The following is a 57,671-nucleotide window of genomic DNA, read 5'->3' as shown; positions in this document are numbered from 1 at the left end:
GCCTGGTTGTAATTGAACCGGATGCGAAGATCCTGTTGCGGGACGATAATGACGTTGAGGTCATAATGTGTTTGTTCGTTAAAGACAGCCTCGCGGATCTTCAGTTGCTGACCGGCGGTAGAGTGTTGATGGAGTAATCCCTGATCTACGGGATAGTTTTCGAATACGAGGATATGATCGATGAGGTCTTGTCTGATCTCGCTGCATTGCTGAATGTCTGCCAGCGGGAGGTAGGCATATTGATCTGCGGAGAGGGCGTCGGTCTGTACGGACTGTACCAGTTCGGAGAACAGGGTGTCTGGTGTCGTTTGTATACGTACGGGTAGGGTATTGATAAAAATGCCTGCGATGGTATCTATTTGTGGGATGCTCGTCGGCCTGTTGGATCGGACGGCGCCATAGACTACATCATTGGTATTGTTGTGTCGTTGCAATAAGAGGCCCCAGGCCGCCTGGATGATATTGTTGACGGTAACTTGTTGTTGTTGTGCCAGTGTCTTCAGCCCATCATAGATGGTAGCCGGGATGATATGCTGTTGTTCGTGTACCAGGTATGTTGCCTGCTGTTTTTTGAGCCGTTGTATCGATGTGCGCTGTGTGTAGTGCGCCAGGTACCCGGTCCAGTGGTGCAGTGCGGCTTTCCGGGATTGGGTACTTAGCCAGCGGAGGTAGCTGCTGAAAGGCTGTGGCCGGGCAGACAAGGCGGCGTTGCCGGTAGACAGCAGGTGATAGGTCTTGAGCAGGTCCTGTAGCAGCATGATAAGGCTCCATCCATCCAGTATGATATGATGGAAGCTGAAGATGATGCTACACTGTGTGTGGGCGGTATGTAGCAGATACAACCGGTGGAGCGGTCCTGTTGCCAGGTGATACAGCTCCTGCATGTCTGTCTGTAAGGTATTTGTTAGTAGCGCCTGTTGCGTTGTGATGTCGCAGCCAGAAAAGTCTCTGTAATGAAAGTGATGAGGGATATCTGTATGTACTTCCTGCAATGGATGTATCAGTCCCTGGTGGTGGAAGGTCGTGCGTAGTATATCGTGTGTGCGGATGAGTATGCGATAGCAGTTTTCCAGCAGGGCCGGTTGTATGTTGCTATCGAGGTGAAGGACCATTTGCACGTGATAGGCGCCGGCGGCGTGCACGGTCATATCGTGGAAGAGGATGCCGCTTTGCATGGGGGAGAGCTCGTATCTGCCTGCTGTCTGGTGTACCAGGGGCGTATAGTGTGTGGCGACGACGGTTGCCAGCGGGGAGGCGACTGTGGCGAGCTGGCGGACGGTGGGATAGCGGAAGATATCTTTGATACTTACCTGTATGCCCTGCAAGGCAGCTTTGGCTGCGACCTGTATTGCTTTGATGGAGTCTCCGCCCAGGGAGAAGAAAGCATGTGTGGTGCCGACAGTACCGGTTTGTAATACTTCTTTCCAGATGTGGAGCAGTGATGCTTCTGTTTCGTTGGCAGGCGCCGTAACAGGGAAGGTACTGCATTGCTCCGTTGTGGGCGTCGGCAAGGCTTTCAGGTCGGCTTTACCATTGGGAGATAGCGGGATGTGATCTATCTGCATGAAATGCGCCGGTATCATGTATTCGGGCAGTTCCCGTGACAGGAGGTCCCGCAGCTCCTGAGTGTCTATAGGGCTTGCGGCTACATAGTATGCGCATAATTGTGGCTGGGCAGCTGGTGGTGTCCAGGCGGTGACGATCGCCTCTGTGATATCGGCGGCTTTGAGTAGCTGTTGGGCGATCTCTCCTGGTTCTATGCGATATCCCCTGATCTTGACCTGGTGATCGATGCGGCCGAGGTAGGCCATGTTACCATCGGGGCACCATCGGGCGAGGTCGCCGGTGCGGTACATCCGTTGTGTGGGGAAGAAAGGGTCCGGCAGGAATTTCTCTGCGGTGAGGTCTGGTCTGTTAAGGTATCCTTCTCCGACGCCGGTACCGGAGATATAGAGTTCTCCCGGTACGCCCTCTGGTTGAAGGCGACCGTCGGGGTTGAGTATGTAGAGGCGGATATTGCTGATGGGTTTCCCGATGGGGATGGATGCCGGAGCCGGCGCATCGGGGCAATCGAACCAGGTAACATCGATCGCTGCCTCCGTAGGGCCGTACAGGTTATGCAGGGTGGCGCCATAGGGAGTTTGCAGGCATTCGCGGAAGCCATCCACCTGTTGTGGCTGGAGGGCTTCACCGCTGGCGAACACTCTTTTCAGGGAGCTGAGATCCCATTTACCTGGATAGGCTTTCAGGAATTCGAGCGATACCTGTAACATGGACGGTACGAAGTGTAAGGTAGTGATGCGGTGTTGCGCAATGGTGTCCATGATAACGGCCGGATCTTTTTCTCCCGCCGGTTCCAGGAAGCAAACGGCTGCGCCGGCAAAGGCCCACCAGAAAAGTTCCCAGACAGACACATCGAATGTATACGGCGTTTTCTGAAGGATGACATCCCCGGTGGACAGCGGGTATTGCTGCTGCATCCACCATATGCGGTTAACGGCAGCGCGGTGGGCTATCATGGCACCTTTGGGTTTGCCGGTAGAGCCGGAGGTATATATCACATAAGCCAGCGAGGATGCGGGCGTAATTATAGCAGGACCTGCTGTTGCTGTTTGTTGCAGTGCTTCGTCGAGCAGCAAGGTGACACCATTGAAAGCGATCGAGTGCTGATGGCAACGTTCGGTCAGGAGTACGGCAGCTTTGCTATCGTCGAGCATATACTGTATCCTGTCTGCAGGATAGGAGGGGCTGATGGGTAGGTAGGCGGCGCCAGCTTTCAGGATGGCCAGTATACCTACAGGCAATGCTGCGGAGCGTTCGGCGAGGATGGCGACAATATCGCCAGGTCTTATGCCTGCCTGGACCAGTTGTAATGCCAAGGCGTTGGCATGTTGTGCTACGGCGGCGTAGGTAAGTTGTTGTTCGCGGAAGATGACGGCGATATGATCCGGCGTGGCTGCGGCTTGTTGATCGAATATGCTATGCAGGGTATGTGTATCGGGGAAATCAGCTCTAGTATCGTTCAAGGTATACAGCAGTTTATGCCGTTCTTCGGGTGACAGGAATTCGATGCTGCCGATGCGTTGTGTAACGGACTGTGTCATGGCCAGCAGGACGGCTTGTAGCTGGCAGGTCATCCGGGCGATGGTCTGGGGGAGAAAGAGGCGGGTATTGTATTCGAAGCGCAATTGAATTTCCTGTTCGTGGTCGGTGGCTTCCAGGGTAAGGTCATATTTGGCCGTAGGCGCGGTAAAAGGCAACTGACTGACAGCGTAGGGGCCTGCCTGTGCTATTGCTACCGGTGCCTGTTGCCAGGCCAGTAATACATCGAACAGGGGATGCCGGCTGATATCGCGGGGAAGATCCAGTAATTCTGGGAGATCATTGACGGTACTATTACTGTGTGCGGAGGCTGTCGCCAGCATTTGCTGTACTTCCTGCATCAGGCTGAGCACCGATCTATCTGGCTGCGGCATGGTGCGAAGTGGCAGGGTGTTGACAAACATACCTATCAGGGGCTGCAGACATTGGTAGGGTCTGTTGGCCATGGGGATACCTATTACGATATCTTCCTGTCCGGAATAGCGATGCAGCAGGATATTGTATGCGGTGAGCATTACGGTAAATGCGGATACCTGGTGGGTGGCTGCCAGACTGCGGATAGCCGTGGTGGTATTCTTATCCAATGTGCTGTAGTAACTATCGCCTTGATAGGTCAGCAGGGCAGGTCTAGGAAAGTCGAGCGGGAGCTGGAGTACCGGGATGCCGGAGGAGAACAGTTGCTGCCAGTATGCAGGTGTATTATCGGATTGATCGTACCATACGGCGTAGTCTGTATACTGCCGTTCGGGAGCCGGGAGGGTATCGCCAGCGTATAGCTGTAGTAGTTCCTGCAGGCAGATATTGACGGACCAGCCATCTGCGATGATATGATGTATGTCCAGCAGGAGCAGTTGTGTTTGATCCGGGAGGTCGGTCAACGCAGCGCGCAGTAAAGGCGGTTGGGAAAGATCGAAGGGGCGGATGAAGGCATGGAAATGATCGGCCAGTGCGTCGGAGGTTACAGGCTTGTCGACCGGCCAGGGGCGTTCTTCTGTATGGAATGCGGTGAGGGAGGAGATCTGCTGGCAGACCTTATTGTCCTGCAGGAAAAATGCTGCACGAAGCTGTTGCTGTCTTTGCAGCAGCTGGAGGAAGGCTGCGTTCAGGCGATATATGTCCAGGCGACCCTGTAGGTGGAAGGCACCAGCCATATTATAGGCGATGTTATCCGGCTCGAAGGTTTGTTGTATGTACAATTGTGCTGCCGCAGGAGGAACAGGATAATGAAGAGCTGGCGGGGCCAGGGGCAGCTCTTGTGTGGTGCGCACTGTATGATGCCTTGATTGCAGGGCTGTTGCCAACATACGGACGGTGGGGTAGGAGAAGATGTCGGTAACTTCCATGGGAATACGGCGGGTACGCGCTGCATTGACCAGCCGGATGTTATTGATGGAATGTCCTCCTAGTGAGAAGTAGTTGGCGGTGGCGCTGACGGATGGTTTCTCTAAAATCTCTTCCCAAATATTAGCCAGCTGTATCTCGAGATCGCCAGCGGGAGCGACGTATTGTGCTGCGGCTGGTTGGTCTGTGGGCAGCGGTAAAGCTTTTTTGTCCACCTTACCATTAGGAGTGAGGGGGAGTATATCGAGCCAGCAGCAGACGGCTGGCAGCATGTAATGCGGCAGGGTGTTGGCCAGGAACTGTAGTAATGACGGTTCGTCGAGAGTAGCGGTATGGTGCAGTACGCAATAGGCGGCGAGGAAGTATTCGTCGTGTTCATCCTTCCAGGCTTTAACGGTGGCATCTTTCACGGCGGGATGGGCGATGATGGCGGCGATGACTTCTCCCTGTTCTATGCGGAAGCCGCGGATCTTTACCTGATCGTCTATACGCTGCCGGAAGTAGTAGTTGCCATCCTGTTTGCGAACGACATGATCTCCGGAGGCATAGAGGCGGGTGCCTGCTCCGATACCGGGATGTATATGGAAGCTGGCAGCTGTCCGTTCCGGCATCCGGTAATATTCCCTGGCCAGGCAGGTTCCTGCTATGTATAACTCACCCGGCATGCCGGTGGCAGCGGGGTAACCGTATCGATCCAGTATGTACCAGTATACGCCCGGGATGGGCTGGCCGATCGATATCTCCTGTTGTTGCGATGTTATATGCGAGGCTGCTACCCATACGGTTGCTTCCGTAGGACCGTACATGTTATACAACGAGATGGCAGGATGTTGGTGGAATTGAGCAGCCAGTGAAGGGGGGAGTGCTTCTCCACCACATAATGCTTTGAAGGGTTGGTGCGGTTGCCATCCTGCGAGGAACAGCATTTTCCAGGTAGCAGGTGTAGCCTGCATAGTGGTGACCGGGTACGCGGACAGCAGTCTGCGCAAGGCGAAAGCATCTCTGGCGTCAGCAGCAGTGGCCATTATTACGGTAGCGCCGGTATAGAGCGGCAGGTATAATTCCAGTACATGTATATCAAAACATACGGTGGTGACGGCCAGCAGGATATCTTCCGGGAGCAGGCCGGGCTGTGAGGCCATTGCTGTCAGGAAGCTGGCTACGGTGCGATGTTCGATAGCGACACCTTTGGGTCTGCCGGTAGAGCCGGAGGTGTATATGATGTAAGCCAGGCTATCGGGGGAGACGGTGGGTAAGGTTACCGGTGTGACAGGTGTGGTGATGATCTCATCATATAGCCAGGCTTTGGTAGGAGTGGCGGTAAACTTGTCTGCAAATGCTGCTTCGGTGATCGCTAATGGGCACGCTGCATCTTCAATGATCATGTTGATCCTTTCTTCCGGGTAGTCAGGGTCTAGTGGGATATAGGCGCTGCCTGCTTTCCAGATACCCAGTAAGGTGATCATCAGGGAAGAGGAGCGGCTGAGGCATACTGCGATAGGCATATCTTTTCCGGCACCCTGCTGATGGAGCCAGCAGGCCAATTGCGTGGCCTTTGTATGGAGGGTGCGATAGGAAAGCGATCCGTCGTCTGCGATGAGTGCTGTCTTTTGTGCCTGTAGCAGGGTTTGTGTATCCCATTGCGACAGGAATAACGGCACCGGTTGTATGACCGGGGTATCGTATATGCCCAGCTGTTGCAGTTCCTCTTCCGGGAGCCAGTTCATTGCGGCGATGTGTTGATCGCTGTGCAGGGGCAGGTAGGTCAGGAGGTGGCTGAACCGGCGGAGCATGTTTTCGCCATCTTGTGTGGTGAAATGGTCTTCCCGCAGCTGGAAGTCGAACAATACCGGTTCGTTGTTGCGATAGGCGCGGACGAAGAGGTTGAAAGGTTGTGTATCGTGTTCGTGTGTGAAGGTGCGTGGTAGTATCTCTGTTACATCGTTAGCGGAGATATTATAATCAAACTGTTCGAAGGAGAAGGTGATATCGAATAGTTGTTCCCGGTTGTGTGCCAGCAGTTGGAGATCGCGGTAGATCTGTCCCAGCGGATATTCCTGGTAGCGGTAGTCCTGTTTCTGTGCCTGTTTGATCTCGCGTAGCAGGTCTTTGAAAGACAGGCTGGTGCCATAGCTGAACCTGGCAGCAGCGGTGCTTGCGAAGATGCCTAGTACCTTTTTGAACCTGGCATTGGTGCGATTGTGTACGGGTAGTCCTATTACCAGTTCATCGGTTTGGCAGGCCCTGGTGAAGTAGACGTAGAGGAGTCCGAGGAGGACGTGGAAGATGCTTACGCCATTGTCATTGGCCAATGACAGCAATTGTTCGTATTGTTCATAGGGTACTGCTAATTGATGCCGGCGGCTTTTCAGGGAGTTGTTTTCCGAGATGGGGTATAGCAGTTGAGGGGGCAGTGGGGAAAATTTTTGCGACCAGTATTGCCGATGAGGCAGGAAGGCGGCGGTGTCTTGTCGTTGGCTGTTGATGGCAGCTACGGCATGTCGGAAGTCGAAGGTGCTGGCTTCGGGTACCTGACCGTTGGTGAGTTGTTGATAGTCGGCGAGCAGTTGACGGAGGAACAAGGTGAAACCCCATCCGTCGAGGATGAGGTGATGTGCTTTGATGTAGACCAGCTGGTCGGTGTCGGAGAGGCGTACGATGGAGAGATGGAAGAGTTGTGTTGTCAGGGAGAAAGGCGTTGCGAAGTCCTGGCGGAGGGATGTCAATGCCAGCTCCAGGGGTGTTTGTTCCCCGGAATAGTCTATTACGGGAATATCTGACAGGGATGTTTCGGCATAGTATTGCAAAGGGATATCTCCCTTTATGTCTAGGCGGGTGCGGAATGCGGCTTCCCTGTTGACGATGCCCAGCGCAGCTGCTTTCAGCAAGGGCAGTTGCAGGCGGCCTTTCAGCCGGTAGTAGCCTCCGATGATATAGAAGGGGGAGTCGGGATAGCGTTGCTGGTGGAGGTATATATCAAGCTGTGCGGGAGTCAGTGGTTGTGTTGCTGCAAATGCCTGCTGTGTCATAAAGTTGGATATAAAATAATGAGAGACGGAACTATTTTCAGGAGCTTAGGATCAGAATCTGACGGGTAGTTGCTGCAGGCCTCTTATCAGCATGCTGGGGCGGTGGAGCAATGTATCTGCCGGTACTGCCAGTTGTATGGCAGGAAGTCTGCTTATCAGGGTATGGACGGCGATCTCCCCTTCGAGGCGGGCGAGGGGGGCGCCGAGGCAGAAATGTATGCCATGTCCGAAGGCGATATGCCGGTTATTTTCGCGGGAGATGTCGAAGGTATCTGGTTGGGCGAAATGGTCATGGTCACGATTGGCGGCACCTGTTATGAGCAGGATCTCTTCGCCGCGGGGGATGGTGACCTCACCGATAGTGATCTCTTCCAATGCAAAACGGATGGTGGATGTAGCTACGGAGGAGTCGTACCGTAACATTTCTTCTACTGCCTGCGGGATGAGGGATGGATGTTGCTGAAGACGTTCCAGCTGGTCCCTGTGGCGGAGTAGTGCGAGCATGCCATTGCCGATGAGGTTGACGGTCGTCTCATGTCCGGCGAGGAGGAGGAGGAATACCATGGATAGCAATTCCTGTTCAGACAGTTTGTCTCCTGCTTCTTCTACGGATAACAAGGCGCTGATAAGGTCGTTGCCCGGTTGTTGCCGGCGTTGGATAAATACCTGTCGCAGGTAGTGAATAAAACCATCCGTTGCTTCCTGTACCAGCTTGATATTATCGGCTGTCGTGTAACCATCAGTGAGTACGTTAGACCATTGGCGGAACTGGTCTTGTTCGTCGATGGGGATGCCTAACAGTTCGGCGATCACGGTGAGTGGAAGGGGGAATGCGAAGTCGTCGATGAGGTCCATGTTTCCTTTTGTGATGACTTTGTCGATCAGCTCGTCGGCGATCTGTTGGATGCGCGGTCTCAGCTGTGCGGTGTGTTTGGGCGTGAATGCTTTATTCACCAGGGCCCGTACGCGGGTATGATCGGGAGGATCCATCATGAGCATATGCTGGCTGAGCAAGGTCATATTATCTACCTGATCGAAGGGTAGCGGCTGAGGTTGTTCTCCCTGTGCTTTGCCCGGCACTTTGGTGACACGCGGATCTTTCAGTAACGCCATGACATCGTCGTAGCGGGTGACGAGCCAGATGGGGTAGTCGTTTTCCAAGGTGATACGATGAACGGGGGCTTCCTGCCGGAGTAAGGCGTAGGTAGGATAGGGGTTCTGTATGAAAGCCGGATCGAAGAAGTTGACGGATATATTTTTTTTGCCTGTTACTGGGCACTGTGTGTGTGGCATATGGTCTTATATTTTTAGGCAGGACAGCTGAGTGGCGGCTCAGCTGTCCTGGTATTTATCAGGCTACTTCGTAGCCGGAGGTTGTTTTCTTTTGTACGGTATGTTGGGTTTTATCGAGCAGGAAGTTGCCGATAGCGAGGTAGTCTATTTTAGTACGGAGGAAGGTGCGGATGGCATTTTCCGGGGTACATACGACGGGTTCCCGATCGTTGAACGAGGTATTGAGCAGGATGGGAACGCCGGTGAGTTTTTTAAACTCGGAGATCAGGCGATGGTATTTCGGGTTGGTAGTGGCCTGTACTTCCTGTATGCGGGAGGTGCCATCTACGTGGATGACGGCCGGTATCTGATCAGCTTTGCTGCTGTTGACGGGGTAGGCCATGAGCATGAACCTGGCGGCCAGGGCTTTTTTACTGATATGGAACCAATCGGCCGCATCTTCTTCGAGTATGCTGGGGCAGAAGGGGCGGTGATCTTCGCGGTGTTTTACCAGGCGATTGAGGCGTTTTACCATTTCCGGATCGCGGGGATCTGCCAGCAAGCTTCTGTTGCCCAATGCGCGCGGACCGAATTCCATTCTTCCCTGGAACCAGCCTACTACTTTTCCTTCGCTGATGAGTTGTGCGACGGTGGTTTCGATCTGTTCGCAATAAGTGAAGGGGACGTCGAGTGCCTGTAAGGTGTGGAGGATCTCTTCATCGCTGTATTCGGGTCCGAGGTAGGTATGTGGTATTTCCAGTGGCTGGTAGTATTCTCCGCCGTAGATGTTGTGATATACCAGCAGTGCGGCGCCCAGTGCTGTGCCGGCATCGTTGGCGGCCGGTTGTATATATATGTTTTTAAAAGGGCCTTCTTCGAAGATGACGCGGTTAGCGACACAGTTAAGTGCTACGCCACCAGCGAGGCAGAGGTTTTCGCTTTGTGTGAGCTGATGGAGGTGGTGTATGAGGTTGAGTAGTATGTCGGTGGTGACCTGTTGTAAGGCAGCGGCTATATCCATATGTTCCTGGAGGATGGGAGCATCGGCGGGCCTTTGTGGAAGACCGAAGAGGGCTTCCAATGTGCTATAGTCTTCGAGGCGGAAGCGGATGAAGTGGCCATCGATCTCAAAGTGGTCGTTATGATTGTGTATGAAGGTATCGAACTGTGTGCGGTATCGGGAGCTATTGCCGAAGGAGGCGAGGCTCATGATCTTGCAGGCATCGTATTCGGAGTATCCCAGGTATTTGGCGAATTTCTCCCAGAGGAATCCCAATGAGTTGGGATATATGATCTGTTTAAGAGCGGTGATGTTGTCTTTTTGTCCATGGGCGAGGAGGGCGGATTCGATTTCGCCGATGCCATCGATAGAGAGGATGGCAGCCTCGGGGAATGGGGCTGGGAAGAAGGCGGAAGCGGCATGCGCTTTGGCATGTTCTATCCAGCGGAACTGGCCTTTAAAGCCCATTTGTTGCAGGCGTTCCGGAATGGAGAGCAGTTTGTCGCAGAAAAGCTGTTCTCCGGTTTCGGTGCCCCAGTCATCGGGAGTGGTGAGGTCGTTGATCTGGGTATTATGTGCGATCCTTCTTTTGGGATCGAAAGAGAAGGCGATGATATCTATATCGCTGAGGGAAAGGCCTGCCATGTTCAGGCAGGTGTTGACTGCGAGTACGGGCAGCTCGTCCGGGTTGTCTATCCGGGCGGGTTTAGCATGTTTGATGCGATTGAGTCTTTCTTCTTCTATGGCGGCTATCAGCTGGCCATCGACCAGGAGAGCGGCGGAAGATTCGTGGTAAGCGGCGTTGATGCCAAGGATGTTGAGTGACACGGGTAAAAGGTTATGAGTGACTAATAAGATTTATCTGGCGGGTCATGGCAAAGCGCTGCCTGAGCATACCGTAAACTTTGAGGCATGCGCGATGGCCTTGACACGTAGGCGTCAAATGCGGATGTTGTGTTTAAATGGTTTTATTGTTCGTTCATCGTGTTGTATTGGTTACCATTTTGACGGCAAAAGGATAGCAGCCCGCCGGGGAAAGTGCGGGATGGTATTATCTGTCAATGTGGTACATATGGCTACGTTGGGCATATCAATAAGCTGGTCCTCTTACTGCTATGCTGCGGAGCATATGATCATGTGTTTATGTGTTATGTCTGTCTATAGGTTACGACTGGGCTCACGGAAGCCGGTGAAAGTTTACTGGTTCTAAAGTTGGTAACTATGTTGCTGCTTAAATGTTTTAGCAAAATGTTAAAAAATAAGAGGGAAACGTACTGCTGATAAATGGTGTGCGTTCATGTCGTGTTAAATTATGGGTTTACTTTGCGTGATGATCAATTATATAGTTCGTTAGGTATGCCTAACGGGGAGTTCCATGTTTCGTAGGTCTTACGGGCCTGGGTGAGGGTGATATTGCCTTTTTGACCTTTTTTATATTTGAGTACCAGCATATGCAGGTGGGTGACGCCATCTGCATGGGCGGTTGTTTTCATTTGTGTTATGCTTTCGGTTGCAATATTAAAGATGTTTTCGAATCTGTCCACGAATGTTTCATATCGGATGGGGACGTGATCGAGTATGATCTCTACTGCGGCGCCGGGCAGATATTTTTCGAGGATATCACAGAGCATAAACGGCGTGTGTTCGTTTCCGGGAGCCATTGTTACCATTTGGAAGGTGCCATCTTCCTGGAGGTATTGGCTTACATCTTTGAGGAGTGCTTCTACGAAGGAGAGGCCGTATATGCCTGCTGCTGAATTGTAGTAGTATTCCATGTTGGGCGGTGTTGGTTCAAATGGCGGGTTGGAGTAGATGAAACCAAACTTCCGGTCTGTTACTGGTGCGAAGATATCGGTGGTGTTACCATCTTTAATTTCGAGTTGATGGTCGAGGTTATTGAGCAGGACGTTATGTCCGCTGAATATTTTGGCTCTTGGGTTGATATCCAGTCCTGTGCAGTGTCTGGCGCCTTTTAGTAAGCAGAAGATGCTGAGGATGCCGGAGCCGAGTCCGATCTCCAGTATATCTTTTCCGGTGATATCTGTGAGGTCGGTGTAGTCCATGAAAAAGAGTTGTTCGGGCTGTAGGGGGATGACCTGATCTTTTTCTTTATAGTGAAAAGGATCTGTCAGAACGGGAATATGCAGTGCATAGGTGTCCCGGTTGTAGAGTTCTGGTAATGCGCCGGAGGCATCCAGGGAGTTGGTGAGTTCTCTGGAGCTGATGATTTCGTATTCCGGGGTTTGTTGTGTGCCTGATCGTTTTTCACCTACAACGAACAGCGTTTTGACTAGTGTTTCTTCCATTGTGTTATTTTTTAAGGTAACGTTCTGTTGGTTTATAGTATGGGTTGTCAGGCTATCATTGAGTGCAGGCAATAGTATGGCTGCTATCATTGATAGTATGACATATCAAGTCTTTACGTGGTGAAAAATTACAAGTGCGGCCTTTGTTGAAGAGGAAGGTATATCTTTATCACCGTTATGGCGGTATGGGCTATACACGGCGGGTTTGAGTGCCGTATAGCTGGTATACGCGCATAGGTGTGACTATGGCCTGATATCCTTACTTATTGCCAACCGTTGTTACACATGGCTATTCACAGACTAAATTTGAATTTGTCAGTGGGTAATTTTGCAATTCTTCGTTTTAATGACCAGGGTAAAAAGGGTTGAGCAAATCATTGGCAAACCGTCAAGAAGAAGATTACTTTTTTCCCCAGGTACTGCGGTGTACCAAAGTAATGTTCCCGGTATCATAGGTTTGTGTATGCTGCTACGTTATTGTTTCAAATGTGTAATCAAAATTACTCCTTTTTTCTACAATTACTAATCAAAAAATGTTTTTTACAAACATTTTTTTAATCAACATGACTATTTGTTGGATAATGTTTTGCGCAGCTCGTATGGCGGATCGGGAGGGGGTATCCGGTTGCGGGCAATCGCTACGTGTAAGGGCGGACGTTATTGCCGTTTTGATAGATGTTGTGCCATCTATTTCTTAGCTGACAACTGTTACTTATCCAGGTGTATGATACGGGAGTATGTAGTTAGCACACAAACTATTATTATAAAAAATAATTGCAACTAAGTATCATATTTGAATTCATAACACTTATATTTGCTGTATGCGTATATCTGCATATCATATAAAGCGACAGTTGCCGGCGATCTTTCTGCTGGTGGTGTTGTGTTTTGTGCAGTTAGTGAAGACGGGACATACGCATGATCATGCAGGCGCTCAGCACCGGTCGTTGTGGAGCTGGCGGCAATTGCTGGCAGGAGGTGGGGAGCTATGTGTTTCGGGCGAGGCATTTGTGCAGCGGGGGCATGCCTGTATTATTTGTGATTATGATTTGAGTAAGGACGCCGTGATTGACTATTCCTTGCCGGCGGTTGCGATATTATCCTTTTGGTTTTTACCCTATCTTTTATTTTCTTCTTCTTCTTATACCGGTGTTCATACGGTACGTAGTAACAGGGGACCTCCTGTTGCGATGATGTAATCTGCTTTACGTATTTCCATCATTATTTACTGACTATCACATTCAATTATGCTGCAAGCAATCGGGCTGTCCAAGCGATTTGGGCGGTACACGGCGTTGCACGGGCTGGACCTGGAGGTAGGAGCAGGGGAAGTGTTTTGTTTGTTAGGCCCTAACGGCGCCGGTAAAACGACGACTATCAACTGTTTTCTTGGATTTACCACTCCATCGGCCGGCAGTGCGAAGGTAAACGGGATCACGGTGCATGAGCACTTGGCGGCTGCGCGGAGGGCTATTGCATACATTCCGGAGACGGTGATGTTGTATCCTTATCTCAGCGGGCTGGAGAACCTGGCATTTTTTCATACGCTGACGGGAGCGGTAGCGAGCCGGGAGCAGTTGGAGCGGTATCTGCTGGATGCTGGTTTGCAGGCGGATGCTATTCACCGGCGGGTGCAAGGTTATTCCAAGGGGATGCGGCAGAAGGTCGGCATTGCTATTGCGACGGCGAAGCAGGCCAAGGCATTGTTGCTGGATGAGCCGACATCCGGGTTGGACCCCAGTGCCAGCAATGAATTTTCGCTGTTGCTGCAGCGGTTCAGCCGGGAAGGCCGGGCAGTATTGATGGCCACGCATGATCTGTACCGTGCGCGGGAAGTAGCCAGCCGGATCGGTATTATGAAAGAGGGGCGGTTGCTGACGGTAATGCAGGCCAGCGAGGTAGATCATTATGCGCTGGAGGAGATCTATATGGAACATATGTTAGCCGACAAATAAATCTATGTTCAAGACGATTGCTATAAAAGAATGGCGGACGGCGTGGCGTAACCGCACTATTGTGGGGGGAGCGTTATGTTTATTGCTGCTGTTGGGGATTGCCTTTGCCGGTACGCAGCGGGAGGCATCGCAGTTGCGTGTGCAACGGGCTGCTGCCACGGCGTTGTTCCGTTCGCAATGGGAGGGCATGAAAGCGGGGAATCCGCATGATGCGGCACATTTTGGTACTTATTTATTCAAGCCGTTACCGGTGTTGAGTGGTTTTGATAATGGTGTGAATGCGGTAAGCGGTTATAGTATGCGGGTGGAGGCCCATGTGCAGCATTTGCTGGCAGCGGGGCCTGTAGGGCCGGCGGATAACTACCTGCGTTTTGGCGGGTTGACGATGGCCACTGTGCTGGGATTGTTTTTTCCCTTATTCATTATACTATTTTGTTATGCTACGTATACCCAGGAGCGGGAGAGCGGGACATTAAAATTATTACTGCTACAGGGAGCCGATCAGCGGAGGTTACTGGCCGGCAAGACGGGGTTTAACCTTTTAGTATGTAATGGATTGTTACTCTTGGGTTTATTGTTATACCTGCCTTTGCTGTTTGTTGGCACCGGGTTGAGGGCAGCGGGAACAGACTATATACGAGCGGGATTGTTGGTACTGGTGTACGGTTCCTATACCAGCATACTCGTGTTATTATGTGTGTTCTTTTCTGCAAAGCTAAAACGGGGGACGCAGGTGTTGTTACTGTTACTGGCCTGCTGGCTATTTGGTAACGTACTGGCGCCCCGGGTGGCGGCAGCGGCCGGAGGGATGCTTTATCCGCTTCCTTCGAGGCAGGTATTACAACAAAAGATAGACGAAGCGGAGAAGTTTGGTATTCATGGGGATGATCCCAGGAGTAAGCGGCAGGAGCGGCTGCAACGGGAATGGTTACAGCGTTACGGGGTGAAGACCCTGGCGGCGTTGCCGGTTAACTTTGACGCTATACAAATGCAGGCTGCGGAGGATTATATGCAACGCATCTATGATGCGGAGATGGGCAAGGTGGATAGGCTGATCCGGGCGCAGAACAAGATCGCTGATCAGGTGGCTTTTCTGGACCCTTATCTGGCTCTGCGTAGTCTTTCGATGGCGATCTGCGGATCGGATTACCGGCATCACGCGTCTTTTTTCCGGGCAGCGCAGCAGTATCGTAATGATTTTATCCGTCAGCTGAATGAGCGGATGGCATATGGCGGCAGTAAGACCGGCGATTATGGCTGGAAGACGGAAGCTGCTTTCTTTAAGTCGATGCCGGTGTTCCGTTATCAGCCCCCTGTATTGACAGCGGTGTTGTGGGAGCAGCGGTATGCGATCGTTTCGCTTGTGTTGTGGTTATTATTCGGTGTGTTTTTACTCAGGAAAATCTCTGTTGATGGCATCTTATAAGCAGTTTGTGCATAGTAGCCGTTGGTTGTTGCGCTACGAGTGGCAGGGCGTATTGCGTAGTTACACGTTGCTGGTGATCCTTTCGGTGTTGTTGCTGACGGGCGGATATGCCTTGTTTTATGGGCATTCGGTAGCGATGCAGCGGATGGTGGTGATGGATAGTTTGCGGCAGGATTACCGGTCGCGATACGATCAGCTTTACGGGCAGTTATCTGCCGACACGACTACGGCACAAGGGAAGAGTGATTATGCTGCTGCTATATCGCCGGCGGTGGTGGAATACCGGTTATATCGTACTGCGCACCAGGAGGCGGCGGCATTCAGTGCCTTGTCGATAGGGGTGAGTGATATTGCCAATGCTTATTACCCGGTGCGGATCAAAGATATCTATCAGGCTGCGGAGGAAAAGATCAGCAATCCGCAGCAGTTGGTTGCCGGCAATTTCGACCTGGCTTTCCTGGTGATCTACTTGTTGCCATTGCTGGCGATCGGTTTTAGTTACCAGTTATTATCATTGGATAAGGAGCAAGGGACGCTGGCCTTGCTGACGATACAGGGAGGAGGCGTTGTGTGTGTGTTACTGTTCCGTCTATTATTGCGCTACCTATTGTTATTGGCCGGTGTGTTGTTGCTGACATTTGCCGGACTTTTGCTGGCACCTGCGGGCAGTCATTTCCGGTCGGCGGAGCTACTATTTTGGATAGGCATTACGGGTATTTACCTGGCTTTCTGGATGGCGTTGATCTGGTTTGTGATCTCGTGGAACCGGAGTTCGGCGACTAATCTGGTGGCACTGTTATTCAGCTGGTTGTTGTTGCTGGTGATCATTCCGGCGCTGGTGCATTTTTCGCTGGTACGGACGGCCACGACAGATCATACGGCGGTAAATGCGTCCCGGCAGCGGGAGATCGCCTGGGAGACCTGGGACCTGCCTCAGAAGGACTTGTTGGATAGTTTTTACCTGCGGTACCCTGTATACCGGAATCAAAGTGCTTATGACACCAGCGAGTTGAGTATGCGGAGGTCAATGGCTTATTATCAGCTGGCGGAAGACAGGATGGACCGGGTGCTGGCGGCGCAGGAAGCTACGTACCAGCAAGAGTTAGGGATGGTGATGCGGGCTTATTCGTTTAGTCCATCGGTATATGCGCAGGCATTACTGAACCGGATCGCGCAGACGGATGTATTGGATCAGTCATTTTTCCGGGAGCGGGTGCGTGTGTTCCGGGACAGCTGGAAACACTACATGTATGATTTCAATTTTAATGACCGGACATTTAAGGCGGCGGACTATGCCACATTACCGGTATATGTGCCTACTGCCGATCCAGGTCGTATTTCCATGCTATCAAAAGGGTTGCTATACTTCGGTTTGCTCAGCGCTGCATTTGCATTGGCAGGCACGATGGTGCTCCGTCGTACCCAAGGATAGTACCGATCTATAAACTTAACAACTGTATGAAAAAAAATGTCGTTATACTAAGTATTATTATTCATTTGTCTGGTTGGGTATATGCACAGCAGCGTGTACCTGACAGTCTACGTAAAATGCGGCTCAAGGAGGTGGAGGTCGCAGATCGGAAACGTCGTTTCAGAACGGATAGTGTATCGTCCCTGTTGCGCTTGGAGGGCAGTTTCCTGGAGACACCTCAGCATATTGTAAATGTGAGTAGTGCACTGATCCGGGAACAAGGAGGGTTGGTGTTACGTGATATTGTACGTAATGCCAGCGGTGTGCATATGGGATATAGTTCCAACCTATTTGATGCATCTACCACGATATTTATGAGAGGGTTCCCTGCGCCGACTTTTGTGAACGGGTTATATCAAAAGAGTTCGGTGGATGATGCCGCTATTATAGAGTCAGTGGAGTTTATCAAGGGACCGGCGGGTTTCCTGGCATCTTCCGGAGAGCCTGGGGGTAGTATCAACATCAATACAAAAGCGCCGAAGTCGCAACGTGTGAGAGAAGTAGAGATATCCGGTGGCAGCTTTAATCTGTGGCGGGGTGCTATAGACCTGGGGAGTGCGGTGAGGAATAAAGGGTTTTCTTACCGGTTAAATGCGGCGTACCAGTATCAGCAGTCGTTTCTGGATTTTATTAAGACTAATAAATTCGTGGTGGCGCCGGTATTGCAATATAATTTTAGTCCGAAGACCTATATACTAGGAGAATATAACCTGGTACGGATGAATGCGAAGGGAGGGAGTAGTACGACCAAAGTAGGTACAGATGAAGAGATACGTAATGCGAAGCTGAGCAGTAATTATGGTGGTGATCCCGGATTGCCGGATTCTTACGGGCAGACGGAATCTGCCAGGCTAATGTTCACACATGCTTTTCATCCGCAATGGAAACTGATATTACAGAGTAAATATACGAGGACTCCTATTGAGAGCTGGTACCTGATGTCTGATAACCAATCTCCTGTGAACTTTGACCCCAGCAATACTACGCGGCGGTTGCCGGTGAAAAGCTTTCAGCAGGCGGAGGTAATTGCGACGCAGGCATATGTAAAGGGTAATTTCCAGACCGGAGTTGCGGTGAAACATTACCTGTTAGCTGGTGCGGATCATAATTATACGAAGGATCTGTATGATTATAATAACGGACAGTATTCATTTGCTTTTGACCGTAATCGTCCTCAGTATGGCTTGCCCACTGACAGTGTGAAGATGTTGACAAATGTGTTTTCTTCTAATGAGATCAATAACTGGTGGTCGGTGTTTGTACATGATATGATACACCTTGGTCCACGGTGGCGGCTCAATGTAGGCGGTCGATATACTGCGACACAGCAGACGGGAGGGGAGTCAGAACAGGCATTTTCACCCCGGCTGGGCCTTACCTGGCTGATCCGTGATAATATCTCCGTGTATGCGTTGTATGATCAATCTTTTATACCGCAGCCCGGACAGGATTTCGAAAAACGTTCTTTCAAGCCGCTGAGGGGAAATGATATGGAGGTAGGTATGAAAGGGGAGTGGTGGCATAAACGGTTGACGACAAATGTTACGGTATTCCGGGTGACCAAAAACAACCTGTTGGTGTCTGATCTGACGCATCCGCGTTACCGGATACAAACGGGGCAGGCGACGAGCACAGGTGTAGAGCTGGATATCAACGGGCAGCTGACGGACAGGTGGACGGTATCTGCCAACTATGCCTATACGCATGCTGTTACGAGCAAGGATACCAAATCTAACAATGTAGGTATGTCGCTGGCGTTTATGCCGCAGCAGATAGCAAATGCCTGGATACAATACAGTCTGCCTATCAGCGATGCCGGCAGATTAAGTTTCAGCCTGGGAGAGAGTACAGTGGTGAAACCTGCTACCTATACAAAAGATGTATACCTGCCTGGTTATACGAAGTTTGATGCGGGCGTAGCTTTTGATGCAGGGAAATGGTATGTGCGGGTGATTGCTGATAATATCACCGACAAGCGTTATTTCTCTAGTGGGGATATCCTGATCGGTTCTATTTATCCTGATGTAAAGACCACTTATTATATCGATGGTAACCCATTTAATATGAGAGCATTTTTTGGTGTGAGATTATAAAAGAACAATCATTTAATGAGCATGCGGCAATAATTATTACACATCATTTATTTTGTTTACAACTGTTATGCACACAGTAATTGGTGTTGTGCTGTAATCCTTTTCCTGTAAGCCTTTGAAGGAAAAATTTGTGTAGAAAAAGTAAAGAAAAAGTGAGCTTATTTTTTTGCAACATTGTATCATTTATTATATCTTTATATGGATTGCAATCCGGGGAATGCCGAGACCCTTTAATAGTAGGCATTAATCAATTAAATACTATTTTATGAAAGAGAACAATGCAGACAAAATCAAACTGAGCCTGGACGATTTGAAAATTGAAAGCTTTGTAACCAGCATCGACAGCGAAATGAGCATGCGTCTCGCTGGTGGTCTGGCTGCCCAGTCTCACCCTACTCACACTCAGCAGACAGATGACGAACACCATTTTTGCACTACAAAAGTTTGCTAAGTATTAAGTCACGCTGGATTTGATTTAATACGGACTCAGTAACGAAATAGGGGCTGTTTCATGAAAATGAGACGGCCCCTTTTGTTTGGGGATACCGGTAGAAAGGGGGAATATGGGTTGGATATACAAATGATATAGGAGTGTTATAGGTTAATTAAGGGAGAGGTGGACGTGAGGGTTTTACTTGTTGATTTTCAGTTTGTTGCAGGCGAAAATGGGCTATATTTAATGCGTCATAAAAGCACCCTTTAGGGGGTAGATGTGCTACGGGGAATCCATTTGTTTATCATGATGCGGGTATATATACAGTTATGAGGCCGCTTTGCAATAATTCTTTCAGTTGGGAGAGGAGGGTAGAGGTAATATGCTGTTTTTGTGTAGCGGCAGGTAAGGGGATTTTGTTGAATAAGTCTTGGGGGGTAGCCGGGGTTTGGAGGTGGTTGAGTATCCAGATGGTGAAGTTGCCTGTCTGCAGGCTGCTGATGCCTGTCTCGTGGCTATAGAGTAGTGTGTAGGGGAATTCTGCTGCGGCTGCGTTAGGGAACCACCTGATATTGGCTGAGGTTACCAGTATTTGTTGCAGGAAGGCATCGTTGTTTGTGGTGAGGAGATGGGTTATCAACTGTTCATGTATTTCTTTTCTTTTCCGGTGGGAGAGCCATCCTTTGTGTTGCAGCCATAGGGTGGTGGTTTGCTTATCTGTTTCCCAGCGATGTACGGTTTCTTTGTCTTCATAAGTCGGTGTGATCTTAGCTGCTATTGTCCGGTATAGCTGGTGTATGTTGTCTGTACTGTTGATATGTGCGTGATCGAGATGTTTTTGGCGTAACAGCAGTGGGATGGTGTTGGGGAAATATCTGGTAAAGAGGCGTTGTTTGACCGCTTCTATTGTGTATTGCTCCATTTGTTGATGCGGTAGGGATGTAGTAATGATGGGATGTAGTATGGATGCTGTTCCGGCGGGGTGGATGGTGCTCAGGAGAAAATATCCTACGCCCGACAGGCCGGAGAAGAGGCCCGGGTCTGCTATGCTGTTGTTGATGTAGCTATTGTAGGTTTGTTGTTGGCGGAAATGGGCGATTGCTTTTAGGGCGATGTGTTGGGTTTGGTATTGCCAATCGGGTTGGCGGCGTATGCGGGCGGTTTCCATCATGAGGGCGGCGATGCCGCCATATCCGCTGCAGAGGGTGAAATCTCCACGTTCGCTGCCGGTGATATCCGAGAGCCCTTTTTGCAGTGCTGCGGTGGCCTGTTCGAGGTAGCTGTTATTGCCCGTCATTTCCCAGGCGTAGAGTCTGCTGAGGCCACTGCCTGCTGCGCCATGTGCCCAGGTATTGACATCGCTCATGGTGGGGTAGAAGTATTGTAGTTGCCAGCTTGCAAGTTGTGGACCCAGCTGGTCATGGATATTGCGGAGCCGTTGGGCGCCTATACGGAGGTCCATCCAGTTATTACGATCATGATCATAGTACTGCATTTCATATGCAAGTGCCTGTTCGGCCAGGTATAACAGACCTGTACTATTGAAGCAGCGGGCTGTTTGCAGGAGCGCAAAGGCGATACCTGCAACGCCATGAGAGAAGCCGGTGAGGCTGTCGTATGCATGTTTGATAGGGTCCCACTTCAGGCCGTTATCTGCGATGCGGGCTTTATCTATCAATTTGTCTGTGAGGGTGCGGATGGGCTGCAGATAGTATTCATCCGCAGTATAGGCGTAGAGGTGGGTAAAGAGGAGGAGGTTGCCGGCATTTCCGCTCAGCAGGTCATCCTGTTCTACTTTGGTATTGATGCTTTCCAGATAGTGTGCGGAGAGTGTCCTGGCTTTTTCGAGGTATTGGTGGTCATTGGTAGCCTGGTGCAGGCGCAGGCAGAGGAACAGGACGGAGGTCGCGCCGGTATAGAATGTGAAATAAGCAGGATCTTTTACCTGTGGTTGTTGTAGTAAGCGGTTGGCGGCGAGTAATGCTTTTTCGAGATAGTATTTATCGTGGTTGTATCCATATAGGGTTAGCAGGAAAAGGATGACGCCGGGGGAGCCATTAAACAGATCGAAGCTCTCTGCAGGCTGGCTGCCGGGATCAGGGGCTGGTGTCAGCCAGTATATACCCTGTTCATCCGTTGTCGCGGTAGCTATCAGGTGATGGGCTATTCTTGTTACTTCCTGTATGATCGATTGTTGTGGTGTTTGCTCCATGGATATGTTCAATGCATTTAAGGGTCAGGTAAACGATAAATGATTCTTCCTGGTTGGCGATGCCCAGCCGGTTGTTGGTCATGTGCAGGAAGCTGCCGGTGATATCTGCCAGCCGGGTATCGGAAAGCCCGGTCTGTTGGTATTGCCGGTAAATATGATGGTATTGTTGCCGGATGAGTTGGAGATTGCCTGCTGCCTGTGAACGGGATAGATCGGACCAGAGCTCCTGTGTGGTGGGCAATAATATGCCGGCGTACCGGTTAAACATCTGTTGCATATGCTGTAGTAGCAAATGTCGTTGCTGAGGGTCTTCAGTATGCGGCAGCCAGCTGTTGATGAAATGTTGGCAGCAGGATGTAATACGCGGCATGTCGTATTGTGTGGCATGCAGGAGTATGAGATGGAGTCGGATGGCGCTGACGAAGGCCTGTGATTGCCCCCAGGTGCTGCTGTGTGTGATCCAATCGAGGATGATGGCTGAGGAATGATAGAAAAGTTGTTCTGCATAAGGGAGGGTGCAGGCATTACCATACCGGTCTGTTTCCGGCAGATAGTCTCTGAAGTGTATGCGATGGGTGTTGCTGCCGGTGGCATGCAGTTGGAAGAAAGCGGCCATGTTTTCCTGCAACCTGTTTTTTACAGCCGCTTCGTGAGCGGGAGTTGTCAGTAGCCGCAGGCGGATATGTGGTCCTTCTTCTCCATAGCGAATGAAAAAGTAAGGGCATTTCATATCGAGTTGTGCGGAGAGCCCGGCCAGTAATGGCTGTACCCCCTGTCGTAGTAGCAGGTTGAGGTCTCCATCGAAAAATATATGTGCGGATAGCCAGTGTCTTTCCATCACTCAGTATTTATACCAATGTAAAAGATGTTCTGTAACGGGTAGGGAGCTGGTTGGCTGGTTAAGATCCGCGGTATGCGGTAACATTTCTTCTACGTATATCTGTTTGTCTGCTCTGGACAACAGTTTCTTCCATAACATAACCAGCAGCGGATTGTAGAAATGTATGTATTGCGGTTTATAGTCGTCGCGTTGCAGCTCATTTTTATCTGTCAGCGGGATGGTGTTATAATGTGTACGGAGTACCAGGAAGACCTGTTCGGGAATGTCGTGTGAGATTCTCCATTGATTGAGTCTCAGCAGAAAACCAGCCTCTGTTTCTTCTTTTCCCTGCGTGGGTATAATCGCTACGTCCATCAGCCAACCTTTACGGCGGATGATCACATCATCGGCATAGACAATGCGTGGCTTATACAGGATGCCTGCAGCGCCGGATGGGTGGAGGTGTAGATGTGTTTCATCCAGCATATGTACGAAACGCCGGACGGGGATATGTTGTTCGGGATTAAAGTGTGCGAGCAGCTGGTAAAAGTTGGAGCGCATATAGAAAGACTCCAGGCAGAGGTCGAATGCGTAGATCCTTTTGCCGGAGGTAAGGTGATGCAGATAGAGTGCTTTGTTGTTGTTGTCATACGCTACGACGATGTCCTGCAACTGGGCTTGTTGTGTAGCGGGATAATTATTATGGCCCCCTGGGATCCTTATTTCACAAGCTAGCAGGGGTGGGTGTATATTGGCATTGAAGCTGGAGCCATCACTTAATTCCATTAGGACGGTATCCTGGTGGAGGCGATTGTTCCATTCTCTGAACGTGTTGGTGATAGCCGGATCAAACAAGTCCAGGAATCGGCCTGCCACTTTCCCCATACCTGGCAGGAAATTATTTATCACTGCCTGCAAGCGGCATGAGTTATCTACAGATGTGGTAAATAGCTGCGCGAATACTGCTTTTGCTGCAGGGGATGCTGGTGTTGTAATCTTTGCTGAGCGCGGCTGGGGGCATATATTGACTACTGATTTACTATTGTATTGTATGTCGAGGTATTGCAGTAATAGTTGTTTGTTTTCCGGTGAGACCGATCTTCTGTTGGGCGATGCCTTTTGGGCTGTTGTTTCTTTGCTTTTCTTTTTTTCCTGCAAGTAGTAGTCGTGATAGAATGTTGTTATGGGGACGGTATCGTTGTCCTGGTAATGTTTCCGGAAGAAATTACGCATCGCGTCTCTTTCGTCCTGCAGGTCGTCCAGGCAGGCGATGGCCTGGCAGAGTTGGTCTATTTTCTCCACGAGCGGTTGCAAGCTGTTTGCTGGCAGTGTCGCGACCTCGGGAGTGGATGCATCTTCGTAAAAGATATTAGCCGGCTGAAAATACCGTGGGCTGAATACGTTCGTTTCGAAGGTGGTTGCTTCCAGCTGTTGCCGGATGAGGGCTTCTTTACCGGTCTCCTGTTGCCCGGGATCTGCTGTTGGGAAGCCTGCCTGTTGGTGTAATATGTTAAGGGTGTGATTGAGGCTGTCTGCTGCCTTTTGTAATAACGGTCTTCGTTGTACAGGCGATGCGGTGGTATATGTTTCCCTGATGGCATGTAGTTCTTCGAGGACGTTGCACAGCGGGATGACCTGCGGATGTTCTTCGCGGCATTGCCGGAGGAAGAAGATCAGGGCCAGATCCCATTCGGGGCTGATGCCGGAGCAGCCGGTGCTTGCTTCGAGGAGTCCAGCCCGTATGAGTTTGAGCAGGAATGACTTGATACTTTCCCGGTCGGCATCTGCCATGGCGTTGCCTAAAGTTGCTATCAATTCTTTTAATGTGAGCTGCGTGGCAGATTGTTCTTCCAGTGTGTGGAACAGCCACAAGGCAATGCCGGCGGCGGGCATACGCTGAAAGGCTTCTATATTGAAACAGTTGACCAGGAACTGTAAGTGATTGTCGTGCCGGATGGTGGTATTGTTGAGTCTTACCAGCAATATTTCATTGAGGGCGGGGTGATGTACCATCAGGGACTGCAGGTAGGTGAAAAGCGCATTATTAAGCCTTACGCCACTTTTAATCGTTTCCGGATGAGGGATGGTCAAAGCGGTGTCTGTGTTGTTGATCTCTGCAATACCTGTATAGGTGAACGTACTAAAAGGCGAGGTTTTGAACGCCATACGGGAGAGGTATCTTAACAAGCTGTATTCATTCTTTACTTCTTTATGTCTGAAGTTATCCGCAGGTCTTTTTCTGAAGGAGGGAAGCTGATCGAATAGTACAGGGCTGGATAACAGCAAGCCATTCTCCAACAAGGGATTGGTACTTAGTTGCTGGATTGATTGGCGGTGACGGGTTAGTTGTTCATCGAAGTGTTGTTGCCAGCTGCTTGTTAGTTGTTGTTGCTGGTGTACCAGGTCGAGGTATTCTTTTAATGCACGCTGTGTTGTATCGGGGAGTTGTGGGATGACTGTTTGTAGCAGGTGTTCGTCGGGGAGCCTGGTATTGAATACGAGTCGTTTTAGCCGTATGAGTGGTTGTCTGTCGGCGTCATTGTTTTGTGATTGGATATTATGATACAGCAGCTCGCAGGCGGCTTCTTTGCTTTGAGTGATCCGGGCGGACAGATTGGCCATTGCTGTAAGCTGTACGGGTATATCAGCCAGCAGGAGGGCCTCAAAATGCTGTTGATGTATGGTGGTATACCTGGCGAAGGCATATGGAAATATTTTTACTCTCATGCGGTTTATATTTTTCTATTTCCCCAGTTCAAGCTGGTTGCGGATAAGTTGAAAGTATCGGCCTTCGGTAGCGATCAGTTCCTGGTGCGTACCATTTTCTACGATCCTGCCATGGTCCATGACGAGGATCTGATCGGCATGGCGGACGGTGCTGAGTCTATGAGCCACCACGACCACTGTTTTTCCCGGGAAGAAGTTATTCAGGTTATCAATGATGGCTTTTTCGTTATGTGCGTCGAGTGAGTTGGTGGCTTCGTCGAGGAAGATAAAAGCGGGATTTCTATATATCAGGCGGGCGATGAGGAGGCGTTGTGTCTGGCCTTCGCTGAGGCCATAGCCTTCGCTGCCTATGACGGTGTCGTATCCGAAGGGCATGCTTATGAAGAAATCGTGTATACAAGCCATTTTTGCTGCCTGCTGAAGTCTTTCCTGGTTTCTTTCTTCGGCACCTGCGAATATATTGTTGGCGATGGTGTCCATGAATACATATCCATCCTGCATGACTACACCGATATGTTTTCTCCACGCTTTGGCGGGAATGCCAGTAAGTGGCTGGCTACCTAGATATATGTTGCCTGCTACGGGGTGGTAGGATTTCAACAGCAGTTTGAGCAAGGTTGTTTTGCCGCCGCCGCTCATGCCTACTATCGCTGTGATCTTACCTGAGGGGATGGTTACGTCTATATTTTTCAATACCATGGGGGAGTGCCGGTGTCCGTATTGAAAACTGACCTGGTTGAAGACGATATCTTTCCCGGTGACGGCCTGCAAGGGTAGGGAGGCATCGGGTTGTGGATCTTCATCCGGTTCGTGTGCGACTTCTGCCATGCGTTGCAGGCTGAATCGTGTGTTCTGTGCGACCCGGATGAAGTCGGCCAGTTGTAATACGGGTGCATTGAGTTGTCCGCAGATGAAAGTGATGGCTAACATGGCACCCAAGGTGATATCGCCCTGTATGACCAGGCTGGCGGCCAGTCCGGTGATCAGCACGTTCTTGATCTCGTTGATGAAAGCGCCGGTGCCTTGCATGAATTGATCCATGCGGAGGCTTTCCAGTTTAAGGTCGAAGGATTTTTCCTGGAGGTCCAGCCACTGGTTGCCTTTTAGTTTTTCGCTGCCCGTTAGTTTAATTTCCTGCATGGCGGAAAAGATCTCGAGCAGGATATGCTGATTGGCGGCTAGGACTTTGAATTTCTTTTGGTCGAGCACTCTTCGTCTTTCCTGGAAGGAGTTGGCCCAGATGATACTGGCGGCAGCTCCGGCGAGGAAGAGCAGGAATATCCAGCCGTTATAGTAGCACAATACGACACCTAATACGATGATGGTGACTACGGAGAGGATAAAGTTGACCAGGGAAGAGGTTAGGAAGTCTTCCACCCGTTGATTGTCGGTGACCCGTTGCATATTGTCGCCGGCATGTCTGTTATCGAAGAAGGGAAGGGGCAGACGCATTAGTTTGTCGAGATATGCTTTCAGCATTTGTATGCTGATGCGAGCGCCCATTTTATAGAGTAAGCGGGCGCGGATGAAGTCGGTGAACAGGCGGCCGGCGAATAGCAGCAGTTGACCGATACAGATGAGTAGCAGGATGGAGGTACTTTTTTCGCTGATGGCGCTATCGACGATACGCTGGGTAAGCAGCGGAGTGAGTACGGAGCATAGGGTGGCCAGTAGCAAGGTGATGGCTACGGGGAGCCAGCTACTACGATGGTCGCGCAGGTGTGGCCAAAGGGACCGGAGGGAAGTATTGTAGGTGCCTTTTATTTCCTGGGAATGGAATTGTGGCTGTGGTTCCAGGAAGAGGGCCCGGCCGGTGGTGGTATGTTCATCCAGCTGCCAGGAGAGCAGGAAATCCTGTAAGGAGTATTTCACCGGCCTTTCGAGGGCCGGGTCTGCAATGTAGGCATGTGTATCTGTAATGCGGTATAGAACGACGAAGTGTTTTTTTTCCCAATGGAGGATGCAAGGTAGCGGTGCTTTTTTGATGAGTATCTGCAGGGGAAGTTCTGCCGGGAGGGATTTGAAGCCCATATTTTCGGCGGTGGCCATAAGGTCGGCTATGGTAACGCCCTGGCGGGTGATCTTACTGATATTACGGATGTACTGCAGCGGGAATTTGCGGCCGTGGTGCGTTGCGATCATTTTAAGGCAGGTGGGGCCGCAATCCATGGCATCTGATTGTCTGTAGAAGGGAAAGTCGTTATGTTTATTTCCTATTTGAAACATTGTTGCAATTTTAAGCTATATGGACGGGTATAGCAAATAAAATTTTAGGAGGCGGGGGGCGGGGCGGGTAATAGCGTGATCATTAAATTTCACTAAATTGCGCGATGTGCCTGTGCTGGGATCGTTCTTGAGCCGGGAGATAAGCTAAATGATCAAATAAACATGGAGAGCATCAATATAAAGAAGCTCGCTAAGGACCTGAACCTGTCGACATCGACGGTATCCAGGGCATTTCGTGGGAACAGCGACATTAATCCTGAGACGAAGGAGCGTATATTGAAATTGGCGAAGGAGCTCAATTATCAGCCCAATTTATATGCCAGTAGTTTGCGGGAGCAGAAGAGTAAGACGATTGCGGTGATAATGCCGGAGCTGGCGAATAATTTCTTTTCCCAGGCGGTGAAGGGGATTGAGCGGGTGGCGCGGGACAAGGGGTATCATACTTTGATTTATGTGACGGATGATGACTTTCAGAAGGAGGTGGCGATCATCAATGATCTTTCTAACGGGCGTGTGGACGGTATTATCATGTCTGCGTCTGGTGAGGCGAATGATCATCAGTATCTTGATATTTTACAGAAGCGGAAGGTGCCGCTGGTATTTTTCGACCGAGTGTATGATGATATCGTGGCGCCTAAGATCACGACAAATGATTATGAGAGTAGTTTTGCGGCTACCCGTCATTTGTTGGAGGCGGGATGTAAGAAGGTGGCGTTTCTGGTGATCAACAAGAGTTTATCTATTGGTAAGATGAGGATGCAGGGATATATTGATGCATTGGAGGAAGGAGGGATCTCTTTTAGGGAGCGTCTGGTGATAGATTGCAGTAATGATCATGCGAAGAGTTTTGAGATCATGCGGAAGGCGTTGAAGACGCTGAAGCCGGATGGGTTGTTTGCTTCGGTGGAGCGGTTGGCGATTGCCAGTTATTATGCCTGTCATGATCTGCAGTTGTCTATTCCGGAGCAAGTAAAGGTGATTTGTTTTTCCAGTCTGGAGATAGCGCCATTGCTGAATCCATCGTTGTCTACGATCACGCAGCCGGCCAGGGATATGGGAACCAGGGCTGCTACGTTGTTATTCAATATACTAGAGCCTGGTAAGTCAGTAGCATTAGATGAGCATGTGGTGTTAAAGTCTACGTTAATGGAGCGGCGTTCTACGGGCAGAGAATAAATTTTATGCAGGCTTAGGGGGGATACTGTTTCTGTAGTTATATTGGTATTATCATCCGCAAGTCTGTAACACCTTCATAAAATACATACGGCATTGGTCACATTTTTAGCGGCATCTCTACGGAGAAAGTGGAAGTATTTGGTTCTTCCACTGTGGTTTGGGCTTTGTTTTATAGCTGTTTGTCTTGAAGCATTCCACGGCAACATCAATAACTATATAATTTTTAAGCATGTATTCCTGCATGTAAAGGAGCAGCTTCCACTGTACATAGCTTATCCCGAATCTTATTTTGACGTCAATCTTTACGGACCCATCTTTAGTCTGGTGATAGCGCCGTTTTCGATATTTCCGGATACGGTGGGGGCGATCTTATGGGGAATGGCGAATGCGTTGTTCCTGTATGCGGCGATCCGGCAGTTGCCTTTGACGAAGACGCAGCAATATCTTATACTGCTGTTTTCTGCCAATGAGCTGATGGGGGCAAGTAGTTATTTCCAGTTCAATACGGCGATTGCTGCCTGTATCCTGCTGACGTATGCCTGTATCCATAAGGGGAAGGATGTATGGGCAGCATTTTTTGTGGTGTTGGGTACGTTTACAAAATTGTATGGCATTGTGGGGTTGGCATTCTTTTTCTTTAGTGAGCATAAGTTAAAGTTTGTTGTCAGTGTATTGTTATGGAGTGTGTTGTTTTTTGTATTGCCGATGTTGTTGTCTTCTCCTGCTTATATAATCGGTTCATATGTAGAGTGGTTCGAAAGTTTGTCGCATAAACATGCCAACAATATGCAGTTCGAGCAAGGAGTATTGTTACAGGATATATCTGCCGGTGGTTTTATCCGGAGGGTGTTTCATTGGCCGGAGATGAAGAACATTTATGTATTTGGCCCTGCGGTGGTATTATTCCTAAGTCAGTATATCTGGTTGAAGTACCGGAGGAACCGGTATTACCAGTTGTATATATTATGTACTACATTGTTGTTCCCGGTGTTGTTCAGTTCTAGTTCGGAGGCATGTACTTATATTATTGCGTTCCCGGCGGTATGCATTTGGTATGTAGCGGCGGCGCCATTGCAATGGCGGCATATTTTGTTTGGATTTATTGTAGTGGTCTGCAGTTTTTCTCACTCCGATATTTTTACTCCATGGGTAAGGCATAATATAGCGGTTCCTTATGCTATCAAGGCGTTTCCCTGTCTGGTATTATGGTTGTTGATCATTTACGAGGTGTTGACCCGGCACTTTTTACGGGAGCCAGGGATCGCGGTAGAGCTGGGGGCGGATCGTTTACCAGGAGAAGATTAATACCGATCTTCTGGGCAGGTTTATTTGCTAAAACTTTCTTGGTAGATAATATATTTTTGTTACTTTAGCGTTAAGATTAAATTTTTTCCACGTTTCGGGAACGTTCCCGGTAACGTTCCCGAGTAAATCCACTGTACCTAAAACAGGGGGATTCGTTCATCTGCTATTGAGAATTATTGTATGAAAAGAAAAACAAGCTGATAGCATCTGCTATTTATCCTTAACCAGTTGTCACATAACGTTATGAGATATGGGGCCGCTTTTGCGGTATAGACATTCAAAACACGGGGGCACAGGATGAATATAAAGATGGCTGATACGAAAAACAAGTTCCACTAATCAATTCATTATTTACAAAAAGAGACTTACATGAAAAGGATGCTCCTTAACAGGTATGCTTTGCTATGGTGCTTTCTGCTGCTTTCCGTAGCGGCAATGGCACAGACCGGTAGTATAAGTGGTCGGGTAACAGATGCGACTGCGCAGCCATTGCCGGGTGCGACTGTGATCGTAAAGGGTACAACACAGAACGCCATAACAAATCCGGAAGGTCGATTTACGCTGAATGGGATCAAGAATGGTCCAGTAACATTGGAGATACGTTTCATCGGGTATCTTACGAAAGAGCAACAAGTCGCTGTAAATGGCAGTAGTGTTGCAGACATTATATTACAGGAAGATACAAAGGGGCTGAATGAGGTGGTGGTAATTGGATATGGTACGCAGAAAAAGAAAGACCTGACCGGGGCTATTACGACGATCAGTACTAAAGATTTTAATGCAGGTCCTATTACTAATCCTGAGCAGTTGATCAACGGTAAGGTGGCAGGTTTGCAGATTACTTCCGGTGGAGGTGCTCCAGGAGCTGCCAGCCGTATCCGTATCCGTGGCGGCGCTTCATTGAATGCCAGTAATGATCCACTGTTCGTTGTGGACGGTGTTCCGTTGGACAATACTGAATTAAAAGGGGCGCCCAGTGCCTCCAGTCTGATCAATCCTAATGATATCGAAAGCTTCAACGTGTTGAAGGATGCATCTGCGACTGCTATTTACGGTTCGAGGGCTTCTAATGGTGTAATTATCATTACTACCAAAAAAGGCGTAAAGGGTGAACCTTTGCATCTGAATTTCAGCACACAAGCTTCGCTGGCTGCACGTACCGGCCAGGTAAAGGTGCTTAATGGTGATCAGCTGCGTCAGCTGGTGCGGGAAAAAGGCTCGCCGGAGCAGCAGGCATTATTGGGTACGGCAAATACGGATTGGCAGAAAGTGATCACACAGGACGCCTTTACTACGGATAACAACTTGAGTGTAAGCGGAGGGATTAAACCATTGCCCTACCGTTTTTCTGTAGGTTATACTGGGCAGGATGGTATCGTTCGTACTTCCAATATGAAACGTACCACTGCCAGTCTGAACCTGAGTCCACGTTTCTTTGATGACCATTTAAAAATTGATTTGAACATAAGAGGAGCTTATGTAAAGTCACGTTTTGCAGATGTGGGAGCTATCAATGCGGCTGTTGCTTTTGATCCTACGCAACCTGTCTATGGTGCCAAGGATAAATTTGGCGGGTACTTCGAATGGGTAGATAATAGTGGTAATCCTAATACCCTGGCTACCCGTAATCCATTAGCCATGCTCGAACTCAGGGATGACAGAGGAGAAGTGAAGAGGAGCATCGGTAATATACAGCTGGACTATAAATTCCATTTCTTGCCTGAGTTACGCGCTAATCTGAATCTTGGTTATGATGTGTCCAGCAGTGAAGGAGGGACACAGGTACCGGCTTATGCCGGAAGTGCCTTTGCGCGAGGTGGTACTAAGACCCAATATTCCCAGAAGAAGAATAACAAGTTGATGGAATTTTATCTCAACTACGTAAAAGAGCTGAAAAAGATTGATAGCCGCCTGGATGTGATGGCAGGATACTCTTATCAGGATTTTATCCGTGAGGCACCCAGTTATCCGGATCTGAATCAGAGAGGTGATACGATCTCTCAGGCGGGATTACCTGCATGGACACAAAATACACTGATCTCTTTCTTTGGCCGTCTGAATTATACATTCAAAGATAAATACCTGTTGACGGCCACTTTCCGCCGGGATGGTTCTTCCCGTTTTAAACAACATTGGAGTAACTTTCCTTCTGCAGCGCTGGCCTGGAAGATCAAAGAAGAATCTTTCCTGAAGGATTCCAAGGTATTATCCGATCTTAAACTTCGTATTGGTTACGGTTTGACAGGGCAGCAAGATGTGTTAAATGACTATCCTTATCTGCCTCGTTATACACTTAGTGATCCGACTGCACAATACCCTTTCGGAGGAGCATATTATCTGACGTTACGTCCGGAAGGATATGACTCCAATATCAAATGGGAGGAGACACAGACGTATAATGCGGGTATTGATTTTGCATTTCTGGGAGGTAAGTTATCCGGTAGTGTAGATTACTATTTCAAGAAGACAAAAGACCTGTTGAGCATTATACCCGTGGCAGCAGGTAGCAACCTGACTAACTTCATCTTGACTAATGTAGGTAATATCGAGAACAGAGGGTTAGAGGTCGTGATAAACGCTAACCCTATCAGTACCAAAAGATTCAGCTGGAACCTTGGTTTTAATGCCACATTTAACCGTACCAGGATCACTAACCTCAGCAAGGTGAAGGATGATAACTCTCAGGGCATACTGACCGGTACTGTTACTGGCGGTAATGGTAACCAGGTCGAAATACATTCTGTAGGATATGCTCCTTATAGTTATTATGTATACAAGCAGGTGTATGACAACAATGGCAGACCCATTGATGGTAAATATGAAGATCTGAACGGAGACGGACAGATCACACCGGAAGACAGGTATCGTTACAAATCACCTGATCCGAAAGTATTACTTGGCTTCAACTCTCAATTCAATTACGACAAGTGGAATCTGGCTTTTGTACTAAGAGCTAATCTTGGTAACTATTTGTACAACAACGTTAGTTCTGATAATGGTGCCTATCGTAATTTCCAGTATCCTAATTACCTGGCAAACGTTCATAGTAGCATCTATAAAACTGGTTTTACAACTAACCAATACTTCTCAGATTATTACGTAGAGAATGCCTCTTTTTTACGTATGGACAATATCAGCCTCGGATATGATTTTGGTAAGATCCTTCGCAACAAAGTATCTCTTCGCGTAAATGCTAACGTGCAGAATGTATTTGTGATCACCGGTTATTCCGGGCTGGACCCTGAGATTGGTTTTGCAGGAAAGGAAGTACAGACAGTTGGTATTGACGACCGTTTCTATCCAAGACCACGTGTTTACTCATTGGGATTAAATCTCGGATTCTAATCAACCTGAAAACAACGCATCATGACGAAAAAACACCTCACCAAATATATCTTCGCAGGCGTACTGGCTTTGGCTGCAGCGTCCTGTACCAAGGATCTGGATCGTTTGCCTAAATACGAGCAAATATCTGAGAATGTTTACAAGGACTTTAAGAACTATAAGCAGGTATTGGCCAAACTGTATGCTGGATATGCGATCAGTGGGCAGAGCGGCCCTGCAGGTAAACCTGATCTGAGTGGTATCGACGAAGGGTTTTCCAATTATATCAGGCAGTATTGGTCTGCGCAGGAATTAACTACGGATGAAGCTGTGATAGGGTGGGCTGATGGTAACCTGCCTGACTACCATCGTATGACCTGGACTGCCGGGAATGAGTTCGTAAAATCTATTTATGACAGGATTTTCTATGAGATATCCATTTGTAATGAGTTCATACGCGAAACCACGGACGCCAAGTTGTCCGAACGAGGTATCACTGGCACATCTGCTGATGAGGCACGTAAGTTCAGGGCAGAGGCCCGTTTTCTTCGCGCGCTCAGTTACTGGCATGCCCTGGATATGTTTGGGAATGTACCTTTTGTGACGGAGACGGATCAGGTAGGGTCTTTTTTCCCTTCTCAGATCAAACGTACGGACCTGTTCAACTACGTAGAAAAAGAATTACTTGAAATAGAAAATCAGTTGGTAGACGCACGGCAGAATGAATATGCCCGTGCGGATAAAGCTGCTGCCTGGACAGTGCTGGCCAAATTATATCTAAATGCACAAGTGTATACGGGTCAGGCGAAAAACACGGAGGCAGTTACTTATTGTAAGAAGATCATAGCAGCCGGATATAGTTTACAACCTCAATACAACCAGCTGTTCCTGACGGATAATAATACCTCACCGGAACTGATTTTCCCGATTGCTTTTGACGGTCAGCGTACTAAAACATATGGTGGTATGACATTCCTGATCCATGCTGCAGTAGGAGGTTCAATGAAGCCATCTGATTTCGGTATTAATGGTGGCTGGTCTGGATTGCGTACTACCAAAGCCTTGGTGAACCTGTTCCCGGATGCAGCTGGTAATGCCGATAAACGCGCCATGTTCCACACTGCTGGTCAGACATTGGAGATTAATAACATCTCGAATTTCAATGACGGTTATGCTGTCACGAAGTATAGAAATGTAAATAAGGCCGGCAAGGCGGGATCTGATGTTGCAGGAGATTTTCCTGACACCGATTATCCGATGTTCCGTCTCGCTGACGTTTATCTTATGTATGCGGAAGCCGTGTTAAGAGGTGGTGCCGGTGGCGATGCCGGTACAGCACTGGGATATGTTAATGCACTTCGTCAGCGTGCTTATGGCAATGCAAATGGCAACTTGACACAACTTAGTTTGGATGTGATACTGGATGAGCGTGCACGTGAACTCTTCTGGGAAGGACACCGCAGAACGGACCTGATCCGTTTCGGAAAATATACCGGAGCCAACTACGTATGGCCATGGAAAGGAAATGTGAAAGACGGAAAAGGGGTGGAAGATTTTCGTGTATTGTTCCCCATTCCGGCTACTGACCGTACCGCCAATCCGAATCTCGCACAGAATACAGGATACTAACACTGAGGATAAGCTATAGTACAAGAATATTGGAAAGTACGACAGGCGGTCATCGCAAGGCCTGCCTGTCGTTTTAAAGCTAAGATGATGAAAAAACGCCTGGTAATAACATTGTTGGCAATATGCCTGACAGGAGGTGCTGTATTTGCCCAGATAGCACCATTGGATAGAATAGAACCTGCCTGCTGGTGGGTGGGTATGAAACACCGTAACCTGCAACTGATCGTGCATGGACAGCGGATCGCAGATCGTACTGTCAGCCTTGAATATCCAGGCGTAACCTTAACAGAAATACATAAAGTAGAAAACCCCAATTACCTCTTTCTCGATCTTCATATTGCACCCGAAGCACAGGCAGGGAATTTCAACATCCGTTTTACGCGGAAAGGGAGTAAGGATATCAGCTATTCCTACGAACTGAAGAAACGGAATGAGCAACAACCACAGGGAGTTACCAGTCAGGATTTACTCTATCTGATCATGCCGGACAGGTTTGCCAATGGCGATCCCAAAAATGACGTGGTAAAAGGAATGCAGGAAACCGCTTTGAACCGTGATTCCATGTATTATCGTCATGGTGGCGACATACAAGGTATCATTGATCACCTGGATTACTTGCAGGATCTCGGCGTGACCGCCCTATGGCTGAATCCGGTATTAGAAAATGATCAGCCTTCCGCTTCTTATCATGGATATGCCAATACAGAGCATTACAAGATAGACCGCCGTTATGGCACCAATGAGCTATACCGGCAGTTAGCTTCGGAATTGCATAAACGTGGCATGAAGCTGATCAAAGACCTGGTACACAATCACATCGGCAGTCAACACTGGACGATGAAGGACCTTCCTTCCAAAGACTGGGTACATCAATGGCCTGTTTATACCAAGTCTAACTTCCGGGAACAAACCCAGTTTGATCCCTATGCCGCTAAAGCCGATAAACAACTGATGACCGACGGTTGGTTTGATAAACATATGCCGGATATAAACCAGGCTAATTCTTATGTGAGGAATTATTTCACACAAAGCCACATATGGTGGATAGAATATACCGGTTTAGATGGATTCAGGCTGGATACCTATAGCTATAACGATGCCGGTTACATGCAGGAATGGGGCAAGGTCATGAAGGAAGAATATCCCACGCTGAGTTTCTTTGGAGAGACATTTGTGAAAGGTATGCCTAATCAGGTGTTTTTTACAGAAGGGAATACCATACATCGGGGTTTTGACAGTGAATTACCCGGAGTAACAGATTTCCAATTGTTATGGGCGATAACGGATGCACTTACGCAAAAGCCCGGTTGGGATGAAGGAGTGGCACGCCTGTATAACACATTGGCGAGCGACTTTATGTACAAAGATCCTATGCAGCAGGTTATTTTCTTAGACAATCACGACCTGAGCCGCTTTTTTTCAGTAGTAGGGGAAGATATGCGGAAATATAAATCTGCAATGGCATGGCTGTTGACTACTCGTGGTATCCCACAGCTCTACTATGGTGCAGAGATATTAATGAAAAACTTCTGTAACCCGGACGGACTTGTACGTTCAGACTTCCCTGGTGGATGGCCCGGAGATAGGGTGAATAAGTTCACCGCAGGTGGACGCACCGCTCCCGAAAATGAAATTTTCGACTATGTAAAGAAGCTGGCTAACTACCGTAAACAACATGCCGTATTGCAAACCGGTAAAACCATGCAATATGTGCCGGAGAATGGTGTATATGTATACTTCCGTTACAATGAAGAGGAAACCGTGATGGTGATCATGAATGGTAGCGATAAAGATGCCACTGTAGAAACAAAACGATTTGCCGAACGCCTAAACGGAGTATCGACAGGAGAGGAGATTAATACCGGAACGAACATTGATCTCAGGAATAATATACAGGTATCGGCTTATACCACTCATGTAATAAGCATAAAACATTCTTAACCCGTCAGTAAAATTTAGTCTTATCTAATGTGTGTATTAAAAGCCTGCATCTTTGATCTGGATGGTGTATTAGTAGATACAGCCGTGTATCACTACAAAGCCTGGAAGCGATTGGCCAATGAACTGGGATTCGATTTTACCCATGAGCAAAATGAACAGCTTAAAGGTATCAGCCGAATGGAATCACTTGCCTTGATACTGGAATGGGGTGGGGTACAAAAAAATGCCGCAGAACAATTCGAGCTCGCCACTTTAAAAAACAACTGGTATGTAGATATGATTCGTCATATGCAACCAGATGAGGTACTGCCAGGTGCAAGGGCTTTCCTGATGGCTGTTCGTGCAGCAGGTTTGAAGACTGCCCTCGGGTCTGCCAGCAAGAATGCGACTGCTATCCTGGAGAAAACGGAATTGTTAGCTCTCTTCGATGTAATGGTAGACGGTAACCAGGTAACCGCTTCCAAGCCCAACCCGGAAGTCTTTCTGCGCGGCGCCAGCGGATTAGGCGTCGAGCCGCAGGCGTGTGTGGTATTTGAAGATGCTATTGCAGGCATCGCGGCTGCTAAAGCAGGAGGGATGAAAGCAGTCGGGATTGGAGATCCGGAGATATTAAAAACCGCAGACCTGGTAGTACCTGGTCTTGACGCTATAACCATTGAAAAACTATTAACGCTTTAATCTCTTGCACCAGCGGAGATGACTAACATTGCTCAAATTATGAAACACTATATCAAAGTAGACGACTGGAACATTGTCGAAGAAGGATTTGACCCTCATCTTAATAAGATCTCAGAAAGTATATTCAGTCTCGGGAACGGGCGCATGGGCCAACGGGCCAATTTTGAGGAAACTTATTCTGGAGAGCGACTGCAAGGTAGCTATGTGGCAGGCGTGTATTATCCGGATAAAACACGTGTAGGCTGGTGGAAAAATGGATATCCCGAATATTTTGCTAAAGTACTGAATGCCGCTAACTGGATCGGTATCGATATTCAGATAGAAGCGGAGGTGTTAGATCTGGCACATTGTACCGTTACCGATTTCCATCGTATACTCAATATGCAGGAAGGGTATCTTGATCGTCAGTTCGTTGCTACCTTGAAGAGTGGTAAGCAGGTACGTGTTAAAGCTAGGCGTTTTTGCAGTATCGCTGATGATGAAGCAGGCGCTATCAGATATAGTATTACCCCGCTGAATTTTGAGGGAAGTATTACAATACTTCCGTATGTGGATGGGAACGTAAGAAATCAGGACGCCAATTATGAGGAGCAGTTCTGGGAAGGCATTACCAGTGGTGTGAGCGACCACCGGGCCTACGTGATACAACGTACACGGAAGACTGCTTTCGAAGTGTTTACAGGTGTACAATATAGTATCGTGCAGGGCGGCCAGTTGTTGTCACTCCAGCCGACACCGGTAAAGAAACAACAGTTTGCAGGCAGCCAGGTAGTGATCGCTGTGAAGGAACAGCAGGAGACAACGATATATAAGTACGCTGTCAACTTATCGTCGGAGAACTACCCCAAAGAGCAGCTGCAACAGGCAGGTCAGGCCGCATTAGACCGGATTACGGCAAAGGGATTTGATCAGCTGCTGGCAGATCAGGCATTGGCCTGGGCTAAAAAGTGGGAGGAGAGTGACATTGTGATAAAGGGGGATGTGGCAGCCCAGCAGGGGATACGGTTTAATATCTTCCAGTTACACCAGACCTATACCGGTGAAGATGCTCGTTTGAATATTGGTCCTAAAGGCTTCACAGGAGAAAAATATGGCGGCTCTACCTATTGGGATACGGAAGCTTATTGTATTCCCTTTTATCTGGCAACAGCAGATCCGCAGGTAGCGCGTAACCTGCTGGTGTATCGTTATAAACATCTGCCCAAGGCAATCGAAAATGCGGCTAAACTGGGCTTTAAGAACGGTGCGGCATTATATCCCATGGTTACGATGAATGGGGAAGAATGCCATAATGAGTGGGAAATTACTTTTGAAGAGATCCATCGTAATGCGGCCATTGCTTTTGCTATTTATAATTACATCCGTTATACCGGTGAGCACAGTTACTTGTCAGCATATGGTCTGGAGGTATTGATCGGTATTGCCCGTTTCTGGTCGCAAAGGGTCAACTGGAGTGAAGAACGGAGCCAGTATGTAATGCTGGGTGTTACCGGGCCAAATGAGTATGAGAATAATGTAAACAACAATTGGTACACCAGTACCATGGCTACGTGGTGCCTTTCCTATACGCTGGAAGCATTACAACAGGTGGAGGCAGAAGCACCTGCGGACTACGCCAGAATACTGGGTGTAACTGCATTTGATGCAGGGCAGGAGCCACAGCAATGGCAACATATCGTCGATAATATGTATTATCCGGTATCTGCGGAATTGGGAATCTTCCTGCAGCAGGATGGTTACCTCGACAAAGAACAGGTACTGGCCCGCGACCTGGACCCTGCACAACGACCACTTAATCAAAAGTGGAGCTGGGACCGGATATTACGCTCCTGCTTTATCAAGCAGGCGGACGTATTGCAGGGGCTTTATTTCCTGGAAGAGCGATATGACATGGATACCATCCGTCGGAACTTTGATTTCTATGAACCAAGAACGGTACATGAGAGCTCATTGTCTCCATGTGTACATGCGATCCTGGCAGCAAAACTCGGAGATGGACAACGTGCCTATGAATTCTATCTGCGAACTTCCCGCCTGGACCTGGACGACTATAATAACGATACCGAAGATGGACTGCACATTACGTCCATGGCTGGTACCTGGATGAGTGTAGTAGAGGGATTTGCCGGTATGCGGGTAAGAGATGGACAACTACATTTTACCCCTTTTGTACCAGATCAATGGCAGTCATTTGCATTCAAAATACGCTTCAGAGGAATATTGCTGGAGGTCGCTATCAGCAAGGAAGATGTGAGCATAAGCAACCAATCCGGAACGCCTATCCAACTTTATATTAATGAGCAGATGGTCACCATTGCAGGCGGAGAAAGAATAGTAACGGCCCTGTCATTACACAGGATCGCCTAGGTAAAAACATCAAAGACAGTTCATATGCATTTTCGGGCCAACAGATGGTTACTTTATACAGCGCTGTTAAGCAGTGGCCAGGTAATGGCCCAGCAATCAAAACAAGTGACGATCAAAAAAGAGTATACGACAGGAGAAGAGATCAGCGATCATAAATTGAGGATCTATCAATTAATGGTCAGACTGTTCGGAAACAAACAGACGACGAATAAGTACTACGGAGACATTAGGGAAAATGGTTGCGGTAAATTTGATGATATCAACGATAACGCCCTGAAAGCTATCAAAGACCTGGGAATATCACACGTATGGTATACCGGTGTGGTAGAACATGCTACTATGTCGGATTATACCCGATACGGTATCAGCAAAGATCATCCTGCTGTCGTAAAAGGCAGGGCGGGGTCACCTTATGCGATCAAAGATTATTATGATGTTGATCCTGATCTGGCGAATAATGTACCGGAGCGCATGTCCGAATTTCAGGCATTAGTAAAAAGAACACATGCCCATGGTCTGAAGGTATTGATAGACTTCGTGCCGAATCACGTTGCCCGTACTTACTATTCCGATGTGAAACCGTCAGGTGTAACAGATTTTGGCACAGCAGATGATACCACCCAGGCGTTCTCTCCTTGCAATGATTTTTATTATATCCCTGGTACACCATTGATATTACCGCCCAGTCCGGCATTGAGCAACCTGCTGACTGCGGGCGTGATGCCAGCCTCCTATGAGGAGCATCCCGCCAAAGCTACAGGCAACAACGTATTTTCAGCGCAGCCGAAAGAAGATGACTGGTATGAGACTATTAAGCTGAATTATGGTGTTGATTATGCCCATGGAGAAAAGGGCTATTTTGATCCTATCCCACCGGTATGGTTAAAAATGAAGGACATCTTGGTATATTGGGCACAGCAAGATGTAGATGGATTCCGCTGTGATATGGCGGAGATGGTGCCGGTGGCATTCTGGCAATGGGTTATCCCGGCAGTGAAGGCGGTAAAGCCCGATATTATCTTTATAGCGGAAGCTTACAATCCTCGCGTATATAAAGAATATCTTGACAAAGCAGGGTTTAACTACCTGTATGATAAGGTGGGGCTATATGATGGCCTAAAACGGTTGATCAGAAATGAGCCCCAGGCAGATGTCAACGATATTCGTTTTGTATGGCAGCAGGAGAGTAGGGGATATGGTTCCCGTATGTTACGTTTCCTGGAGAACCATGATGAAGAGCGGATTGCATCAACAGCTTTTGCCGGCAATGCATGGCTGGCAAAACCAGCGATGGTGATCACTGCTACCCTGGGTAGCGGACCTGTTATGATATATGCCGGACAGGAAAGCGGAGAAAGGGGGAGCGGAAAAGAAGGTTTTAACGGAGACGATGGTCGTAGTACCATTTTCGATTACTGGGGCATGCCGCAGCACCAAGCTTGGATGAATGGGGGTGCTTTTGATGGCGGAAAACTTACAGCAGATCAACAGCGGCTTCGTACTTTTTATAACAGGTTGTTACAATTGACGGGTGAACATGAGGCTATACGCCAAGGCTCCTTCTATGAAATCACTAATGATGCACTGAACAAGCGCCAGTATGCTTATCTTCGGTATTCAGATAATAAACAGGTTCTTATAGTTGCCAACTTTGATAGGAAAGCACCCCTTACAACCACGTTGATGATACCCGCTGCCATACAAATGAAGTGGACGCGTGAGGGCAAAAAACAATTAAAAGTACGCGAGCTGCTTACGGATAAAGTTTTGTCAGTAAAACAGCTGCAGGCCGGTATACCTGTTAATGTACCTCCCGGTGATGCCTGGATATGCGATATATCTTATATTCAGTAAATCTGGTTTATCCTTTACCTTATTAATACGTTGTTTGGATGAGTCAAATATTGGAAAAGCCCAGGCTGCCGCTCAGCAGTATCTGGAATATGAGCCTGGGATTTCTGGGCATTCAGTTCGGCTTCGCGTTACAGAATGGTAACGCTTCGAGAATATTACAGAAATTCGGCGCAGATGTAGAACATCTGTCCCTTTTCTGGCTGGCTGCCCCGCTCACAGGGATCATCGTTCAACCTATCATCGGACATTACAGCGACCGTACCTGGAATCGCTTGGGACGCCGTAAACCCTACTTCCTGGTTGGCGCCATCCTGAGTGCATTGGGATTGATGTTGTTGCCCAATGCTAGTGTATTGACTTCCGTATTACCTCCTATATTTATCGGGGCAGGCATTCTGATGATGATGGATGCATCGTTCAATGTTGCCATGGAGCCATTCAGGGCACTGGTAGCAGACAATCTGCCTGACAGCCAGCGTAATGCAGGATTCTCTATCCAGACATTCCTGATAGGGATAGGGGCGGTACTGGGTTCCTGGTTGCCCTACCTGCTGGCAGAATATGGTGGCGTAGCTAAAACGGCACCAGAAGGACAGGTAGAGCAGAATGTGATCTATTCCTTCTACATAGGAGCAGCAGTATTGCTAGGAGCTATCCTCTGGACCGTCATTACGACAAAAGAATATTCTCCTGCAGAACATGCGAAGTACCACCCGGAAAGTAATGAAGAACAACAGAAAGGGCTGTTAAACATATTTAAGGATTTCTCCAGTATGCCGGCAGCTATGCGGCAACTGGGGCTGGTACAGTTTTTTAGCTGGTTTGCCTTGTTTTCAATGTGGGTGTTCACTACACCAGCTATTGCCCAACATGTCTATAATGTTGCTCCCGGAGATGTATCGTCTGCCGCCTATGCAGATGCGGGCAACTGGGTAGGTATATTATTCGGTGTTTACAATGGTGTGTCTGCGATCTACGCGCTGTTATTGCCCGGCATTGCCCGCCGTACCAGTCGCAAAGCCGCGCATGCGTTTTCGTTGACTATGGGAGGAATTGGTCTTATTGCCGTCTTTTTCATTCATGAGCCAATGGCCTTGATATTCCCCATGATAGGTATTGGTATGGCATGGGGAAGCATATTAGCAATGCCATATGCCATCTTATCCGCTCATATCCCAGCGCATAAAATGGGCGTATACATGGGCATTTTCAACTTCTTTATCACCTTCCCCCAGATCGTCAATGGACTGTTAGGTGGCTTCATCATCAAATATTGCTTTAACGGAGAAGCGATCTACGCGCTGGTACTGGCAGGTGTTTGTATGTTATGCGCAGCAGCTATCGTGATGCGTAATAAAGAAAGATAAACCTATCGGGAAGGACGCTCCATCCGGATGCCCATCAAGAGCAAATTCCATAAAGCAAAGAGGTCTGTACCATTTGCGGTATACAGCGTATGCCTGGCATCGTTAATATCATGTACGGACAACTCCGTCCAGGTGGATTTGGCAATATTCCTGTTATCAGTTTTTTGTTCCAGCATATCAAGTTGATGAGGAAACAGGCGTTTTATACCGGCAAGGCAGATTGTTGAATAACCCTCGCCATTATATCCTATTACTTGCCGGGTACATAGTAATGTCCATGTCTTACCATGACCTGTAAAAAATAAAGCAGGAATGCCCGAGCTATGCTGGATATGGCCGGCCAAACGCTGTTTGGTGGCATCATCCAGTTGCTCATAATAACAGGACGACGTTGAGGGAATATGATACTGTTTTGCTTTCCAGTAAAATCTGCCCATGATATAACGATCTGTTTTTTCCATAGACGCTGCTATATAGTTCTCCTCTAGCTAAGGCTGCGAGTGTATAGTGACAGGGTATTACGCTGAAATTGGTTGCACGGTGTCGTGCCGGTATAGGCACCTCTTTAGTTTGACTTGGTGTGATGATGGTCCCCCTAAAAAATTGCTTATTAAATATAAAGATTTGTTTCGAATTTTAATCACGCAAACGCAGGTATTAATACCTGTTTTTGCCACCTAAAAAAAATGGGGTAAATTATACAAAACTCCCCGTTATGAAAACTATCCATCAGTGGTTGGATGAGTACGGTAGCAGCCACCGTAACGCCACTAACAAAACGATCCACTGGATTTGTGTGCCTGCTATTTTCTTCAGCGTAGTAGGATTCCTGTATGAAATCAAATTACCTTTTACCCTATGGGGAGAGACCATGAATATCGCGGCGGTCGTATTGCTGCTGGTGATTTTCTACTATGCAAGACTGTCGCCTTCCCTTGCAGTAGGCATGCTACTGATTGGGCTGCTATGTTTTTGGTTATGTTATCAGATTGAACATAGTGGAATCGCTGTATGGAAAGTATCCCTGGTCATTTTTGTATTAGCCTGGATAGGACAGTTCATCGGGCATAAAATAGAAGGCCATAAGCCGTCCTTCTTTAAAGATTTACAATTTCTCCTCATAGGACCTGCTTGGTTATTAAGTTTTATCTATCGAAAGCTCAGTCTTAAAATATAAATATGCCATAGCCCGTTAGTCTCACTTTGCAACGATCGCATAAATACCTACCTTTGTGATACCACATAGGAGAACCCCTTTTTTCCTTTCTTCTTCTCCTTTTTCCTCATTACCACTCCTGTATTGCCTGTCCCCTTTTCGCTAAAGGCATTACTGTATTCCCATATCCCTTCATACCTGTATTACTCTTAAATTTCTTTTTCTTATGACAGACATAAAGACGCGGCCGGCATTCTGGCTGCTGATTTTGCTGGTGGGCTTTCCGCAGATTGCTGAAACTATCTATACCCCTTCGTTACCTGCACTGGCTTCCAGGCTGCGTACAGATGATAACTGGATACAGGCAAGCCTGAGTATCTACTTTGTGGGTTTTGCCATCGGTTTTGTCTTGTGGGGATGGCTAGCCGACAGGATGGGACGTCGCCCTGCCATTCTCTATGGCATATTGCTATTTATTGTGGGATCATTGGGTTGTTTGCTGGTTACACATATCCACCTATTCCTGCTAAGCCGGTTGATACAGGCAGTAGGCGCAGCTACAGGTGCCGTCGTCACGCAGACGATGATACGTGACTGTTACGACGAACAGCAACGGTCGCTGATATTCGCCCGTATGTTTGCCGTGTTAGCATGCTCCCCGGCTATAGGACCATTGCTGGGTGGTTATATGGTGAATTATGGGGGGATTACGGCTGTATTCACGCTATTGACCGGTATGGGAACAGTGATCGGAGCGTGCGCATGGTATTCATTACCTGAAACCGGTAAGGAAATAGGCCGCGTGAAATTTAGAGCTGCCGGGATGATGATACAGATGGCTGCAGATCGGCATGTCATCGCACTGGGGGCACTGGTAGGGATCATGTATGGTATGATCTTCTGTTTCTATGCAGAATCCCCTTTTGTATTTATTGATCATCTTAGATGCAGCCCTGCACAGTATGGTTGGATCGGCATGTGTGAGTCTTCTTCCGCCATATTAGCTGCACAACTGAATAGGAGTCTCATGCGCAGAAATCCCTCCATGTTGATTATTCAATCCGGGTTATGGGTGATGCTTTCAGGTAGCTTGGTGATGACAGGGACGTGTCTGTTACCCGGTCTCACGACTATACCTTTTATAATCGGATTTGCGGGCGGAATGTTTATTATACTTTGTGGAACCGGTTTAGCAATGCCTCATTGCCTTAGTGCAGGTTTGTCACATTATAAGATGGCTATCGGGACAGCCGGAGCATTGTTCGGATTATATTACTATGTTGTTACAGGAGGAATTATGGGAGTCATGAGTGTGTTACATTCAGAATACATAAGTGTCATGCCTTGTTTATTTATTATACTGGCAACCATCGCCTTGATAATACACTTAGTAGCGGTCAAAAGGGCCTGGTATAGAACATAAAAAGGGGCGCATGCTTACACATCGCCCCACTATCTCAAACCATCTAATCATCAGGAATTTATCTTTCCTGTTTGTTCCTGATCTGTGATGCTTTCAGATAGATCTTTTTTCCTTTATCGTCCACGTAATATTTGCGGTCCTTTTTGTCAATGTATACCGTTTGACCATCAGGCCCTTCTTTACCTTTATAAGTCTTGTCAGCGATCGTAGAGGCTCCCTTTACTGCTACCGAAGCAGTTTTGTTGCCGATCTTTTTAAGAGTGCTGTCTACTTTTTTCTGGGCATTTGCCGGCATTGTAGCTGCTGTAGCAAATAGACCGAGGGTAGCTGCAAGAAATAAATGACGGATATGCTTTGCAGTGCTCATATAATTATGATTTTTTGGGTAAACTATGCTGATCGCTGATTTATAATTAGCAGGATCAGATCGCTTTTAGGATAATCCAAGAATAATGCCATGAACTGTTAAGAGGGGAGAATTAAAAAGCGGCAGCCTGATCGAGGGCTGCCGCTCATCATATAAAGCAAGCAAAAAAGGGTAAATGGGAAAATGTTGTACTAAAGATAGGGCATAATGGTGCAAATGAACCACAGTAACGACCCTGACTCAGGACGGATATCGAAGACAAATTCAATTGAGAAAAGGGTAAGATATCACTGTCCTGCCAGCCTCTGAAACCCAGCCGGTCAGCGGTAAAAAGATAGGTTGTCATTAGCGGTCTACTTAAAAATACTTCTCTATCGCCACGCCATAATTGATCAGCAGGTTCTCCCTGTCCGTCCTGTTTAGTTTGTTGTAGTTCAGTGCAGCCGTGATACTCAGCCAGGAACGCAGTTTTACCGATAGACTCGTATTACTTTTGATGATAAAGTCATTACCGTGTGAGAGCGAATTTTGTAGGAAGTGAGTGCCTTCCAGCACGACGATATCTTTGATTACCCAACGGTATAATATGCGGAGCGAATTACGGAAAGTATGATAAACATCCGGGATCGTATCCTTAAGGAACAGATCGCTGTTTTCAAATAATACCCCATCACTGATATTCAATGTGGCATTAGGACGATGAATAATATCATATGCCACACCAACGCCTCCCTGAAACCTGCGATTGATCTTCAGCGAAAAGCTCTTGTCAAAGTTAGCCAGCCCCCAGTAATAGAAATAGTCCTTGGACCGGAATACACTAAAGTCCACAGCCGCCGAAATATCATCATTCGTCAGCGCCTGGTTATTCTTACCATAAATATATCCTGCTGCGGCATTCAGACTGATCTTTTTTTTGCTGATCCTGAAACGCATATTGTTATTCAGCAGGTAAGAATTCCCATCATTGGTACGGTTGATGGATCCTGTAGAAGCATATTTTATATAGTAGTTAACGGAGTCGCTGAACTGCGCATGGCAAATAACACTGTATCCGGATAACAGTATCAACAATACAATACGTTTGATCATCAGGGGTGCATATTTATAGTAATGGAAGTAGGGCAGGCCGCAAACAACGTGCCTGAAGCGGCTATTTTGAAAGCTTCTCCCGTGCTTCAGCGATCGTCGCCACAAAATTGACCCTCCCGCCTTTATTACTCTCGTAAATAAAGTCACGTAAAGCATTACTGTTAAAAATAGAAAAGTCACCTACTATAGCCAGCCGGGTATCATAAGTGGAAAATTTCTGTAGAATGTCTCCCGCGACACCGGTTTTCAGATCGAAGAAATCAGGATGTAATTGACCGGATTCCACGATAATGCTACCAGCTCCCTGATATCGCACATTGCCTATCACATCAAGCGCGTCTGCTGTATTGTGGATGGCGATCCCATCAGATTGTATTTGCGCTATGGTATGTCCGTTGATATTATGTAAGATGATTTCCATTGTAATGCGTGTTAAATTAAATACCTCCGTGCCGCAATGGGATGACCATATTCCAGGTCTTGTCCACTTGGTAAAGCCCAGGTCCCGAACCCGTGGCAGCAAAAAGATGCGTGGGCACTCCTTGCTCAAATAAAAGAAAGGGTCGTTCAAAATTGGCCTGCCGGGTGGTGCTGCCGTCGGTCCATTTTACCTGTCGGGAATAAGCCTTAACAGGGCTTGATAACTGCCACTTGATCCCGTCCCGCGAACTGGCATGAATGCCTCCGCCCTCTTCCCCGCAGATATGTCCGAACCGGTCTTTCATGATCAGCTCGAAACGATTACCAGCCCACCAGACAAATGGGTCCTCCACGTCGTTATCCATATTCTCCTTACTGTGAAACGCAAACACCGGCTCATCAGATAAACGTTCATAAGGACCATTGTATCCTCCTTTTGATTGGGCTGCCCCCAATAATAGCGGTGGATGGTGATCCTTGGAAGATGATTTGTACATCAGGTACACATTCCCATCCGGTTTTACTACCGGAGAGGGATTGGAGGTGATAGAAGCATCCCACTTACCTTTCCTGGGTTGGATCACAGGTGTATCCACCCGCTTCCAGGGGCCCGTGATCTTGTCGGCCACGGCAAGGCCTATCCGCTTATTCATCCAAGCACGCTGGGCTCGTCCATCGGCCCATACATCGTCCTTATTATCAGGTATGGCAAAATCATAAGTAGTACCCATATAGTACAACAAATATTGCTTCCCGTACTTCGTGATCCGTGGATTATGCGTAACACGCCCGTCAAAATATGGACCGCCTCTGGCAGGCAATACAGTCTCTACAAACGTATAAGGCCCCACGGGAGTATCAGATACGGCACGCACGATCTCGGAATTGGTCACCCAGTTGCCAAATCCTACTTCTTTTGACCAGCGGGAAGCAAACATATGATAACGCCCGTCTTCTCCTTTTATAACAGAAGGATCCCATATCCAATAGCCCTCCATCATAAAACCTCCACCCACCGGCGCAGGCAACAATTTATCCGCAAAGGATTCCTGCCACCCCCGGGCATAACTATCCTTCAAGCCCAATAAGCCGGGCAGCACAATACCAGCGGTCATATGTTGTAAAAACTGCCTTCTTTTCATAAAAATCAAAGATAAATGTTCCGCCGTTTAAGATAATACTTTCTTTTACAAGGAGATACAACAACGCTATCCACACCTTTCCCTATATTTATGTTACCGTTTAATACCAATAGCCCTACATGAGTGAATTGTTCAAAGCACATATTGCCCGGATCGTAACCATCACCGACGAAGAATTTGCATACGTATTGTCACATTTTAAGGTGAAACGGCTGAAGAAACATCAGTTCCTTATCCAGGAAGGAGAGATCGTCCTGAATGACCATTGGGTGGAAAAAGGACTATTGAAAGCCTATCATACTGACGAAGATGGAAAGGAACGGATCTTGCAATTCGCGATGGAAGATTGGTGGATATCCGATTACCAGGCATTGGCCAACAGTACCAGGGCTACCTTGCAGATCGACTGCATAGAAAATGCACAGCTCCTGGTACTGTCTGCAGAAAACAGGGAAAAGCTGTGTAATGAACTACATAGCATGGCCAATTTCTTCCGCAAAAAATCAAATGCCGGTTATAACGCGCTTCTTAAACGAATACTGCTCCTGCTCAATAAAGACCCCAAGTCAAGATATGATCAGTTATTGCAGCTGAATCCCCTTTTGCTGCAACGTGTACCCAAAACATTACTGGCTTCCTATCTCGGCGTCTCCCGGCAAGCACTCAGCCGCCTTAATCAGGATTAATGTGATCAGGCGCACACTAATATTGTGCGTCCCGCCCTTTCCTGGTAACCTGGATGGTCCCAACTTTGCATCATAGATATGTGTTAACAACATATCGGATAATAGCATATGAAACAGACTATTAGAGTTGCATTGGCTGCTGCACTGCTACTAACTATCAGTACCGGCGCTTTCGCACAAACGCAAAAATTTAAACATATGAGCAAGAAGATCCTTTTCGTAGTAACCAGTCATGACAAAAAAGGCAGTACCGGAGAACCTACCGGTTTCTACCTGGGAGAAGTATCCCATCCCTGGGAAGTCCTCTCCGCTGCCGGGTACGATATTGACTTTGTTAGCCCTCAGGGCGGACAAGCACCTGTAGATGGATTCGATCTCAAAGATCCGGTAAATAAGAAATTCTGGGAAGACCCTGCCTACCACGAGAAAATTACTCATACCATGACTCCCGATCAGGTAAAACCGGAAGCCTACGCAGCTATCTATTATGCGGGCGGACATGGAGCAATGTGGGACCTGGCTGATAATACGGCGCTCGCCGGCATCGCCGCCCGCATATATGAACAAAATGGAATAGTAGGTGCCGTTTGTCACGGACCTGCCGGCCTCGTCAATGTTAAACTCAGTAATGGTAAATACCTGGTGGCGGGTAAAAAAGTAAATGCCTTTACCAACGAAGAAGAGACTGCCGTCAAACTTGATAAAATAGTACCATTCCTGCTGGAAGATAAACTGAAAGAAAGAGGTGCCCGCTTTGAGAAAGCTGGCCGCTGGCAAGCTCATGTCGTGTCAGACCAACGGCTGATCACCGGACAAAATCCCCAGTCCGCCAAAGGGGTAGGAGAGGCCATATTGACGGCATTAAAATAACGATCAGAATAACTTGATCCGTCCATAGGCACTCGCCTATGGACGATAAGAATGTATAGTATAAGTCCACCTTTCCTGTACCTGCGGTATATCATTCCTATAGCCAGGGCATAGCTACATGATACCAAATTCCCGGGCATATTCCACCGTACCTGCCGCATGATCCAATGCATGAGGGATCAGCTCCACCGCCATAAAATTACTCTCCGGTACCTCAAAAGGTGCCTTGATCTGCCACTTCTCCGCGGGTATAAAACCAAACTTCGGATAATAGGCCTCATGCCCCATGACAATAACGGCATTATGCCCTAACGCCGTAGCAATACGCAACCCGTTAGTAATCAATGCTCCGCCAATACCATTGTGCTGAAACCCAGGTAGCACTGCCAGCGGAGCCAATGCCAGCGCCGTCGTATAAGGGAGTGCCTGATCCGGATGATGGATCTTTATTTGCGTAAAAAGAATATGCCCCACTACCTTCGAGTGAACCACCGCTACTAATGATAATTCGGGGATAAATGCCGCGCTCTTTCTCAATTGGTCCACCAACATCGCCTCTTCCGGTCGGCCAAAGGCTTGTTTGTTGATCTCAAAAACCAACGCACGGTCCCCTTCTTGCTCTTCTCTGATTGAAATATCGGGTATTATTGTCATGCGATACTGATTTAAAAAATCCCCCATCGCTCTTCGGGGGAGAGCAGGGCCGGGTATCTACTATGAATACAAATATACCGGAAAACAGATAGTTTGATAGTACACCAATGCTTAAAATGATCCGCCCAGATATGTTTTAGCCGTTGTTTTTGGTACATTTAATGAAGAAGTAATCCTTTGTTATCAAAATCACGGACTATGCGGAAACCTTATCTACTCCTGATACTGCTCATCAGCTTGTTAAATGCTAATGTTATTTTCGCCCAGACGACATTACTCAAAAATGCAACCCTTATCGATGGTACCGGTAAAGCACCGCGGCAAAATACAGACATCCTGATACAGGGTCCCAACATTGCCGCCGTCGGAAATAGCCTGCCATCCAAAGGTGCGACGGTCATAGACCTCAAAGGAAAAACTGTTATCCCTTCCTTTATAGTTACCCACGCCCACGCAGGCACCCTGAAAGGCCTTACAACACCTCCCGGCAACTATAGCCGGGACAACCTCCTGCGTCAGCTAATTCGTTATCAGGACTATGGTATCACGCAAGTGCTCGCAATGGGTACCGACAGGCCGCTGATCTTCCAGACCGGCTTCCGGGATTCATCAGTTGCTGGCCTGCTGCCGGGTGCCCGCCTGCACTCCGCAGGATATGGTTTTACCATACCTGGTGGCGCACCGCCCCCGCCGTTCCCCATGGACCTGCTATACCGCCCCGCCAATGCCGGTGAAGTGCCTGCCCAAATGGAACAACTGGCCAAAGTAAAACCTGCTGTCGTAAAGATATGGGTCGACGACTTCGGCGGCGGCACCCCTAAAATGACGCCAGAAGTCTATACCGCCATCATCTGGGAAGCACATCGACATCACTTGCGGGTAGCCTCACATCTGTATTACCTGGAAGACGCCCGCAAACTGATCGCCGCCGGCGTAGACATCATCGCTCACAGCATCCGGGACAAAGACGTAGACCAGGATATCCTACAGGCGATGAAGCAAAAAGGAGTCATTTACATCCCCACACTATCGCTGGATGAATATGCCTATATCTATGCCCGCAGACCAGAATGGATAGATGATGCGTTTTTTAAAGCTGCCCTCGAACCGGGCGTATACGAGATGATCACCGCAGAAAAATACCAGCAACAGCTGCAGGCGGGCTATGACAAAAACCTCAAAGCATTTAAGACCGCCCAACGTAATCTGAAGAAAATCCACGACGCGGGAATACTGGTGTCCTTCGGCACAGATTCCGGCGCAAACCCGGTACGCGCACAGGGCTTCTCCGAACACCTCGAGTTAGAGCTCATGGTACAGGCCGGACTAACGCCCGTTCAGGCCATCACCGTAGCAACCGGCAATGCCGCCCGCACATTGAAAATAGATCGTCAGACAGGCACTATAGAAAAAGGTAAACTTGCAGATCTGCTCATCCTCGATGGCAATCCAGCCGATGATATAAAAAATACAAGGAAGATAACAGCCGTTTACAAAGCCGGTCAACAGGTTAGCCAAGGGCCACTGGAAAAAAACGCTATTCAGTAACACCCAAAGCTTTCATCACCTCCGGTTTATATTGCCGCCCTATCGGCAACTCCTCCTGCCCGATCTCAATCAGCGTATTGCTGAAAGAAGATATCTTATCCAGCGCGATGATATAAGAACGGTGAATACGTAAAAAATGCGTGTCGGGTAACTTCTCCTCCAGGTAAGTAAGACGCTGATAGGTCACCAGTGACCGGTCGATCGTCTTTACCTTTATATAATCCTTCAAACCCTCTATATATAGAATATCACGGAGAAATATCTTTACCATCTTTTTATCCACTTTGATATACATGAAAGGGGCCGCGGAAATACCAGTCGTCACTTCAGTAGCTACCGGGTAGGGGACAACAGGCAATATCGCACTGGTCGCATGATATTTATTGATCGCCATCAGGAACCGCTCAAAGGAGATAGGTTTCAATAGATAGTCCAGCACATTCAGCTCAAAACCTTCCAGCGCATATTCCCGGAATGCAGTAGTGAAGATCACCTTCGGTCGATATGTCAATGTCCGGAGCAGGTCAATGCCACTGAGACGTGGCATCTGGATATCCAGGAACAGCAGGTCCACTTTATGCTGTTGCAGGAACAATAACGTATCTATCGCATTATCACAACTACCGGCCAGCGAAAGCGTTTCCAGCTGCCCGATATATTTTATCAGCACCTCCTTGGCCAAAGGCTCATCATCTACTACCAGGCATTTGATCTTATTGTCCTCCATATCATACGTACATTTTAATTCTAAGATCTGCAATATAACGACCACTTTCTTTTCTGAGCACCAGCTCATGAGCATGCTGGTACAACAATTCCAGCCGCCGCACTATATTCTGCAGGCCAATCCCATTTTTGACAAGCGTAGCGGAGGACGCCTCCGCCATATCCGCATGACTGTTCTCCACCTTCAGGATCAACCACCCTTCCTTCAGCTTAATGTCTATCGTGATCCATGCCTGGTCCATCTCCTGACTCACTCCGTGCTTAAACGCATTTTCCACGAATGGTATGAGCAGCAACGGCGCCACCCGCTGCCCGCTGATATCTCCGGATATATTCAGCGACACATCCAGCCGGTGACCATAACGTAGCTGCTCCAGCTCAATATAGTTTCTGATATGCGCGATCTCCGTACTCAATGGTACACTACCCGATTGCGTATCATACAGCATATAACTCAACAGGTCAGACAGCTTCAATACTACCTGCGGTGCTACCGGCGAGGCCGTCAGCGTCAAAGAATACAGGTTGTTAAGGGTGTTGAAAAGAAAGTGAGGATGCACCTGCGCCTTGAGAAAGTTCAATTCCGCTTGTAACTTCTCCCGTATCATCTCCTGGTGATGCTGCTCCTGCTCGTAAGATTGCCTGAATACACGTAGTAACAGCGTGAATAACACCACCGGACTTAAGAACCAAAGCATGCCCTTGAACAACATATACCATACAAAGATGTCATCTACATGTGTGGTGTCGGCGAAGAACGTCGGCTCCAGGTACCACTCGATCAGGATTCGGCTGCATAACGATCCGGCAAACAATAGTAACAGGGTAACGATCGCATAGGCGACATAATGTTTCCTCACAAACAGCCACGGATACAATACATACAGGTTCACATATACCACGGTGATAGCCGCAGGCAACCATTGTGCTTCATATTGCAGATAACGTAAGAAACTTTCATCTCCGTCGGCATGTACTCCCGTACAAGCCAACAGGTAACAAACCCAGAACACGATATGCGTGAGTAACCGGTTATTGGCTACGTAAAACTGTCGTGACATAGAACGCGCTTTGTCAGACCAAGTTAGCAGATTAATCCCTGCTGTACTAGTTATTTCGACAAACGACAGCTTTTAGACCACTTTCGACAGCTACACATGAATAGCGTCTTATTCACGGACATAATCGTCGTTGGTCTAAATAAAAGAATGCCTGTGGCTTTCCTCACTTCCTTTGTCACGACAAATCCCGTACATCCGCTATGATCAACGTACACATCATTTATCCCGTCATCACTTGCTTAATAACAGGTTGTCTCCTGCTGAATATGAATACCGTCTGTGCACAGCAACGAGACACCACGACCCGCCTGCTGCGTACCGTCAACGTCATCACCGCACAATCCCGCGTAGTGATGAAGGCCGATCAACTGATATTTCGTGTAGATCCGGCTACCAGTGCAGGAACACATGCACTGGAGCTACTGGAACAGCTACCGGGTGTAAAAGTAGATCAGGATAACATCTCCCTCAGAGGTCGTCCCACTGTCACCATATTCATCGATGATAAACCCACCTACCTGCAGGGCAGCGAACTGGCAGCCTACCTGCGCTCCCTGCCGGCAGCTATGTTAGAGCAAATCGTAGTCTTGAGTAATCCTTCCGCCAGACATGATGCCGCTGGCAACGGCGGCATCATTAATATCCGCCTGAAAAAACAACAACAACAGGGCTCCAGCCTGCAACTATTGTCGGAAGATACCCAGGGCCGGTATAACAGATCCTCGCAAAGCACCAACTTCGGCTGGCGCAATAGCAGCTGGCAACTTTCCGGTAACGCCAATTACTACAAGGGAACCGGACTATTTGAAACAGACAGCAGAAGAGCATCACTGTCATCAAACAATAAAAGCAGGCTGCAACAAAATGCCTTCTCCAGGATACCCAACGAAAGAAGTATCTTCAGGCTAAGCACCACCTGCTACGCCTCACCTCGCACATCCTGGTCGATCGCTACACACCTGCAATCCGCACGACAACAGGAATACATCTGGCTCGACAGCCGCCAATCGGGCACCCCCAGCCAGAGAGATACACTCACCCATGCGGGCAATCAGGGTATCAGAAACACCCGCAATGGCAGTTTTGCTATCGGCATGCACCACCAGTTCGACAGCAGCGGCCATGAGTGGTCTGCCGATGCCGATTACATCAGCTACCATCAACAATATAGCTATGACAACAACAACCGGCTGAGCACAACAGCCGATCCGTCCCCCCTCACAGAACGCCTCCGTACAGCATTATCTTTTAAGACAAACATCGTCACCCTGAAATCAGATTACCAGCGCCCGCTCACAAAAAATGCCCGCCTGGAAGCTGGCTGGAAGACTGTGTTGGCGAATACAATAAGCAACGCTTCCTACCTTTTCGAAGTGAATGGAGCACCTGTCCCCAAAGACGATCGCCATAATACTTTCAGATACCAGGAGCAGGTACATGCAGCGTATCTGAGTTATAGGAATACCGGCGGACATTGGTCCTTGCAAATGGGGCTGAGAACAGAACACACCCGGCAAAAGGGTACCGGGGTAGCCCGCCAGTATATACAGTTGTTCCCTACAGCCTACATCTCATACAAACCTGCTGCGCAGTCCGATCATCAGTTCAATGCCACTTACGGACGCCGCATAGATCGCCCGGGATATACAGACCTGTCGCCGTTCTCAACACCGGCCGACCGCTATACCTGGCGCTCCGGCAACCCGTTGCTGCAACCACAACTGTCCGATAATATCGAACTGGCCTATCTCTTCCGGCAAATGATCCATGGCACCGTTTTCTATAATCACCTGCGAAACGCACAGGAAGAGACCATAACCATCCACGACGATCGCCTGTACTATCAGCCTGCTAATATCCTCAACAGGAGACAGTACGGCGCCTCATTGTCGATCACCTGGAAGCCCTTGCCTTGGTGGGAGCTTAATCCGTCAATACTGTACACCTCTACGACTACCATAGGTACCTGGCAGCACAACGGGTTACACACCACTGGTAGCAACTGGGATATCTCGCTCAACCAGACGATCCGCTTCCCGCATGGATGGACAGCCACCATCATGAGTAACTATACCAGCACACAGGTGTTCGCACAATATATACAGGCGGGCAATTGGTACATACATGCCGGTGTGAGCAAAAAGATATGGCAAGATAAAGGCACCATTCAATTGAACCTGCGGGATATCGCCTATACCCGGATAGACAGACGGGAGTGGCGACAGCATAGCGTAGTAGGTTACACGCAAAGGCAGTGGGACACCAGGAATATAACGGTAGGGATCAGCTATCAGTTACGGAAAGGGATGCGGATTAAGCAGATGAGGAAAGATAACAGGGATGAAAATACCCGGTTGCCGTAAACCGTGCCCTGGTGGCATCAAGTAGGTCATAAGGCTGTTCCTGCAGCAGCAAAGCCTGCGCAGCAGCTATCTGTTGGGTGCCGACCAGCTGGTGCATCTCCCGGCACGTTTCGGTGATATCCGTGACCAGGTAAGTAAGGTGTAACTAGCTCGGATTTGTCGGTTAATAAGCATGTGTTTAATGATGGATCGCTGCTACTTTTGTTTTTAATTCAGCGATCTCTTTTTGTTGTTGAATAATGTAAAGCGTAAGCTCCTCTACCTTTTTTAATAATTGCTGATGCATCTCAGCCACATCCAGCTCCTGCCGTTCCATCTCTTTGGCAGAGGGTATCTCCGGCAGATGATGATGCGTCTTAATAAAAATTTCCAGTACAGACAAGGGTAGGAGGGGATACCGCTCGTGAAAAACATAGTCCGGCCAGTTCGCCGTTGGTTTCACTTTTATACGGTTGAAGATCGCCGCGCCATTGACAGCAAGTTTATATCCGGCGCTAAAAGGGAGGCCTATGCTTACATTCCCGTCTTTATCCAGCCGCATACCTGACCCGCCTTCCACCAGCGACCAGGGGGCAATGACCAGGTTGCCGGTACCGTAATTACTACCTGAATATATCAACGCCTGATCTCCGGCCTGCGTAATATTATTCCACGCGCCCGATGGCATACTGCTACCTGCCAGTAGAAAATTTCCGTCAGAAGATGTCATCAATAATTGCCCTACCGCCTTTAGGGAATCCGTACGGGTCAATCGTGTCCTTCCGATCACCTCCAGCCTGTCATTAGGTGTTTCAGTACCAATACCTACATTGGCATTACCCCTGTTGTCAAAAGTATGTTGGGCTTGGGTGAATAGCGCATAGGTCATGAATGCGCCGGCTAAGAAAATACGTTTCATAGTAGGTAATAGGTTTGCTACAGTAATACGGAATGCAAATTAACAAATATCCGCATATTATCAATAATCCGGCATTATCCTTATCTTGGCACCCTATCAACTTGACTGCATGTTCGACTCAGAAGCATTGATCAAATTAGGAGGACCCATACTCATTTTCCTCGCCGTATACGCTCAGACAGGCCTCATCCCTTGCTTTTTTATTCCTAGT

Annotated in this window: 39 protein-coding genes (2 of these 39 running past the window's edge); 22 read left to right on the top strand and 17 right to left on the bottom strand. The window is 48.3% G+C overall.

The genetic code is table 11. The features are described from left to right. The 4 genes from KTO58_RS10975 to KTO58_RS10960 all read right to left on the bottom strand — a co-directional run. On the bottom strand, nucleotides 1-7,472 hold the 5' portion of the coding sequence (locus tag KTO58_RS10975) for a non-ribosomal peptide synthetase (RefSeq protein WP_225860193.1). It extends 5,692 nt beyond the left edge of the window; only the first 7,472 of its 13,164 coding nucleotides appear in the window; it begins with the start codon at nucleotides 7,470-7,472; the stop codon falls past the left edge of the window. Nucleotides 7,473-7,523: 51 nt separating this feature from the next. After that, nucleotides 7,524-8,765, bottom strand: coding sequence for a cytochrome P450 family protein (locus KTO58_RS10970; protein WP_095839319.1), 1,242 nt, complete (start codon nucleotides 8,763-8,765; stop codon nucleotides 7,524-7,526). 58 nt (nucleotides 8,766-8,823) lie between these two features. Next, the gene (locus KTO58_RS10965) at nucleotides 8,824-10,572 is read right to left on the bottom strand and encodes a carbamoyltransferase family protein (RefSeq protein ID WP_095839320.1); all 1,749 of its coding nucleotides are present in this window, start codon (nucleotides 10,570-10,572) and stop codon (nucleotides 8,824-8,826) included. A 506-nt stretch (nucleotides 10,573-11,078) separates the two neighbouring features. Further along, nucleotides 11,079-12,050 carry a methyltransferase gene (locus KTO58_RS10960; protein WP_095841610.1) on the bottom strand — a complete coding sequence of 324 codons (972 nt, stop codon included), beginning with the start codon at nucleotides 12,048-12,050 and terminating at the stop codon, nucleotides 11,079-11,081. Nucleotides 12,051-12,871: 821 nt separating this feature from the next. Between KTO58_RS10960 and KTO58_RS10955 the strand changes: the two genes are divergently transcribed. The 6 genes from KTO58_RS10955 to KTO58_RS10930 all read left to right on the top strand — a co-directional run bounded on the left by KTO58_RS10955 (nucleotide 12,872) and on the right by KTO58_RS10930 (nucleotide 19,446). Further along, on the top strand, nucleotides 12,872-13,249 hold the full coding sequence (locus KTO58_RS10955) for a hypothetical protein (RefSeq protein WP_095839321.1): 378 nt from the start codon (nucleotides 12,872-12,874) through the stop codon (nucleotides 13,247-13,249). 48 nt (nucleotides 13,250-13,297) lie between these two features. After that, nucleotides 13,298-14,005, top strand: a complete 708-nt coding sequence (locus KTO58_RS10950; protein WP_095839322.1) for an ABC transporter ATP-binding protein — start codon at nucleotides 13,298-13,300, stop codon at nucleotides 14,003-14,005. Nucleotides 14,006-14,009: 4 nt separating this feature from the next. Then, nucleotides 14,010-15,431: a DUF3526 domain-containing protein gene (locus KTO58_RS10945; protein ID WP_157753033.1), complete on the top strand. Its 1,422-nt coding sequence runs from the start codon at nucleotides 14,010-14,012 to the stop codon at nucleotides 15,429-15,431. Further along, nucleotides 15,418-16,863 (top strand): DUF3526 domain-containing protein, encoded by a 1,446-nt coding sequence (locus tag KTO58_RS10940; RefSeq protein ID WP_198314940.1) that lies wholly within the window; start codon nucleotides 15,418-15,420, stop codon nucleotides 16,861-16,863. The genes KTO58_RS10945 and KTO58_RS10940 overlap by 14 nt, the downstream gene beginning before the upstream one ends. Nucleotides 16,864-16,889: 26 nt before the next feature. Further along, nucleotides 16,890-18,995, top strand: coding sequence for a TonB-dependent siderophore receptor (locus KTO58_RS10935; RefSeq protein ID WP_095839324.1), 2,106 nt, complete (start codon nucleotides 16,890-16,892; stop codon nucleotides 18,993-18,995). Between the two features lie 265 nt (nucleotides 18,996-19,260). After that, nucleotides 19,261-19,446: a pinensin family lanthipeptide gene (locus KTO58_RS10930; protein WP_157753034.1), complete on the top strand. Its 186-nt coding sequence runs from the start codon at nucleotides 19,261-19,263 to the stop codon at nucleotides 19,444-19,446. Nucleotides 19,447-19,732: 286 nt separating this feature from the next. On the opposite strand, the gene KTO58_RS10925 is transcribed toward KTO58_RS10930, so the two are convergent. From KTO58_RS10925 to KTO58_RS10910, 4 genes are read right to left on the bottom strand one after another with little or no spacing between them, the layout of a single operon-like run. Further along, complete coding sequence (locus KTO58_RS10925) at nucleotides 19,733-21,640, bottom strand: lanthionine synthetase LanC family protein (RefSeq protein WP_095839326.1); 1,908 nt, start codon at nucleotides 21,638-21,640, stop codon at nucleotides 19,733-19,735. Beyond that, nucleotides 21,558-22,478 carry a thiopeptide-type bacteriocin biosynthesis protein gene (locus KTO58_RS10920; protein ID WP_095839327.1) on the bottom strand — a complete coding sequence of 307 codons (921 nt, stop codon included), beginning with the start codon at nucleotides 22,476-22,478 and terminating at the stop codon, nucleotides 21,558-21,560. The genes KTO58_RS10925 and KTO58_RS10920 overlap by 83 nt, the downstream gene beginning before the upstream one ends. Nucleotides 22,479-22,481: 3 nt before the next feature. Beyond that, a complete protein-coding gene (locus KTO58_RS10915) occupies nucleotides 22,482-25,187 on the bottom strand; it encodes a lantibiotic dehydratase (protein ID WP_095839328.1) in 2,706 nt (901 codons plus the stop codon). A 15-nt stretch (nucleotides 25,188-25,202) separates the two neighbouring features. Then, nucleotides 25,203-27,413: a peptidase domain-containing ABC transporter gene (locus KTO58_RS10910; protein WP_225860192.1), complete on the bottom strand. Its 2,211-nt coding sequence runs from the start codon at nucleotides 27,411-27,413 to the stop codon at nucleotides 25,203-25,205. 162 nt (nucleotides 27,414-27,575) lie between these two features. Between KTO58_RS10910 and KTO58_RS10905 the strand changes: the two genes are divergently transcribed. The 9 genes from KTO58_RS10905 to KTO58_RS10865 all read left to right on the top strand — a co-directional run bounded on the left by KTO58_RS10905 (nucleotide 27,576) and on the right by KTO58_RS10865 (nucleotide 43,054). Further along, entirely contained in the window at nucleotides 27,576-28,589 is a 1,014-nt protein-coding gene (locus KTO58_RS10905) for a LacI family DNA-binding transcriptional regulator (RefSeq protein ID WP_095839331.1), read from the top strand. Nucleotides 28,590-28,727: 138 nt separating this feature from the next. Then, a complete protein-coding gene (locus KTO58_RS10900; RefSeq protein ID WP_157753036.1) occupies nucleotides 28,728-29,894 on the top strand; it encodes a glycosyltransferase family 87 protein in 1,167 nt (388 codons plus the stop codon). 369 nt (nucleotides 29,895-30,263) lie between these two features. Continuing rightward, complete coding sequence (locus tag KTO58_RS10895; RefSeq protein ID WP_095839333.1) at nucleotides 30,264-33,239, top strand: SusC/RagA family TonB-linked outer membrane protein; 2,976 nt, start codon at nucleotides 30,264-30,266, stop codon at nucleotides 33,237-33,239. A gap of 21 nt (nucleotides 33,240-33,260) precedes the next feature. After that, entirely contained in the window at nucleotides 33,261-34,847 is a 1,587-nt protein-coding gene (locus tag KTO58_RS10890; RefSeq protein ID WP_095839334.1) for a RagB/SusD family nutrient uptake outer membrane protein, read from the top strand. Nucleotides 34,848-34,934: 87 nt separating this feature from the next. Next, a complete protein-coding gene (locus KTO58_RS10885) occupies nucleotides 34,935-36,788 on the top strand; it encodes a glycoside hydrolase family 13 protein (RefSeq protein WP_095841611.1) in 1,854 nt (617 codons plus the stop codon). 27 nt (nucleotides 36,789-36,815) lie between these two features. Further along, nucleotides 36,816-37,466 (top strand): beta-phosphoglucomutase, encoded by a 651-nt coding sequence (gene pgmB, locus KTO58_RS10880; RefSeq protein WP_095839335.1) that lies wholly within the window; start codon nucleotides 36,816-36,818, stop codon nucleotides 37,464-37,466. Between the two features lie 39 nt (nucleotides 37,467-37,505). Beyond that, nucleotides 37,506-39,833 carry a glycoside hydrolase family 65 protein gene (locus tag KTO58_RS10875; protein WP_095839336.1) on the top strand — a complete coding sequence of 776 codons (2,328 nt, stop codon included), beginning with the start codon at nucleotides 37,506-37,508 and terminating at the stop codon, nucleotides 39,831-39,833. A 24-nt stretch (nucleotides 39,834-39,857) separates the two neighbouring features. Further along, the gene (locus KTO58_RS10870) at nucleotides 39,858-41,687 is read left to right on the top strand and encodes an alpha-amylase family protein (RefSeq protein WP_225860191.1); all 1,830 of its coding nucleotides are present in this window, start codon (nucleotides 39,858-39,860) and stop codon (nucleotides 41,685-41,687) included. Between the two features lie 38 nt (nucleotides 41,688-41,725). Next, complete coding sequence (locus KTO58_RS10865) at nucleotides 41,726-43,054, top strand: MFS transporter (RefSeq protein WP_095839338.1); 1,329 nt, start codon at nucleotides 41,726-41,728, stop codon at nucleotides 43,052-43,054. 2 nt (nucleotides 43,055-43,056) lie between these two features. On the opposite strand, the gene KTO58_RS10860 is transcribed toward KTO58_RS10865, so the two are convergent. Further along, nucleotides 43,057-43,515: a hypothetical protein gene (locus KTO58_RS10860; RefSeq protein ID WP_095839339.1), complete on the bottom strand. Its 459-nt coding sequence runs from the start codon at nucleotides 43,513-43,515 to the stop codon at nucleotides 43,057-43,059. Between the two features lie 254 nt (nucleotides 43,516-43,769). On the opposite strand from KTO58_RS10860, the gene KTO58_RS10855 reads away from it, so the two are divergent. After that, the gene (locus tag KTO58_RS10855) at nucleotides 43,770-44,231 is read left to right on the top strand and encodes an Mpo1 family 2-hydroxy fatty acid dioxygenase (protein WP_095839340.1); all 462 of its coding nucleotides are present in this window, start codon (nucleotides 43,770-43,772) and stop codon (nucleotides 44,229-44,231) included. A 205-nt stretch (nucleotides 44,232-44,436) separates the two neighbouring features. Then, a complete protein-coding gene (locus tag KTO58_RS10850; protein ID WP_095839341.1) occupies nucleotides 44,437-45,633 on the top strand; it encodes a multidrug effflux MFS transporter in 1,197 nt (398 codons plus the stop codon). A 58-nt stretch (nucleotides 45,634-45,691) separates the two neighbouring features. On the opposite strand, the gene KTO58_RS10845 is transcribed toward KTO58_RS10850, so the two are convergent. The 4 genes from KTO58_RS10845 to KTO58_RS10830 all read right to left on the bottom strand — a co-directional run bounded on the left by KTO58_RS10845 (nucleotide 45,692) and on the right by KTO58_RS10830 (nucleotide 48,654). Next, nucleotides 45,692-46,000 carry a hypothetical protein gene (locus tag KTO58_RS10845; protein ID WP_157753037.1) on the bottom strand — a complete coding sequence of 103 codons (309 nt, stop codon included), beginning with the start codon at nucleotides 45,998-46,000 and terminating at the stop codon, nucleotides 45,692-45,694. Between the two features lie 357 nt (nucleotides 46,001-46,357). Beyond that, nucleotides 46,358-47,092, bottom strand: coding sequence for a DUF481 domain-containing protein (locus KTO58_RS10840; RefSeq protein WP_095839343.1), 735 nt, complete (start codon nucleotides 47,090-47,092; stop codon nucleotides 46,358-46,360). A gap of 61 nt (nucleotides 47,093-47,153) precedes the next feature. Beyond that, nucleotides 47,154-47,513, bottom strand: coding sequence for a DUF4180 domain-containing protein (locus tag KTO58_RS10835; RefSeq protein WP_095839344.1), 360 nt, complete (start codon nucleotides 47,511-47,513; stop codon nucleotides 47,154-47,156). 16 nt (nucleotides 47,514-47,529) lie between these two features. Next, nucleotides 47,530-48,654 carry a glycoside hydrolase family protein gene (locus tag KTO58_RS10830; RefSeq protein WP_198314943.1) on the bottom strand — a complete coding sequence of 375 codons (1,125 nt, stop codon included), beginning with the start codon at nucleotides 48,652-48,654 and terminating at the stop codon, nucleotides 47,530-47,532. A gap of 119 nt (nucleotides 48,655-48,773) precedes the next feature. Between KTO58_RS10830 and KTO58_RS10825 the strand changes: the two genes are divergently transcribed. Further along, nucleotides 48,774-49,340, top strand: coding sequence for a Crp/Fnr family transcriptional regulator (locus KTO58_RS10825; protein WP_095839345.1), 567 nt, complete (start codon nucleotides 48,774-48,776; stop codon nucleotides 49,338-49,340). 198 nt (nucleotides 49,341-49,538) lie between these two features. Beyond that, the gene (locus KTO58_RS10820) at nucleotides 49,539-50,210 is read left to right on the top strand and encodes a type 1 glutamine amidotransferase domain-containing protein (RefSeq protein WP_095841613.1); all 672 of its coding nucleotides are present in this window, start codon (nucleotides 49,539-49,541) and stop codon (nucleotides 50,208-50,210) included. A gap of 114 nt (nucleotides 50,211-50,324) precedes the next feature. Here the strand turns inward: KTO58_RS10820 and KTO58_RS10815 are convergent, their stop codons facing one another. Continuing rightward, nucleotides 50,325-50,864, bottom strand: a complete 540-nt coding sequence (locus KTO58_RS10815) for a GNAT family N-acetyltransferase (protein ID WP_095839346.1) — start codon at nucleotides 50,862-50,864, stop codon at nucleotides 50,325-50,327. A gap of 198 nt (nucleotides 50,865-51,062) precedes the next feature. On the opposite strand from KTO58_RS10815, the gene KTO58_RS10810 reads away from it, so the two are divergent. Further along, a complete protein-coding gene (locus KTO58_RS10810; protein ID WP_095839347.1) occupies nucleotides 51,063-52,412 on the top strand; it encodes an amidohydrolase family protein in 1,350 nt (449 codons plus the stop codon). Here KTO58_RS10810 and KTO58_RS10805 read toward each other — a convergent pair. Together KTO58_RS10805 and KTO58_RS10800 are read right to left on the bottom strand one after the other, a co-directional pair. Further along, entirely contained in the window at nucleotides 52,402-53,139 is a 738-nt protein-coding gene (locus KTO58_RS10805) for a LytR/AlgR family response regulator transcription factor (protein ID WP_095839348.1), read from the bottom strand. The genes KTO58_RS10810 and KTO58_RS10805 overlap by 11 nt on opposite strands. A 1-nt stretch (nucleotide 53,140) precedes the next feature. Beyond that, nucleotides 53,141-54,199: a sensor histidine kinase gene (locus tag KTO58_RS10800; RefSeq protein WP_095839349.1), complete on the bottom strand. Its 1,059-nt coding sequence runs from the start codon at nucleotides 54,197-54,199 to the stop codon at nucleotides 53,141-53,143. A gap of 200 nt (nucleotides 54,200-54,399) precedes the next feature. Here KTO58_RS10800 and KTO58_RS10795 point away from each other — a divergent pair, with 200 nt between their 5' ends. After that, complete coding sequence (locus KTO58_RS10795) at nucleotides 54,400-56,562, top strand: outer membrane beta-barrel family protein (RefSeq protein ID WP_095839350.1); 2,163 nt, start codon at nucleotides 54,400-54,402, stop codon at nucleotides 56,560-56,562. A gap of 178 nt (nucleotides 56,563-56,740) precedes the next feature. On the opposite strand, the gene KTO58_RS10790 is transcribed toward KTO58_RS10795, so the two are convergent. Beyond that, the gene (locus KTO58_RS10790; protein WP_095839351.1) at nucleotides 56,741-57,460 is read right to left on the bottom strand and encodes a hypothetical protein; all 720 of its coding nucleotides are present in this window, start codon (nucleotides 57,458-57,460) and stop codon (nucleotides 56,741-56,743) included. 109 nt (nucleotides 57,461-57,569) lie between these two features. On the opposite strand from KTO58_RS10790, the gene KTO58_RS10785 reads away from it, so the two are divergent. Further along, nucleotides 57,570-57,671, top strand: the start of a protein-coding gene (locus KTO58_RS10785; protein ID WP_095839352.1) for a DedA family protein. The gene runs 495 nt beyond the window's last position; the window shows 102 of its 597 coding nt (coding positions 1-102); the start codon lies at nucleotides 57,570-57,572; the stop codon falls past the right edge of the window.

This window comes from Chitinophaga pendula (genome assembly GCF_020386615.1).
In the GTDB taxonomy this organism is placed as follows: Bacteria; Bacteroidota; Bacteroidia; order Chitinophagales; family Chitinophagaceae; genus Chitinophaga; species Chitinophaga pendula.
The sequence above is the reverse complement of the archived record's forward strand: the minus strand, read 5'-3'. Positions and strand labels throughout refer to the sequence as shown.

Coding starts and splice junctions, on each gene's coding strand:
- KTO58_RS10970 (WP_095839319.1), bottom strand. CDS start 8,765: ATGCCACACACACAGTGCCCAGTAACAGGCAAAAAAAATATATCCGTC.
- KTO58_RS10960 (WP_095841610.1), bottom strand. CDS start 12,050: ATGGAAGAAACACTAGTCAAAACGCTGTTCGTTGTAGGTGAAAAACGA.
- KTO58_RS10955 (WP_095839321.1), top strand. CDS start 12,872: ATGCGTATATCTGCATATCATATAAAGCGACAGTTGCCGGCGATCTTT.
- KTO58_RS10950 (WP_095839322.1), top strand. CDS start 13,298: ATGCTGCAAGCAATCGGGCTGTCCAAGCGATTTGGGCGGTACACGGCG.
- KTO58_RS10945 (WP_157753033.1), top strand. CDS start 14,010: ATGTTCAAGACGATTGCTATAAAAGAATGGCGGACGGCGTGGCGTAAC.
- KTO58_RS10940 (WP_198314940.1), top strand. CDS start 15,418: ATGGCATCTTATAAGCAGTTTGTGCATAGTAGCCGTTGGTTGTTGCGC.
- KTO58_RS10935 (WP_095839324.1), top strand. CDS start 16,890: ATGAAAAAAAATGTCGTTATACTAAGTATTATTATTCATTTGTCTGGT.
- KTO58_RS10930 (WP_157753034.1), top strand. CDS start 19,261: ATGAAAGAGAACAATGCAGACAAAATCAAACTGAGCCTGGACGATTTG.
- KTO58_RS10925 (WP_095839326.1), bottom strand. CDS start 21,640: ATGGAGCAAACACCACAACAATCGATCATACAGGAAGTAACAAGAATA.
- KTO58_RS10920 (WP_095839327.1), bottom strand. CDS start 22,478: ATGGAAAGACACTGGCTATCCGCACATATATTTTTCGATGGAGACCTC.
- KTO58_RS10915 (WP_095839328.1), bottom strand. CDS start 25,187: ATGAGAGTAAAAATATTTCCATATGCCTTCGCCAGGTATACCACCATA.
- KTO58_RS10910 (WP_225860192.1), bottom strand. CDS start 27,413: ATGTTTCAAATAGGAAATAAACATAACGACTTTCCCTTCTACAGACAA.
- KTO58_RS10905 (WP_095839331.1), top strand. CDS start 27,576: ATGGAGAGCATCAATATAAAGAAGCTCGCTAAGGACCTGAACCTGTCG.
- KTO58_RS10895 (WP_095839333.1), top strand. CDS start 30,264: ATGAAAAGGATGCTCCTTAACAGGTATGCTTTGCTATGGTGCTTTCTG.
- KTO58_RS10890 (WP_095839334.1), top strand. CDS start 33,261: ATGACGAAAAAACACCTCACCAAATATATCTTCGCAGGCGTACTGGCT.
- KTO58_RS10885 (WP_095841611.1), top strand. CDS start 34,935: ATGAAAAAACGCCTGGTAATAACATTGTTGGCAATATGCCTGACAGGA.
- pgmB (WP_095839335.1), top strand. CDS start 36,816: ATGTGTGTATTAAAAGCCTGCATCTTTGATCTGGATGGTGTATTAGTA.
- KTO58_RS10875 (WP_095839336.1), top strand. CDS start 37,506: ATGAAACACTATATCAAAGTAGACGACTGGAACATTGTCGAAGAAGGA.
- KTO58_RS10870 (WP_225860191.1), top strand. CDS start 39,858: ATGCATTTTCGGGCCAACAGATGGTTACTTTATACAGCGCTGTTAAGC.
- KTO58_RS10865 (WP_095839338.1), top strand. CDS start 41,726: ATGAGTCAAATATTGGAAAAGCCCAGGCTGCCGCTCAGCAGTATCTGG.
- KTO58_RS10860 (WP_095839339.1), bottom strand. CDS start 43,515: ATGGAAAAAACAGATCGTTATATCATGGGCAGATTTTACTGGAAAGCA.
- KTO58_RS10855 (WP_095839340.1), top strand. CDS start 43,770: ATGAAAACTATCCATCAGTGGTTGGATGAGTACGGTAGCAGCCACCGT.
- KTO58_RS10850 (WP_095839341.1), top strand. CDS start 44,437: ATGACAGACATAAAGACGCGGCCGGCATTCTGGCTGCTGATTTTGCTG.
- KTO58_RS10845 (WP_157753037.1), bottom strand. CDS start 46,000: ATGAGCACTGCAAAGCATATCCGTCATTTATTTCTTGCAGCTACCCTC.
- KTO58_RS10840 (WP_095839343.1), bottom strand. CDS start 47,092: ATGATCAAACGTATTGTATTGTTGATACTGTTATCCGGATACAGTGTT.
- KTO58_RS10835 (WP_095839344.1), bottom strand. CDS start 47,513: ATGGAAATCATCTTACATAATATCAACGGACATACCATAGCGCAAATA.
- KTO58_RS10830 (WP_198314943.1), bottom strand. CDS start 48,654: ATGAAAAGAAGGCAGTTTTTACAACATATGACCGCTGGTATTGTGCTG.
- KTO58_RS10825 (WP_095839345.1), top strand. CDS start 48,774: ATGAGTGAATTGTTCAAAGCACATATTGCCCGGATCGTAACCATCACC.
- KTO58_RS10820 (WP_095841613.1), top strand. CDS start 49,539: ATGAGCAAGAAGATCCTTTTCGTAGTAACCAGTCATGACAAAAAAGGC.
- KTO58_RS10815 (WP_095839346.1), bottom strand. CDS start 50,864: ATGACAATAATACCCGATATTTCAATCAGAGAAGAGCAAGAAGGGGAC.
- KTO58_RS10810 (WP_095839347.1), top strand. CDS start 51,063: ATGCGGAAACCTTATCTACTCCTGATACTGCTCATCAGCTTGTTAAAT.
- KTO58_RS10805 (WP_095839348.1), bottom strand. CDS start 53,139: ATGGAGGACAATAAGATCAAATGCCTGGTAGTAGATGATGAGCCTTTG.
- KTO58_RS10800 (WP_095839349.1), bottom strand. CDS start 54,199: ATGTCACGACAGTTTTACGTAGCCAATAACCGGTTACTCACGCATATC.
- KTO58_RS10795 (WP_095839350.1), top strand. CDS start 54,400: ATGATCAACGTACACATCATTTATCCCGTCATCACTTGCTTAATAACA.
- KTO58_RS10790 (WP_095839351.1), bottom strand. CDS start 57,460: ATGAAACGTATTTTCTTAGCCGGCGCATTCATGACCTATGCGCTATTC.